General features: G+C 73.7%; 35 protein-coding genes and 1 pseudogene. 9 read left to right on the top strand and 27 right to left on the bottom strand.

Translation table 11 applies throughout. The annotated features are described in order from the left end of the window. Both ABZ873_RS21940 and ABZ873_RS21945 read right to left on the bottom strand, forming a co-directional pair. The coding region (locus ABZ873_RS21940) for a hypothetical protein (protein WP_360874709.1) at window positions 1-497 on the bottom strand (497 nt) is incomplete at its 3' end. Window positions 498-918: 421 nt separating this feature from the next. Beyond that, window positions 919-1944 carry a DUF5954 family protein gene (locus tag ABZ873_RS21945; protein WP_360874611.1) on the bottom strand — a complete coding sequence of 342 codons (1026 nt, stop codon included), beginning with the start codon at window positions 1942-1944 and terminating at the stop codon, window positions 919-921. 300 nt (window positions 1945-2244) lie between these two features. On the opposite strand from ABZ873_RS21945, the gene ABZ873_RS21950 reads away from it, so the two are divergent. Then, window positions 2245-3186, top strand: coding sequence for an alpha/beta hydrolase (locus ABZ873_RS21950; RefSeq protein ID WP_360874614.1), 942 nt, complete (start codon window positions 2245-2247; stop codon window positions 3184-3186). Between the two features lie 159 nt (window positions 3187-3345). Beyond that, a complete protein-coding gene (gene rox / locus ABZ873_RS21955) occupies window positions 3346-4830 on the top strand; it encodes a rifampin monooxygenase (RefSeq protein ID WP_360874617.1) in 1485 nt (494 codons plus the stop codon). On the opposite strand, the gene ABZ873_RS21960 is transcribed toward rox, so the two are convergent. Together ABZ873_RS21960 and ABZ873_RS21965 are read right to left on the bottom strand one after the other, a co-directional pair. Beyond that, window positions 4791-6368, bottom strand: a complete 1578-nt coding sequence (locus ABZ873_RS21960; protein ID WP_360874620.1) for an amidohydrolase — start codon at window positions 6366-6368, stop codon at window positions 4791-4793. The two genes, rox and ABZ873_RS21960, sit on opposite strands and share 40 nt — an antisense overlap. Window positions 6369-6428: 60 nt before the next feature. Beyond that, entirely contained in the window at window positions 6429-6641 is a 213-nt protein-coding gene (locus ABZ873_RS21965) for an MbtH family protein (RefSeq protein WP_360874623.1), read from the bottom strand. Window positions 6642-6733: 92 nt separating this feature from the next. Here ABZ873_RS21965 and ABZ873_RS21970 point away from each other — a divergent pair, with 92 nt between their 5' ends. Continuing rightward, the gene (locus ABZ873_RS21970) at window positions 6734-7864 is read left to right on the top strand and encodes an alpha/beta hydrolase-fold protein (protein WP_360874625.1); all 1131 of its coding nucleotides are present in this window, start codon (window positions 6734-6736) and stop codon (window positions 7862-7864) included. Between the two features lie 11 nt (window positions 7865-7875). Here the strand turns inward: ABZ873_RS21970 and ABZ873_RS21975 are convergent, their stop codons facing one another. The 8 genes from ABZ873_RS21975 to ABZ873_RS22010 form a co-directional block, all read right to left on the bottom strand. Continuing rightward, complete coding sequence (locus tag ABZ873_RS21975; protein WP_360874627.1) at window positions 7876-9576, bottom strand: ABC transporter ATP-binding protein; 1701 nt, start codon at window positions 9574-9576, stop codon at window positions 7876-7878. Continuing rightward, entirely contained in the window at window positions 9563-20557 is a 10995-nt protein-coding gene (locus ABZ873_RS21980) for an amino acid adenylation domain-containing protein (RefSeq protein WP_360874630.1), read from the bottom strand. Before ABZ873_RS21980 ends, ABZ873_RS21975 begins: the two co-directional genes overlap by 14 nt. Before the next feature lie 98 nt (window positions 20558-20655). Further along, window positions 20656-22452, bottom strand: a complete 1797-nt coding sequence (locus tag ABZ873_RS21985; RefSeq protein WP_360874632.1) for an ABC transporter ATP-binding protein — start codon at window positions 22450-22452, stop codon at window positions 20656-20658. A 2-nt stretch (window positions 22453-22454) separates the two neighbouring features. Next, window positions 22455-23513, bottom strand: a complete 1059-nt coding sequence (locus tag ABZ873_RS21990) for an iron-siderophore ABC transporter substrate-binding protein (RefSeq protein WP_360874635.1) — start codon at window positions 23511-23513, stop codon at window positions 22455-22457. Between the two features lie 113 nt (window positions 23514-23626). Beyond that, the gene (locus ABZ873_RS21995; protein ID WP_360874638.1) at window positions 23627-24466 is read right to left on the bottom strand and encodes an ABC transporter ATP-binding protein; all 840 of its coding nucleotides are present in this window, start codon (window positions 24464-24466) and stop codon (window positions 23627-23629) included. A 103-nt stretch (window positions 24467-24569) separates the two neighbouring features. Further along, the gene (locus ABZ873_RS22000; RefSeq protein ID WP_360874701.1) at window positions 24570-25661 is read right to left on the bottom strand and encodes an iron ABC transporter permease; all 1092 of its coding nucleotides are present in this window, start codon (window positions 25659-25661) and stop codon (window positions 24570-24572) included. 11 nt (window positions 25662-25672) lie between these two features. Continuing rightward, a complete protein-coding gene (locus tag ABZ873_RS22005) occupies window positions 25673-26731 on the bottom strand; it encodes an iron ABC transporter permease (protein ID WP_360874641.1) in 1059 nt (352 codons plus the stop codon). A 66-nt stretch (window positions 26732-26797) separates the two neighbouring features. Further along, complete coding sequence (locus ABZ873_RS22010; RefSeq protein ID WP_360874644.1) at window positions 26798-28153, bottom strand: lysine N(6)-hydroxylase/L-ornithine N(5)-oxygenase family protein; 1356 nt, start codon at window positions 28151-28153, stop codon at window positions 26798-26800. A gap of 321 nt (window positions 28154-28474) precedes the next feature. Between ABZ873_RS22010 and ABZ873_RS22015 the strand changes: the two genes are divergently transcribed. Then, on the top strand, window positions 28475-29422 hold the full coding sequence (locus tag ABZ873_RS22015; protein WP_360874647.1) for a methionyl-tRNA formyltransferase: 948 nt from the start codon (window positions 28475-28477) through the stop codon (window positions 29420-29422). Between the two features lie 78 nt (window positions 29423-29500). Here ABZ873_RS22015 and ABZ873_RS22020 read toward each other — a convergent pair whose 3' ends face one another. Beyond that, window positions 29501-30049 carry a hypothetical protein gene (locus tag ABZ873_RS22020; RefSeq protein ID WP_360874649.1) on the bottom strand — a complete coding sequence of 183 codons (549 nt, stop codon included), beginning with the start codon at window positions 30047-30049 and terminating at the stop codon, window positions 29501-29503. 234 nt (window positions 30050-30283) lie between these two features. Here ABZ873_RS22020 and ABZ873_RS22025 point away from each other — a divergent pair, with 234 nt between their 5' ends. Beyond that, window positions 30284-32347, top strand: a complete 2064-nt coding sequence (locus tag ABZ873_RS22025; protein ID WP_360874652.1) for a SpoIIE family protein phosphatase — start codon at window positions 30284-30286, stop codon at window positions 32345-32347. Window positions 32348-33007: 660 nt separating this feature from the next. Here the strand turns inward: ABZ873_RS22025 and ABZ873_RS22030 are convergent. Beyond that, window positions 33008-34108, bottom strand: a complete 1101-nt coding sequence (locus ABZ873_RS22030) for a substrate-binding domain-containing protein (RefSeq protein ID WP_360874655.1) — start codon at window positions 34106-34108, stop codon at window positions 33008-33010. A 351-nt stretch (window positions 34109-34459) separates the two neighbouring features. Here ABZ873_RS22030 and ABZ873_RS22035 point away from each other — a divergent pair, with 351 nt between their 5' ends. After that, window positions 34460-35164, top strand: a complete 705-nt coding sequence (locus tag ABZ873_RS22035; protein WP_360874658.1) for an intradiol ring-cleavage dioxygenase — start codon at window positions 34460-34462, stop codon at window positions 35162-35164. 37 nt (window positions 35165-35201) lie between these two features. Here ABZ873_RS22035 and ABZ873_RS22040 read toward each other — a convergent pair. The 3 genes and pseudogenes from ABZ873_RS22040 to ABZ873_RS22050 form a co-directional block, all read right to left on the bottom strand. Continuing rightward, window positions 35202-35381, bottom strand: a pseudogene (locus ABZ873_RS22040) (cytochrome P450); the annotation flags it as partial. A gap of 379 nt (window positions 35382-35760) precedes the next feature. Beyond that, window positions 35761-37149: a mycothione reductase gene (locus ABZ873_RS22045; RefSeq protein WP_360874661.1), complete on the bottom strand. Its 1389-nt coding sequence runs from the start codon at window positions 37147-37149 to the stop codon at window positions 35761-35763. 115 nt (window positions 37150-37264) lie between these two features. Continuing rightward, window positions 37265-38461: a magnesium and cobalt transport protein CorA gene (locus ABZ873_RS22050; protein ID WP_360874664.1), complete on the bottom strand. Its 1197-nt coding sequence runs from the start codon at window positions 38459-38461 to the stop codon at window positions 37265-37267. Window positions 38462-38673: 212 nt separating this feature from the next. On the opposite strand from ABZ873_RS22050, the gene ABZ873_RS22055 reads away from it, so the two are divergent. Then, window positions 38674-39060: a hypothetical protein gene (locus ABZ873_RS22055; protein ID WP_360874667.1), complete on the top strand. Its 387-nt coding sequence runs from the start codon at window positions 38674-38676 to the stop codon at window positions 39058-39060. Between the two features lie 4 nt (window positions 39061-39064). Here ABZ873_RS22055 and ABZ873_RS22060 read toward each other — a convergent pair whose 3' ends face one another. The 5 genes from ABZ873_RS22060 to ABZ873_RS22080 all read right to left on the bottom strand — a co-directional run bounded on the left by ABZ873_RS22060 (window position 39065) and on the right by ABZ873_RS22080 (window position 45559). Next, the gene (locus tag ABZ873_RS22060; protein ID WP_360874670.1) at window positions 39065-40042 is read right to left on the bottom strand and encodes an AraC family transcriptional regulator; all 978 of its coding nucleotides are present in this window, start codon (window positions 40040-40042) and stop codon (window positions 39065-39067) included. A 408-nt stretch (window positions 40043-40450) separates the two neighbouring features. Then, a complete protein-coding gene (locus tag ABZ873_RS22065; RefSeq protein ID WP_360874673.1) occupies window positions 40451-42187 on the bottom strand; it encodes a thiamine pyrophosphate-dependent enzyme in 1737 nt (578 codons plus the stop codon). 73 nt (window positions 42188-42260) lie between these two features. Then, window positions 42261-43844, bottom strand: coding sequence for an FMN-binding glutamate synthase family protein (locus ABZ873_RS22070; RefSeq protein ID WP_360874704.1), 1584 nt, complete (start codon window positions 43842-43844; stop codon window positions 42261-42263). 82 nt (window positions 43845-43926) lie between these two features. Next, the gene (locus ABZ873_RS22075) at window positions 43927-44892 is read right to left on the bottom strand and encodes a TIGR03557 family F420-dependent LLM class oxidoreductase (protein ID WP_360874676.1); all 966 of its coding nucleotides are present in this window, start codon (window positions 44890-44892) and stop codon (window positions 43927-43929) included. 142 nt (window positions 44893-45034) lie between these two features. Beyond that, window positions 45035-45559, bottom strand: coding sequence for a DoxX family protein (locus ABZ873_RS22080; RefSeq protein ID WP_360874678.1), 525 nt, complete (start codon window positions 45557-45559; stop codon window positions 45035-45037). Between the two features lie 151 nt (window positions 45560-45710). On the opposite strand from ABZ873_RS22080, the gene ABZ873_RS22085 reads away from it, so the two are divergent. After that, on the top strand, window positions 45711-45974 hold the full coding sequence (locus tag ABZ873_RS22085) for a WhiB family transcriptional regulator (RefSeq protein WP_360874681.1): 264 nt from the start codon (window positions 45711-45713) through the stop codon (window positions 45972-45974). Window positions 45975-45987: 13 nt separating this feature from the next. On the opposite strand, the gene ABZ873_RS22090 is transcribed toward ABZ873_RS22085, so the two are convergent. The 5 genes from ABZ873_RS22090 to ABZ873_RS22110 form a co-directional block, all read right to left on the bottom strand. Further along, on the bottom strand, window positions 45988-46455 hold the full coding sequence (locus ABZ873_RS22090; RefSeq protein ID WP_360874684.1) for a hypothetical protein: 468 nt from the start codon (window positions 46453-46455) through the stop codon (window positions 45988-45990). 29 nt (window positions 46456-46484) lie between these two features. Next, the gene (locus tag ABZ873_RS22095; protein WP_360874687.1) at window positions 46485-46886 is read right to left on the bottom strand and encodes a cofilin family protein; all 402 of its coding nucleotides are present in this window, start codon (window positions 46884-46886) and stop codon (window positions 46485-46487) included. Window positions 46887-46988: 102 nt separating this feature from the next. Continuing rightward, window positions 46989-47264, bottom strand: a complete 276-nt coding sequence (locus ABZ873_RS22100) for an isoamylase early set domain-containing protein (RefSeq protein ID WP_360874689.1) — start codon at window positions 47262-47264, stop codon at window positions 46989-46991. Window positions 47265-47413: 149 nt separating this feature from the next. Continuing rightward, on the bottom strand, window positions 47414-47821 hold the full coding sequence (locus tag ABZ873_RS22105) for an STAS domain-containing protein (protein WP_360874692.1): 408 nt from the start codon (window positions 47819-47821) through the stop codon (window positions 47414-47416). A gap of 149 nt (window positions 47822-47970) precedes the next feature. Continuing rightward, window positions 47971-49155, bottom strand: a complete 1185-nt coding sequence (locus ABZ873_RS22110; protein ID WP_360874695.1) for a PP2C family protein-serine/threonine phosphatase — start codon at window positions 49153-49155, stop codon at window positions 47971-47973. Window positions 49156-49371: 216 nt separating this feature from the next. Here ABZ873_RS22110 and ABZ873_RS22115 point away from each other — a divergent pair, with 216 nt between their 5' ends. Continuing rightward, window positions 49372-49773, top strand: coding sequence for a hypothetical protein (locus tag ABZ873_RS22115; RefSeq protein ID WP_360874698.1), 402 nt, complete (start codon window positions 49372-49374; stop codon window positions 49771-49773). Window positions 49774-49821 lie beyond the last annotated feature (48 nt).

A 49821-nucleotide genomic window follows, 5' to 3' on the forward strand; every position in this document is an offset into this window, starting at 1 on the left:
GGCATGGTCGTGGCGGCGGGCACGGGCCTGAGCCCGAACCTGTGGCGCAAGCAGTACGGGGACTGGACCCAGGAGGTGCGGCCCGCGGGCGGCTCGGGAGCGGCCTCCGGCGAGGAGAACCCGCCCGGGATCGCCGCTCGCGGAGCCGCCGGCAGCCCGCCGGCCGGTGCGGCCGGCGCCGGGACGGCGGGGCTCCCGGTGGCGAGGACGGTGGTGTGCGGGATCTGCCGGGCGCACGCCTGGCAGACCTCCGCCAGGGTCCAGACCTGCCCGACGGCCGGATTGTGGACGAGCACCAGCAGCGTGGAACCACCGCACAGCGCCCGCGCCTCGTGCAGGGCGCACTGCGCGCCGCCGCAGGTGCAGTCGGCGCCCGGCCGGACCCCGGCGAGCCGTGCGTGCGCCCGGACGTGGTCCGCGGCGAAGCGCCGCATGGCCGTGGTGTCCTTCGAGCGGGGCGGCATCCGGCACGCCGCGGTACTGCAGGTGACGGACACGGTGTGATCGGAGTGACCGGTGAGCCGGACCGTCCAGGTCCGTCCCGGCACACGCGATCCCGGCAAAGAGGTCAAATCGGGTTTCCTATCGTCACGGTGCAGACAGGGGAGGCCGTTGGCCGGAAGCGGCTCCGGCCGCCTCGTTCGGTACGTCGTGCCCGGCGCGAGCGGGGGACGGCGCCGGGCCGCACCCCGCGGTGGATCCGGGGCCGGCGCGGTCCGCGTCATGGACTTTGTCGCATCTCCCGCGGGGCCTCGTCAAGCGTCCGCGTCCTCCGCGAGCCCCGATGGCCGTGCGCGCGCCGCCGCCGGGGCGGCCGCCGGGGCGGCCGCCGGAGGACCGCCCGGCCAGCGGAACGCCCCCGGCTCCGCGTGGGAGCCGGGGGCGTGTGTGACGTGGGCGAACGCCTGGGACGGCGGATCACTCCTCCGGGATGACGTTGCCGTCCTCGTCGAGCCCGAGGTGGATCCGGGCCGGTTCGTGGCTGTCGGTGTCGGACGGACGCGGGGCCTCCGGGCCGTCCGGCCCCCAGCGGAGCAGCCTGCGGGTGCGCCCGATCCGGTACACGGTGCCGCGCGCCTCCAGCCGGTTCAGGCGCCGCCCGGCCCGCAGCCGCTCGGACGCCTCGGCGTACTCGCGCAGTTCGGGATCGGCCGATCCCGCCTCGGCCGTGAGGGTGTGGGCATCGGCCTCGGTGGGCGTGTTGACGGGGATCAGGCCCGCCATCCGCGGCCAGGCCCAGGTCAGGGCGAAGTCCAGGGAGGTACGGGCCTCGTGCGGGCAGGCGTGCGGCCCGGAGACGGGCTTCCAGCCGCGTGTGGTCCGCTCCACCACGGCGAAGGTGGCCGGGAGCAGCAGCACATCGGGATGGGTGTCCAGGGCCTGCCGGGAGTCGCGGATCACCTGGGCGGGGAACCGGCCCCCGCTGTAGGCCAGCTGGCGCAGCGCGAGCTGTTCGAGGGCCCCGGTGGGGGTGACCGGCGCGTCCGGGTCCAGCACCAGGTCCTCGTCGATCTGCGGGCCGCGCACCCCGCGGCTCCAGTCCGGCTCGGCCGGATCCGGGTCGGTCGGGCGCGGCTGCTCGATGCCGTCGGGGCCCGTACCGGCGTACTCCTCGGCGCGGACGACCCGGTACCGGGTGCCGTTCGCGGTGAGCTCGTCCACGCGCTCGCTCTCCAGGCGGGCCACCGCCGCCAGCAGCGAGCGCCGCTCGGCCCGGTCGCGCGCCTCGTCCTTGGCGCGGAACCACAGGGCGCTGTTCAGGCTGTCCCGGGCCTGCTGCGCGCAGCCGGCCGTCACCGGGACGACCACCCGCCACCGCCCGCCGTCCTCCGCTCCCTGCGCGGCCACCCCGAACAGGGGGCCTCGTACGACGATGTCGCCCGCCTGCGTCACCGCATCGACGGCATCGGCCTCCGCGGCGGCCTCCACCGGTTCTACGGGCACACGTACCACCATGGGCCGCGCCGCGGCCGGCCCCATTTCCCCACGGTCCATGCAGGCCATCCTGCCGACCCCGGGCGCCGTCCGCCGCCGCTTCCGCGAATCCCCTCCCTTCGGGGTGGGATCCCGGTACGGTCCGCCCCTCCCCGGACGGCGTACTCCCCCTGCCCGGCCCGGATACGCCGCCTCCCGGACCGGGTACGCCGCCTCCCGGCCCGGGACCGCGCGCCTCGGCGGGATCGCCGCCGGGGTGGGGCAGGCTGTCCGGCACAGCGTGTCCCGAGCAGAGGGAGTGGTGCGACCGTGGGCGAAGAGCGGGCCGTGGACGTCGGACCGGCCGGGATCGAGGTGGCCTACGAACGCCTCGGCGACCCGCAGGCCCCGCCCGTGCTGCTGATCGCGGGCATCGGGGCGCAGCTGACCGGCTGGCCGGACGGCTTCTGCGCCGAGCTGGTCGGCCGCGGCGTGCAGGTGATCCGCTTCGACAACCGCGACACCGGGCTGTCGACGCATTTCCCGGAGGCTCCCGCGCCCGATTTCCTGGCCGCGCTGACCGGGGACACCTCCTCGGCGGCGTACAGCCTCTCCGACATGGCCGCCGACACGGTCGGGCTGCTCGACGCGCTCGGGCTGGACGGCGCGCACCTGGTGGGTGCCTCGCTGGGCGGCGCGATCGCGCAGACGGCGGCGATCGAGCACCCGGGCCGGGTGCGCTCGCTGACCTCGCTGATGTCCACCACGGGGGATCCGTCGGTGGGCCGGGCCCGGCCGGACGCGCTGCTGGCCTTCCGCGGGCCCTCGCCGAGGGACCGCGCGGAGGCGGTGGAACGGACGGTCAGGATCGGCAGGGCGCTGGACGGGCCCGGGTTCCCCTGCGACGAGGCGGCGGCCGCCGACCGCGCGGGCCGTGCCTACGACCGCTGCTACGACCCGGTGGGCATCACCCGCCAGGCCGTCGCCTCGCTCGCCACGGGCGACCGTACCGAGCGGCTGCGGAGGCTGGAGGTGCCCACGCTGGTGATGCACGGCTCCGAGGACCCGATGTGCGAGGTCAGTGGCGGCCGCGCCACCGCCGAGGCGGTGCCCGGCGCGGAGCTGGTGGTGATCGACGGAATGGGCCACAGCCTGCCGGAGGTCCTGTGGGCCCGACTCGCCACGCTGATCGCGGACTTCGTCCACCGCGCGGAGCCGACCCCCTCCCCCGGTACGGCGGATGCACCGCCGGAGATGACCGCGCGGGCCTGAGCCCGGCACCCCCGGCACCGGGGAAACAGAAAAGGCAAGGAGGTCGACCCACTCCTTGCCACTCTCAACTTATAGCGCACCGGGGGGCTTGTGGCAAGGCCCCGTCGGTGCCGCACAATCTCCGTCCGAGGAGCGGGAGACCGCGGACAGGGGGTTGTGTTGATCGACGTGATCGTGGCCGGTGGCGGGCCGACCGGGCTGATGCTGGCCTGCGAACTGCGGCTGCACGGCGTACGGGTGGTGGTGCTGGAGAAGGAGACCGGACCGGCCCCGTACGCGAAGGCCCGCGGCCTGCACGCGCGCAGTGTCGAGGTGATGGACCAGCGGGGCCTGCTGGAGCGGTTCCTGCCGGTGAGCCGGAAGGTCGCGACGGGCGGCTTCTTCGCGGGGCTCGGCACGGTGTGGCCGGAAGGGCTGGACACCTCGCACTCGTACGTGCTGGCCGTCCCTCAGCCGGTCGTCGAGCGGCTGCTGACCGAGCGCGCGCTGGAGCTCGGCGTGGAGATCCGGCGCGGCCGCGAGCTGGCGGGGCTGGACCAGGACGGCGACGGAGAAGGGGTGTCCGTGGTCCTGGCCGACGGTACGGAGCTGCGCGCGCGGTATGTCGTCGGCTGCGACGGCGGCCGCAGTACGGTGCGCAAGCTGCTCGGTGTCGGCTTCCCCGGGGAGCCCGCCAGGGTGGAGACGCTGCTGGGCGATATGCGGGTGGGTGTGCCGGCGGAGACGGTGGCCGCGGTGGTGGCCGAGGCGCGCAGGACGCACCAGCGGTTCGGGGTGATTCCCGAGGGGGACGGTCTGTTCCGGGTGATCGTGCCCGCCGACGGGGTGGCCGAGGACCGTACGGCGGCGCCGACCCTGGACGAGTTCAGGCAGCGGCTGCGGGCCTGCGCGGGCACCGACTTCGGGGTGCATTCCCCGCGCTGGCTCTCCCGCTTCGGTGATGCCACGCGGCTCGCGGAGCGCTACCGGGTCGGCCGGGTGTTCCTGGCCGGGGACGCGGCGCACGTGCACCCGCCGACGGGCGGGCAGGGGCTGAACCTCGGGGTGCAGGACGCCTTCAACCTCGGCTGGAAGCTGGCCGCGGCGGTCAACGGCTGGGCGCCGGAGGGCCTGTTGGACAGCTACCACGCCGAACGGCATCCGGTGGCGGCGGCCGTGCTGGACAACACCCGTGCGCAGATGGAGCTGTTGTCCACGGAGCCGGGCGCGCGGGCGGTACGCGCCCTGCTGGCGGAGCTGATGGACTTCGAGGAGGTGAACCGGTACCTCATCGAGAAGATCACCGCGATCGGGATCCGCTACGACTTCGGCGCGGGCCATGAACTGCTCGGCCGGCGCCTGCGGGACACGGAGCTCAAGCGCGGCGGCCGGCTGTACGGGCTGATGCACGGCGGCCGCGGTCTGCTGCTCGACCGGACCGGCACGCTGTCGGTGGCGGGCTGGTCGGACCGGGTGGACCTGGTGGTGGACGAGGGCGGGGACCCGGAGGTCCCCGCCGTGCTGGTGCGGCCCGACGGTCATGTGGCCTGGGTGGGCGCGGACCGGCGGGAGCTGCTGGAGGCCCTGCCGAGGTGGTTCGGCGCGGCCACCACGCCCGCGGGCGGTCAGCCCGTCGGCTTGCCGCTCTCGCGGCCGTCCACGTAGGTGGCCACCACCTCGATGTCCCCGATGCGCGAGACATCGACGCTCCGCGGGTCGTCGCCGAGGACGACCAGGTCGGCGCGCTTGCCGGGGGTGAGGGTGCCCGCGTCGGCCTCCCAGTGGCAGGCGTGGGCCCCGGCCACGGTGTAGGCGTACAGGGCCTCGTCCACGGTGATCGCCTCCCCCGGGCCGATCAGGCTGCCGGACTCCGCGGCGCGTTCCACCATGAACTGGACGGCCCGCAGCGGGGATCCGTCCGTCACCGGCCGGTCGGAGCTGCCGACGAGGGTGATGCCGTGGTCGAGGAAGCCCCGGCCGCGGTACATCCAGGGGGCCCGCTCGGCGCCCATGATCGCCGCGTAGTCGTCGCCGAAGTAGCGCAGGAAGTTGGGCTGGACGACCGCGCTGAGGCCGAGCCGGGCCATGCGCGGGAGCTGGTCGGGGCGGATCAGCCCGGCGTGCTCGATGCGGTGCCGGGCGCCGGGGCGGGGCCGCAGCCGCTGGGCCTCCTCCAGGGCGTCCAGGGCCACATCCGCCGCGCGGTCCCCGATGGCGTGCACGGCGAGCTGCCATCCGGCGAGGTGACCGTCGACGATGGTACGGGTGAGGGCGTCGGGGTCGTCCTGCAACTGGCCCGCGTGGTCCAGCCCTTCGTACGGGGCGCTGAGCGCGGCCGTGCGGGCCATCATGCCGCCGTCGGTGAAGACCTTGAGGGCGCCGATGGAGAGCCAGTCGTCACCGAAGCCGGTGCGCAGGCCCAGGTCGAGGGCGCGCGGTATGCCGTCGGCCGCGTGCGCGGTGACCGGGTTCAGCCGGTCGGCGGAGACCATGAGCTGGACGCGCAGCGGCAGCAGCCCCTTCTCGCGGGCCAGTTGGTAGGCGCCGAGCTCGACGGGGCTGTGCCCGAAGAGGACCCCGCCGATACCGGCCTCCGCGCAGGCGGTGACGCCTTCCGCGAGGCAGGTGCGGGCGGCCCGGCCGATCGCCTCGGCCAGTTCCTCCTGGGAGTAGGGCAGCCGCAGGGCGCGGGCGGCGCCCATCGCGGCTTCGGCGAGGAAGCCGTTCTCGTGCGGCAGGTCGGCGGGGAGCTGGTCGAGGACGGCGGTGTTGACGACGCAGCCGTGCCCGGACTCGTGCAGCAGGTACAGCTTGTGCCCGTCGCTGACCCGGTCGAGTTCGGCGGCGGTGAGGTGGCGGCCGAGGGGCCGCTGGTCGTAGCCGACGATGCTCACCCAGGCGCCCGGGGTGCCCTTGCGGGCGACGGCGCGGGCCACGGCGTCGAGGACGTCCTCGACGCGGGTGAGTCCGGCGATGCTCGGGGTGTTCTGCTTGAAGCCGGTCCAGGGGAGGTGGACATGGGCGTCGATGAAGCCGGGCAGGACGGTGGCGCCCTGGAGGTCGATCACCTCGCGGGCGGGCAGGGCGGCGACTGCCTCGTCCAGGCCGACGATCCGGCCGCGCCAGATGCCCAGCTCGTGGGCGACCGGGTGGTCCGGGTCCATGGTGAGGAAGCGGGCGTTCGTCAGCCGGGTGCAGAGCATCGTCGGGGTCCTGGGGGTGTCGGGCGGCGGCTCGGGCGGTCCGCCGGGGCGGCCGGGGGCTCAGGCGTCGGTGGACGCCGCGAGGGAACGGGGGCGCAGGTCGGTCCAGTTGGCCTCGACGTACTCCAGGCAGGCCGCGCGGCTGTCCTCGCCGAAGGCGACGGTCCAGCCGCCGGGTACCTCGGCGAAGGAGGGCCAGAGGGAGTGCTGGTCCTCGGCGTTGACGAGGACGAGGAAGCGGCCTTCGGGGTCGTCGAAGGGGTTGGTGCTCACGTCGGTGCCTCCCGGGCGCGATGCGATTAGGTTAGGCTCGCCTAATTGCGCCGAGCTTAGCCTCTCCCCTTGCCGCTCACAAGGAGATCCGCATGCGCCCGACCGACCCCGCCCCCGGCCTCGTCGCCGCACCTGCCGCCGACGCGGCCCACGCCTTCGCCGCGTACGGACTGCGCGCGGAGCCCGGTACCGACGCCTTCTGGGCGGCGGCCGGGGCACCCGTCTCCGTGGCCGCCGAAGGAGGGGGCTGGAGCACGCTGTTCCTGTGGCGCGGCTCCCCCGCCACCCTCGGCTTCGAGAGCTGGTCCGAGCCGGTGCCCCTGCGCCGCTGGGGCGGTACCGACTGCTGGTACGCCGAGGTCCGCATGCCCGCCCGGCTGCGCGTGACCTACTGGTTCGTGGTGGACGGTACCGCCCACGCCGACCCCTTGAACCCGGCCGGCGCGGGCGGCGACCGCTCCCTCACGGCGACCCCCGACACCCCGGCCCAGCCGCACTGGCCGGCCGTGGGCCCCGAGGAGGTGCTGCCGCTGCCGCCCACCCGGTTCCGCTGGGCGAGCGCGCGCCTCGGCACGCGGCGCACCGTACGGGTGCACGCGGCGGGCGGGGGCGGGCCGCTCGTACTGCTCCTCGACGGCGACGACTGGCTGTATCTGCACCCGGCCATGACCGCCTTCGACACGGCCGTGGCCCGCGGCGACCTGCCGCCGGTCACCCTCGTCTTCCTGCCGACGCGGGACCGGGAGGCCGAGTTCGGCTGCCGGCCCGCGCTGTGGGAGGCAGTCCGGGACGAGCTGCTGCCGCTGGTCGCGGAGACGGGCCTGCCCGCCGACCCGGACCGGCTGGTCGTCGCCGGGCAGAGCCTCGGCGGGCTGAGTGCCGTCTACGCGGCCCTGCGCTTCCCGGAGCTGGTGTCCCGGGTCGCCTGCCAGTCCGGGTCCTTCTGGTGGACGCCCGGTGCCGCGGAGCTGCCGGACCCGCTGGCAGGCCCGGCCGGGGGCTCCCTGGCGGCGCTGCTGCGGGAGCGCCCCGGCCTGTCGGCCGTGCGGATCGCCTTCGACGCGGGCGAGCACGAGACGCGGATGCTGCCCCACTGCGCGGTGGTGGAGGCCCTGGCCGAGGAGGCCGGGGCCACCGTGCGCGTGTCACGCTCCCCGTCGGGCCACGACCGGGCGGGCTGGCGGCACGCCCTGACCCGGGACGTGGCCTGGGCCCTCGGGTAGGCCCGGCGGCCTCATCTCGCCACCGCCACGCAGTAGTCCTTGTCGGTGGCGAGCAGGTTGCGGTGGGTGTCCTCGGCGACGACGATCCCTTCGTCCAGGACCAGGACCCGGTCGGCCGCGTCGAGCAGGGCCGGGCTGCTGGTGATCACCACGGTGGTGCGGCCCCGGCGCAGCTCCGCGAGGTTGCGCGCGATGAGCTGCTCGGTCACCGCGTCCACCGCCGTGGTCGGGTCGTGCAGGACCAGCACCTCGCTGTCCGCGGCCAGCGCGCGGGCCAGTGAGAGGCGCTGGCGCTGTCCGCCGGAGAGGTTGGCGCCGCGGTCGCGGACCCCGTAGTCCAGGCCCTCGCGGTGCAGGGCGACCACATCGGTCAGCATCGAGGCCGCCACGGCCTCGTCCACGGACCGGCCGGTGCCCCGCGGGTCGATGTTCGTGCGCAGGGTGCCCGCGAAGATCTCCCCGTCGTAGGGGTTCACCAGCAGGTGGGCCCGTACCTCCTCCACCGACAGGCCGGCGATCTCCCGGCCGCCGACGCGCACCTGCCCCTCGTACCCGGCGGGCGGGACCCGCAGGGACAGGACCGCCGCCAGGTCGGCCGCCGCGCGCGGCCGGTAGACGGCGATCGCCACGAACTCCCCCGCCCGCACCCGGAAGGTGAGCCCGCGCAGCTCCCCGTACCGGACGCCGTCGAGCTCCAGGCCGCCGCCGGGCTCCGGGCGGCCGGTGCCGGGGGTCATGACCGGGGGCGCGGCCAGGACCAGGGCCATGCGTTCGGCGGAGGCCCGCGCCATCATCACGTACTTGGGCATGTCCGAGAACATCTTCAGCGGCTCCATGATGAACTGCGCCAGCCCCACGGCCATGACCAGTTCACCGATGCCGATCCGGCCGTCGAAGGCCAGCCAGCCGGCCGTGAGGGTCACGGACGCGGCCAGCACGGCGTTGAGGGCCATGGCGGTGCCCGCGTAGGCGCCGTTCACGACGGCCACGGTGACGGCCTGCCGCTTGGCCTCCGTGCTGACCTGCCGGTAGGAGCGGAAGGCCGCGTGGTTGCCGCCGAAACCGTGCAGCGGGCGCAGGCCGGTGATCAGGTCGGCCACCTTGGCGCCCGCCCGGGCCACCCGCGCCTGCTGCTCGCGGGTGCTGGAGCCGATGCGCCGGGACAGCACGCTCAGGACCGACAGGATGGCGACGGTCCCGACGATCACGAGCAGACCGAGCCGGATGTCGGCCAGCCCCAGGGCGACGGCCGCGACCAGGACCGCGACCAGTGAGCTGATCAGCAGCGGCACCACTTCGATGATGTCGGCGGTCTGGTCGGCGTCCTCGGTGGCGATGGTCAGCACCTCGCCGGATTTGAGGTCGACGTCCCGGGCCACCGGCTGGAGCCCGCAGTCGGCCACCTGCACCCGCCAGCGGTGGGCCTCGGTGGTGTTGGCCCTCTGGAGGATGCGCATGCCGAAGCGCCAGGACAGCGAGACCGTCGTGATGATGACGGCCAGCGCGGCGATCGACACGCCGAGCGCGTCGAAGCCCCGCTCCTGGAGGGCGTGCTCGACGATCAGGCCGAGCGCGATGGGGAAGGCGGTCTCACCGGCCTGGTAGAGGCCCATGAGGACGGTGCCCCCGGTCATGGCGCCGACGTTGCGGCGCAGGGCGGTGCGGAGGATGTCGGACCCCGTGCGGGGCCGCTGCGTGTCAGGAGTTGTCATCGAGGTGGCGGGCAATCGCTTCCGGGGTGCGCAGGGTGAACAGGTCGCGGATGGTGATCACTGGACCGTACTCGCGGCGGAGCAGGCCGATGAGCCGTACCGCCAGCATGGAGTGGCCGCCGAGGGCGAGGAAGTCGCTCACGGCGCTCACCTCGTCCTCGTCCAGGTCGAGGGCTTCGGCGAAGAACTCGCAGACGGCCGTTTCGGTCTCCGTCTCCGGTCCCCGCTCCCCCGCCGTGGTCAGCGCGCCCAGCGGGCGGGCCTCGGGCAGGGCCTTGGTGTCGGCCTTGCCGTTGACCGTGAGCGGGATCGCGTCCACCCGGGCGTAGTGGGTGGGGCGCAGGAAGTCCGGCAGCGCGGCGCCCACCTCGGCGGCCACGTCGGCCAGTTCGGCGTCCGCCAGCACCAGGTAGGCGGCGAGCCGGTACGCCCCGTCCACCTGCGGGTCGGGCTGGGCGACGGCGGCGGCGAAGCGCACGGCGGGGTGCGCGGCGAACGCGGCCTCCACCTCGCCGAGTTCGACGCGGTGGCCGCGGATCTTCACCTGCTGGTCGGTGCGCCCGAGGTACATCAGGTTCCCGTCGGGCCGCCGCAGCACCAGGTCGCCCGTACGGTACATCCGCTCGCCGGGGGCGCCGAAGGGGCAGGCGACGAACCGGTGGGCGGTCTGCGCGTGCTGGCCCAGGTAGCCGCGGGCGATGCCGGCGCCGGAGACGTGGAGCTCGCCGGGGACCCCGTCGGGGACGGGCCGCAGCCAGGGGTCGAGGACGTACACGTCAGTGTTGTCGATGGGGACGCCGACCACCGGGTCCTGGCATTCGAAGGTGCCCACGCCGAGGGTGTTGATCGTGTACTCGGTGGGCCCGTACAGGTTGTAGCCGACGGTGCCCGGGGTGTCCGCGAGGCGCTGCCAGAGCGTGGGGGTGACGGCCTCACCGCCGAGGAGGACCAGCGGGGGGCGCCGTCCGGGGTCGTCGAGCAGTCCCTCGGCGAGGAGTTGCTGCGCGTACGTCGGCGTCACGTTGATGACGTCGATGGCGTTGCGCAGGCAGTACTCCACCAGCCGGGGTGCGTCGCGGCGCAGTTCCTCGTCGCAGATGTGCACCTCGTGGCCGTCCGCGAGCCAGAGCAGTTCCTCCCACGACATGTCGAAGGCGAAGGAGACGGTGTGGGCGATACGGAAGACGCGGTGGCCGTGGTCGGCGAGGACGGGTTCGAAGATGCGGCGCCGGTGGTTGACGAGCATGTTGGTGAGCCCGGCGTACTCGGTGACCACGCCCTTCGGGCGGCCGGTGGAGCCGGAGGTGTAGATGACGTAGGCGGGGTGCCGCAGCCGCAGCGGGTCCTCGGGGGTGAAGGTGACGAAGGGCTCGGCCTCCGGCAACGGCCGGTCCAGTTCGAGGAGTTCACCGGTCAGCCGGGGTGAGACGGCGCTGACGGTGAGGATCACCTCGGGGCGGGCGTCCGCGACGATGGCCGCGATCCGCTCGTCGGGATGGTCCAGCTCCAGCGGGACGTAGGCGGCGCCGGTCCGCAGGACGGCGAACAGCGCCACGAGGGAGTCGAGGGAGCGCGGGACGGCGAGCCCCACGGTCCGCCCGGGTCCGATGCCGCGTGCGGCGAGCACCCCGGCGACGGCCCGGCTGCGGTCCCGGAGCCGGGCGAAGGTGAGGGTGCGGCCGTCCGCGACGAGGGCCACGCGCTCCGGGTGCCGGTCGGCGGCCCGGTCGAAGCGGTCCACGACGGTGTCGGTGCCGAAGTCCGTACGGTCGCCCGCGCGGGGCGGCGCCCCGAGTCCGGGCAGGGCGCCGACGGGGCCGGTGGAGCGGGTCAGGTGGTCGAGCACGGTCAGGTAGTCGTCGAGGAGCCGGCGGGCGGCCCCGGTGTCGTGGTCGCGGTACTCCAGTTTGACGGTGAGCCGGTCGCCCGGGGTGACCACCCAGGTGAAGGGGTAGTGGGTGGAGTCGTCGGCCCGGACGGAGGTGATGCCGTGGCGGGTGTTCATCGCGGCGAAGGCGTCCATGTCCAGGAAGTTCTGGAGCACGAAGAGGTTGTCGAAGAGGGTGTCGTGCCCGCCGGCCCGCTGGATCTCGCCCAGGCCGAGGTGCTCGTGCTCCATCGCCTCGACCCGGGCCCGCTGCACGGAGGCCAGGTAGTCGCGGACGGTGTCGCCGGGCCGGGGCCGGGTCCACATCGGCACGGTGTTGAGCAGGACGCCGACCACCTCGGCCAGGCCCTCGCCCTCGCGGCCGGAGACGGTCACCCCGAACACGGCGTCGGAGCGGCCGGTGCGGGCGCCCAGCAGGAGGCCGAAGGCGCCGGTGAGCACGGAGTTCAGGGTGACGCCGTGGGTCCGGGCCGCCTCCCGCAGCCGCTGCGACGCCTCGGCGGAGAGCCGGTGGACGAGGGTGCTGGGCAGGTCGTCGGCGAGGGCGGGCGCCGGCCCGGCGAGCAGGGTCGGGCCCGGCAGCCCGGCCAGGTGCTCCGCCCAGAAGCGCTCCGAGCGCGCGGGGTCCCTGGCGGCGAGCGCCCGCGCGTGGTCCTCGAAGGCCGGGGTGGCCGGGACCGGGGCGGTCAGCTCGCCCGCGCGTGCCGCCTCGTAGGCGTCGAAGAGGTCGCGGAGCACCAGCTCGCGGGACCAGCCGTCCCACAGCAGCAGGTGGTAGCTGAGGAGCAGCCCGTCGCGGCCGTCGGGCAGCCGGAGGACGGTCAGCCGGATCAGCGGCGGCTCGCCCGGGTCGAATCCGGTGTCGCGGTCCCGGGCGAGGATGCCGTCGACCTCCTCCTCGGAGGCCACGGTGAGCGTGCGGACGGGGACCCGCCGGCCGGCGGCGAGGACCTGGACCGGGTCGCCGCGCTCGTCGGTGGCGAATCCGGCGCCCACCGCCGGATGCCGGCCGGTCACCCAGGCCATGGCCTCGGCCAGCGCGCCGGTGTCCAGGCGGCGGTCGAAGGTGAACCAGCTCTGGGCGACGTAGTGCCCGGCCGGCCCGGCCAGCTGGGCCTGGAAGAACAGGCCGCGCTGGAGGGGGGTGACGGGGGCCGTGCGCTCGGCCGTGCCGGCGGCCTCCGCGAGCTGTTCCAGGGCGCGCAGCCAGTGCCCGGTGATCTCCTCGGGCACCCCGTCGGCGAGGATGAAGGCGGCGTGCAGGCTGCCGGTGGCGGCGTCGGTCCAGGCGTTGACCTCGACGGCGTACGGGCCGGCCGGGTCGGTGCCGGTGATCTGCGGGACCTGGGATTCGCCGCCCCGGCCGAGGTAGTTGAACAGCACCTGCGGCTGGGCCGCCAGCAGCGGCGCGGCCTGCGGGTGGAGGTGGCGCAGCTGTCCGTACGCCACGTGCGCGCGCTCGTCCGCCCTGCGCCCGGCGGCCTCGCGGGCGGCGGCCACCGGGTCGGTGTGCGCGGTGAGCCGGACGGGCGCGATCGCGGTGAACCAGCCGACGGTACGGGTGTAGTCGTGGCCGGGGCGGGCCGGGACCCGGCCGTGCCGCTCCAGGTCGATCGCGAGGTCGGTGGGGTCGGACTGGATGCGGGTGAGGGCGGTGCGCAGGGCTCCGCACAGCAGCTCGGTGAGGTCCACGCCGAGCGCGGAGGGCGCCGTACGGGTCACGAGCTCGCTCACCGCGGGCGGGAGCACCGCGGTGGTCTCGCGGCTCCCGCGGACGGCGGGGAGCAGCGGGGGCGCCTGGAGGGTGGTGATCCAGGGGCCGAGGTCGTCGGTGAGGTGGGCGGCTCCGGTGGCGAGGGCTTCGGCGTAGGCGGTGTAGGAGGTGGTCGGGGGCGGGAGGGTGCCGCCGCGCAGGGCGGTGGCGAGGTCGTCGAGGAGGATCAGCCAGGAGACGGCGTCCACGGCGAGGTGGTGGGCGGTGACCACGAGGGTGCGGCTGGGTTCCAGCCAGGTGAAGGCGATGACCTCCCCGGCTTCGGGGTCGAGCCGTCCGGCGGCCTCGTTCGCCGCGGCGGCCGGGTCGGCGGTGCCGGTGCGGAGCACGGTGGCGGGGCGGGCGGGGCCGGTACGCAGCGACCACACGCCGTGCTCGACGCGCAGCCGCAGCCGCAGGACGGGGTGGGCGGCGACCACGGCATGGGCGGCCCGCTCGGCGTCGGCGAAGCCGGTGCCCTCGGCGGCGGCCAGGGTGCGGGCCTGCGCGAACCGGGCGAGGGAGCCGCCGAGCAGGCGCTGGCGCAGGATGATCGGGGTCGGCGTGAGCGGGCCCTCGGCGGGCGGCGCGGCGTCGGTCCCGGGCGCGGGCGCGGGTACGGCTTCGGGCGGGGCGGCGGTGGCCAGGTGCGCGGCGAGGGCGCGGGGGGTTCGCAGCAGGAACACCTCGCGCGGGGCGATGCGCAGGCCGAGGGCGCGGGCGCGGTTGACGACGGTGATCGCGAGGATGCTGTCGCCGCCGGCCCGGAAGAAGTCGCTGTCGGCGTCGACGGCGGTGCCGGGCAGGGTCTCGGCGAAGATCTCGGTCAGGGCGGTGAGCGCGGCGAGCGCGGTGAGGGCGGGCCCCTCCGCGACCGGTGCGGTCGGCCCGGCGGGGGCGGCGGGCTCCTCGGGGCGCTGGGTGCGGGCCCGTTCGGCCAGGGCCTTGCGGTCGAGCTTGCCGTTGACGGTGAGCGGCAGGGCCTCGGTGGTGAGGATCCGGCCGGGCACCATGTGCGCGGGCAGCCGGGCGGCGAGCAGCGCGGTGAGGTCGGCGGGTGCGGTGCCGACGACATGGGCGACGAGGTGGTCGGCGCTGTCCGCGACGGTGACGGCCGCGTCGGTCACGCCGTCGAGGCCGCGGAGGGCGGCCTCCACCTCGCCCGGCTCGATGCGGAAGCCCTTGAGCTGCACCTGGTCGTCGGCGCGGCCGATGAACTCCAGCTCGCCGTCCAGCGTCCGGCGGGCCAGGTCGCCCGTGTGGTACATGCGGGAACCGTCGGCGGCGAAGGGGTCGGCCACGAAGCGGCTCGCGGTGAGGGCCGCCCGGCCCAGGTAGCCGAGCGAGACCTGGTCCCCGGACACGTAGACCGCGCCCACGCGGCCGGGCGGTACGGGCCGCAGCCGCTCGTCGAGGAGGTGGGTGAGCAGCCCGGGGATGGGCTCCCCGATCGGGCTGGCCTCGTCCTCGCGGGTGAAGTCCTCGCCGGTGAGGACCCGGTGGGTGACGTGGACGGTGGTCTCGGTGATCCCGTACATGTTGACGAGCCGGGGCGCGTCGGTGCCGTGCCGTTCCACCCAGCCGCGCAGCCGGGCGGGGTCCAGGGCCTCCCCGCCGAAGACGATCCGGCGCAGCGCGGGCAGCGGCGGGCCGCCGGCCTGCCGGTCGGCCTCGATGAACTGGTGGAAGGCGGAGGGCGTCTGGTTGAGCACGGTCACCCCGCGCTCGCGGACCAGCCGGTGGAAGTCGACCGGGGAGCGGGTCAGCGCGTACTCGGGGAGGAGCAGTTCGGCGCCGTGTGCCAGGGCTCCCCACAGCTCCCAGACGGCGAAGTCGAAGGAGTAGGAGTGGAACTGCACCCAGATGTCGTCGGGGCCGAAGTCCATGGCGGGCCGTGTCCGCGCGAGCAGGGCCACCACGCTGGAGTGCGGGACGACGACGCCCTTGGGCCGGCCGGTGGAGCCGGAGGTGTAGATGACGTAGGCGGGGTCCTGCGGCCCGGTCGCCCGCACGGCCGCGTGGGGTGCCTCGTACGGCGGGTCCTCGGCGCTGTCCTCCAGTACGAGCAGCCGCGCGCCCGAGCCGGTCCGTGCGAGCAGCCCGGCGAAGCGGTCGCGCTGCTCGCGGCCGACGAGCACGACGCGGGGGGCCGCGTCGGTGAGCACGTACTCCAGCCGTTCGTCCGGGTAGGCCAGGTCCAGGGGGACGTAGGCGCCGCCGGCGGTGACGGCGGCGACCAGGGCGACGACCTGGTCGAGCGAGCGCGGCAGGGCGACGGCGACCCGTTCGCCGGGACGGACCCCGGCGGCGCGCAGCCGGGCGGCCAGGGCCTGCTTGGCGTCCGCGAGTTCGCCGTAGGTCAGGGAGCGGGAGCCGCCGTCGAGGTCGCAGCGGGTGACGGCGGTGGCGGCGGGATCGCGCCCGGCGGCGGCGTCGAAGAGGGCGTCCAGGGTGGTGGGGGCGACGGGGGCGTGGCGCCGGGCCGGGTCGAGGGCGAGCTCGTCGACGGGGGCGTCGGGGTGGGTGAGGAGCCGGTCGAGGGTGCGGGTGAACCGCTCCAGGATCCGGCGGGCTCCGGTCTCCCGCAGCAGGGCCGTGTCGTAGATCAGGTTGAAGCGCGGGCGGCCTTCGGCGGTGCGCTCCACGACCAGGGTCAACGGGTAGTGCGGGGCGCCCTCGTTGGCGACGGAGGTGACGGCCAGGGTGTGGCCGGGCTCGCGGAGCGCGGCGATGTCGGTGGCGACGTCGAAGACCACCAGGGTGTCGAACAGCGGTCCGGTGGCGCCCGCGAGGCGGCCGGTGCGGGCGAGGGAGACGTGCTGGTGGGCGAGGACCGCGCTCTGGTGCTCGCGTACCGAGGCGAGCAGGTCGCGGGCGGTGGTTCCCGGTGTCCAACGGGCCCGTACCGGGATGGTGTTGATGAACAGGCCGACCATGTCCTGGATGCCGGGCACGTCCGCGTCACGGCCGGAGACGGTGGAGCCGAGGACGAGGTCCCGGCCGGGCAGGAGCCCGCCGAGGGTGACGGCCCAGGCGCTGTGCACGGCCACGCTCAGGGGGACGCCCGCCTCGCGGACGGCGGCGTCGGTGCCGGGCGCCGGCTCGGTCGCGGTGTCCGCGAAGCGGTCGGAGGGGGTGTGGCCCTCGGCGACGAGTGAGGGGCCGGGCAGTCCGGCGAGCTGTGCGCGCCAGACCCGGTCGCTCTCCTCCTCGTCGCGTCCGGCCAGCCAGCGCACGTAGTCGGTGAATCCGCCGGCCGGGTAGACGGTGCCCGGGGCGTGGTATTCGGCAAGCAGCGCGCGGAGCATCGGCGGTACCGACCAGCCGTCCGCGACGAGGTGGTGCACGGTCTGTACGAGGACCTCGCGGCCGGCGCCGGCGCGGACGAGCGTGAACCGCATCAAGGGGCCCGTGGCCAGGTCGAATCCGGTGCGGCGGTCCTCCTCGGCCAGCTCGCGGATCTCCTCGTCGGTCATGCCGGGGCGGTCGAGGGTGCGGAAGGGTGCCCGTACGCCGTTCTCCAGGACGGAGACCACGCGCCCGTCGGCGAGGGCGGTGAAGCGGGCGGCCAGGTTGGGGAAGAGGGCGAGGAGCCGGGTGGCCGCGGCGGCGAGCCGTTCGGGGTCCACCTCCCCGTCCAGGGTGAGGAGTTGCTGCTCCACGTAGCTGCCGGTGGAGTCGTCGTCGAAGACGGAGTGGAAGTACAGGCCCTCCTGGAGCGGGGTCAGCGGGAGGACATCGCGCAGGGCCGGCCCGTCGAGGGCGTCGACGTCCGCCTGGGTGAGCGGCACCAGGGGGAAGTCGCTGGGCGAGTGGCCGCCGCCGTCGAGTGCGGCCAGTCCGGTCAGGGCCTCGCGGAAGTAGCCGCCGAGGGTGGCGATGTCCTCGTCGGTGAAGAGGGTGTCGGGCCAGGAGACGGTGGTGACCAGCTCGTACCCGCCCGCGGTGGCGGGCTCGGCGATGGCGTTGAACTCCAGGGCGCGCGGCAGCCGCATGCGCGGGTCGCGCTTCTCCCCCAACTGGCCGGTGGTGCGGCAGAGTTCCCAGTCGGCGGTGGATCCGGCGTCGAAGCGGCCGAGGTAGTTGAAGAGCACCTGCGGCGGGGGTGTGTCGAAGCCGGCGCCGTGCAGGTGGCGCAGGGCGCCGTAGGGCAGGCCGTTGCCCGGGACCCGGGCCAGGTCCTCCTTGACGGCCTTGAGGGCGGCGGCCAGGTGGGCGGGGGCGGTGGGGTCGTCCGCGGGGCCGGGGTCCACGGTCACCGGGAAGAGGGTGGTGAACCAGCCGACGGTGCGCGAGAGTTCGGGCTCGACGCCGGTGGCGGCGGCCACGAGATGCGGTTCGCGGCCGTGGCCTTCGAGTTCGACGAGGGAATACGTCTGCTCGTGCCCGCGGTCGCGGCGCCACCGGGCGAGGGCCACGGCGAGCGCGGTCAGCAGCACGTCGTTGGCCCCGGCGTGGAAGCGCGCGGGGACCTCCCCGAGCAGGGCGGCCGTGGTGTCGGGGCCGACGGACACGGTGGTGGTCCGCTCGCGGGCCACGGTGTCCTCCGCGCTCAGGGGCCGCCGGCCCAGCGGGGCGTCGGGTGCGGGGAGCGGGCGCCGGAAGGAGGGGAGGTCGGCGTCGAAGGGGGTGCGTTCCAGTAACTGGGTCCAGCGCCGGAACGAGGTTCCGGTGGAAGGAAGTTCGACCGGCTCGTGCGCGGCGGAGCGCCGCCAGGCGGTGGCCAGGTCCTCCATGATGATCCGCCAGGACACCCCGTCGACCACGACATGGTGGGCGGCCAGGACCAGCTGCCGGGCGGCGCGGCGCCAGACGGCCCGCAGCATGACGCCGTCCTCCGGGTCCAGGCCCTCGGTGGCCAGGGCCACGCAGGCGTCGAGCGGGCCGGCGCTCTCCTGCCAGCAGGACCGGCCCCGCTCCCGCGCCCGGTCCGGGTCCTGCTCCGGGGGCGGGATCTCGAAGCTCCACCGGTCTCCGCGCACCAGCCGGGCCCGCAGCATGTCGTGCCGGGCGAGCAGCGCGCTCAGGATCCCGTCCAGGGCGTCCGGGGTGAGGTCGGCGGGGGTGTTGAGCACCACCGACTGCACGAAGCCGTCGACGTGGTCCGTGGTCTCCCCGAGCCAGCGCAGGACCGGGGATCCGGTGACGGAGCCGGTGGGGACGTCGCCGTGGTCCAGGGCCGCCGGGTCCTCGCGGCCGGCCACGGCCGCCAGGGCCCCGAGGACGCTGTGGTGGAAGATCTGGCGCGGGGTGACATGCAGTCCCACCTCGCGCAGGGCGCTGAGCAGGGAGATCGCCAGCAGGCTGTCGCCGCCGAGCTTGAAGAAGTCCTGGTCGGCGCCCACCTCGTCCAGCCGGAGCAGGGTGGCGACGGCCGTGCAGACGAGCCGTTCGTGCTCGGTGGCCGGGGCCCGCAGCGGGCCGGTCGTGGTGTCGGGCTCGGGGAGCGCGGCGCGGTCGAGCTTGCCGTTCGCGGTGAGGGGGAACTCCTTCATGACCACGACATGGGCGGGCACCATGTACTCCACCATGTGGGCGGCGGCCCAGGCGCGGACCTCCTCCGCCCGCAGGTCCTCGCTCCCGGCGGTGGGGATGACGTACCCCACCAGGTAGGTGCCTCCGGCCGTGTTGGTGCGGGCGACGACGCAGGTGTGGCGGACCTCGGGGTGCTCGGCTAGGCCGGCTTCGACGTCCTCGGTCTCCAGGCGCATACCGCGGATCTTGATCTGGTTGTCGGCGCGGCCGAGGAAGTCCAGGGAGCCGTCGGGGGCGTAGCGGGCCAGGTCGCCGGTGCGGTAGAGCCGGGATCCGTCGTCCGCGAAGGGGTTGGCGACGAAGCGGGAGGCGGTCAGGCCGGGGGCGCCCGCGTAGCCGCGGCCGAGGAGGAAACCGCCCACGTACAGCTCGCCGCCGACGCCGACGGGGACGGGGCGCAGGGCGTCGTCGAGTACGTACAGCTGGGTGTTGGGGTTGGCGCGGCCGATGGAGGTCGACAGGCGTTCGGCGGCGCCGCGGTAGATGACGTGGGAGACGCCGATGGTCGTCTCGGCGGGGCCGTAGCCGTGGTACATGGGTATGCCGAGCCGGGTGCGGAACCGTTCGTACAGCTCCGGGGTCAGCACCTCTCCGCCGCACCACACGTGCCGCAGGCTGTCCAGGCGTCCGGAGTCGCCCGCGATCTCCAGCAGGACGTCGAGCATGGACGAGACCAGGTAGGTGAAGGTGACCCCCTGTTCGGCGATGACGCTGAGCAGGTGGTGCGGGTCGCGTTCGCCGCCGGGGCGCAGGACGACCAGCCGGCCGCCGGAGACGAGTGGGAGGAAGATCTCGTTGATGGAGATGTCGAAGGACAGCGGGGCCTTGAACAGGGAGGCGTCGTCGGTGCCGAAGCCCAGGATCTCGCGGGACTGCCAGAGCAGGCGTTCGCTGATCGCCTCGTGCCGGATCATGGCGCCCTTGGGGCGGCCGGTGGAGCCGGAGGTGAAGATGACGTAGGCGAGGGCGGCGCCGGGCACGGTGACCGGGATGTCCTCGCCCGGGTCGGCGTCGAACGTCCAGGCGCCGAGGTCGACGGGGACGGCCTCGGGTTCGCCGGGGTCGTGCGCGCCGGAGCTGTTGAGCTGGAGGACGACCCCGGCGTCCTCGATGACGACGGCGCGGCGGGCGGCGGGCCACTGCGGGTCGAGCGGTACGAAGGCGGCCCCGGCCTGGAGCACGCCGAGCAGGCCGATCACCATCTCGGCGGAGCGGCCGAGAGAGATCCCGACGACCTGTTCGGCGGTGATCCCCCGGTCGAGCAGATGGCGGGCGAGCCGGCCGGACAGCTCGGCGGCCTGGCGGTAGGTCAGGGAACGGTGCTCGTCCACGACGGCGACCGCGTCGGGCCGGATACGGGCCTGCTCGCGGAACATCTCGACAACCGTCGGGCGGTCCCGCTCCGCGGTGGTGTCGTTCCAGCGGGCCAGGGCCGCGAGCCGGGCGGCCGGGTCGCCGGGGGCGATGGTGCCGAGAGGCCGGTCGGGGAAGTCCGCGAGGTCGTCGAGGGCGAGCTGTGCCTCGTCGGGGGCGACCCCCTCGGGGACGGTGATGCTGCGGTCGTCGGCGCCGACCTCCCAGCCGGTGTCCGCGGCGGCTCCGGCGCGTACGGCCGCGAGCACGTCGGTGAAGGGGGTGGCGGGGGTGAGCTCCAGGCCCTCGGGGCCGCGGCCGGTGGCCCAGTACGCCAGCCCGATCGAGCACGCCTCGGCGAGGGTCCGGTCTCCGTGGTCACCGGTTCTGCGGCGCATCCCGTCGAGGCGGGTGGGGGTAAGCCGCACGAGCCGAGCGGTCGGTTCCGTCATCGAAGACTCAACGCCCTTTCCAGATCAGCGGGTTGTCCAGCGGAATGCGGGGTGGCGCGGGGATGCGGGTGCTGCGGAGGTCCTGGAGTCGGTTCTGCCTAGCCGCCCTCGCGCCAAGCGCGCCACAGGCGCGCGTACCGGCCGCCCAGGGCGACCAGCGCCTCGTGGGTGCCCTGTTCGACGACGCGTCCGGCGTCCAGTACGGCGATCCGGTCGGCCGCCATCGCCTGCGTGAGCCGGTGGGCCACGAACAGGGTGGTCCGGCCGGCGCAGGCGGCGAGGACGGCCCGCTCCAGCTCGGCGGCGCCCTCGCTGCCCGCCTCGGCGGTGGACTCGTCGAGCACCACCACCGGGGTGCGGCCCAGCACCAGCCGGGCCAGGGCGATCTGGGCGACCTTGGTGACGTCCAGGCGTTCGCCGCCCTCACCGACGGCGGTCCGCAGGCCGTCGGGCAGGCCCTCGACCCATCCGTCGGCGCCGACCGTGCGCAGGGCGTCGGTCAGTTCGGCGTCGGTGGCCTCGGGGGCGGCCAGCCGCAGGTCGTCCGCGAGCGGGCCGGAGAACACATGGGTCTCCTGGGTCAGGATGCTCACCATCTCCCGTGCCCCGGCCTCGTCCAGGTCCGCGAGGTCGTGCGGGCCGACGCGGACGGATCCGGCCTGCGGGGTGCCGATACCGGCGATGAGGGCCGCGAGGGTGGACTTCCCGGCGCCGGTGGCCCCGACGAGGGCGAGGGAGCCGCCCGCCGGGATCATCAGGTCCACGTCGTGCAGGACCGGTTCGTCGGTGTCCGGGTAGGCGAAGGTGAGGCCCTTCACGGTCACCGGGTACGGGGTCGTCCCGGCCGGCGGCTCGCCCGCCGGGGTGCCCACCAGGCGGTCCTCCGCGGCCTCGCCCAGCACCCCGACCAGCCGGGTCAGGCTGGCGCCGGACTTCTGCGCCTCGTCGAAGGTGAACATGATGGAGCCGAGCGGGGTGAACAGCCGGTGGAACAGCAGCGGGGCCGCGGAGACCTCGCCGAGGGTGGCGGCGTCCGCTTCGAGCAGGGCGTATCCCACCAGGATGATCAGGACCAGCCCGATGAACTCGGCCCGGTTCTCCCGGCCGACGAACCGGCCGAAGAGCCGGAACACCTCGATGCCCAGCTCGCGTACCCGCCAGGACTCCGTGGTGACCTTGTCGCGGACGGCGCCTTCGAGGCGGTAGGCGCGGACCGTGTCGATTCCGTTGAGGCCGCTGATCAGGGCCTGCGCGCGGTCCGCCTGGACGGCGCGCTGCCTGCGGTAGAGCGGGGCGGAGCGCGGCAGGTACCAGCGCAGGGCGAGGGCGTAGGCGGGCAGGGCGCCGGCGCCGGCCAGGCCGAGGCGCCAGTCCAGGCCGAACATGCCGAGGGTGGCGATGACGACGAGCACGCCCGCCGAGAACACGGTGGGGACGGCCGTGCGGATGCCCCGGGACAGCACGGCGACGTCGTCACCGACCCGGGAGAGTACGTCGCCCCGCCCGACCTGCTCGACGCGCGCGCTCGGCATGCCGAGCACCGCGCGGACGGCGCCTTCGCGCAGCCGGGCGAGCAGGTCCGCGCCGAGCCGTCCGACCAGGTAGGTGGACAGGGCGGTGGCCGCCGCGCCGAGGAGCGCGGCGGCCACCATCAGGATCCCGGTGCTGACCAGGACGGAGCGGGGGCCGCCCGCGACCACCGCGTCCACGACCCGGCCGAGCAGGAGCAGCGGCAGGACCTGGAGTGCCGCCCCGCCGATCGTCGTCAGCACGGTGGCGGACGTCAGCCAGGGCACTTCGCGGCAGTGTGCCGCGACCCAGCGGGCGGCCTCGCGTCCGGTGGTCGTGCGCAGGGTGGACGTCGGCGGGGCGACGCGCGTGTCGGCGGTGCTCACACCTAACCGGCCGACTTGACGAGCTCGTCGACGGCGTAGGGCAGGGAGAGCAGGGTGCCCTGGGACATGGCGGCGCCGACGGCGGGACCCTCGCTGTCCAGGAGGTAGGAGACCTTGCCGTTCTTCACCGCGTTCAGGTTGGTGAAGAGTTCGAACTTCTTGAGGGACTCCTGGTCGGCCTTGTCGGCGACGACGAAGATGCGGTCGACGTCGACGAGGTCCATGCGCTCGGGCGAGAGCGTGGTGTAGAACTTGCCGTCCGCGATCTTGTCGATCTCGGTCTGGCCCTTGTAGCCGATGCCGGTGATGAGGCGGCCGCGTACGTCGGTGGTGGTGAAGGGGGCGACGGAGTCCTTGTACCAGGAGAGCGCGACGGCGGTCTGGTTGGCGAAGTCCGGGTGCGCCTTCTTGGCCGCGTCCATCTTGTCCTGGATGCCCTTGACCAGCTCGGCGCCCTTGGCCTCCTGGCCGAGCGCCTTGGAGATGTGCAGGGCGTTGTCCTGCCAGGGGGCGCTGAACGGCTCCTTCTCGGCCTTGGTCCGGCCGACGGTCGGGGCGATCTTGGAGAGCTTGTCGTAGGCGGCCTGGTCGATCTCGGAGTACACCGCGATGATCAGGTCGGGGCGCAGGGCGGCGATCTTCTCGTAGTTGGGGCCGGTGTCGCCGTTGTTCATGACGACCTCGGGGCGGGTGTCCCCCCACTTGTCCTTGGTCCAGGGCCACTGGGTGTTGATGTCGGGGGAGGTGCCGGGCGGGTTCGGGTACTGGTCGACCATGCCGACGGGCTTGATGCCGAGGGCCAGGATGGCCTGGTCGTCGGTGTATCCGACGGAGACGACCCGCTGGGGGGCCTTGGCCACCTTGGTGGTGCCGAAGGCGTGCTCGACGGTGGCGGGGAAGGTACCGGCCGCTCCGGTCGTGCCGCCGTCGCTCTTCTTGTCCGCCTGGTCCGTGGAACCGGAACCGCAGCCGGCGAGAAGGCCGGCCCCGAGGGCGGCGGCGGACAGTGCCGCCGCCACTCGCCGCCGGGAGTTCGTACGTACCGTGTGCCGGAGAAGCATCCGCAATCCCTTGCTTTCGTGGCATCCATTGCCGTTCCCGCCCGAGGGCAGGCAAACCCTATCGCGCCGAAGTGAGGCTAGCCTAGCCTTACTTCCGACGTAACTTTGTACGCTCAGCCGAGGTGGACGTGGGTGCGGCCGATCGGGACGATCAGCGGCCGGTCCCCCACCGGGTCCTCGATGACCTTGGCGCGCAACCCGAAGGCGTCCTCCAGCAGTTCGGCCGTGATCACGTCCCGGGGGTGCCCCTGGGCCAGGATCGCGCCCGCCTTCATGACGACGAGGTTGTCGCTGTAGCGGGTGGCCAGGTTCAGGTCGTGGAGGACCATCACCACGGTGCAGCCCGACTCGTGCAGATCGTCCACCAGGTCGAGCACGTCGATGGCGTGCGCCAGGTCCAGGTAGGTGGTGGGCTCGTCGAGCAGCAGCAGATCGGTGCCCTGGGCCAGGGTCATCGAGATCCACACCCGCTGGCGCTGCCCGCCGGAGAGAGCGTCCACCGGCCGGTCGGCCAGATCCGCGACCCCGGTCATCTCCAGGGCCCGTTCCACCACGGCGGCGTCGTCGGAGGACCACTGGCGCAGCCAGCTCTGGTGCGGATGGCGGCCGCGCGCGACCAGGTCGGCCACGGTGAGGCCGTCGGGTGCCACGGGTGTCTGCGGCAGCAGGCCGAGCTTCTTGGCCACGTCCCGGGTCCGGAGCGTGGCGATGTCGTCCCCGTCCAGCACGACCTGGCCCTTGCTCGGTTTGAGCAGCCGGGAGAGGGTCCGCAGCAGGGTGGACTTCCCGCAGCCGTTGGAGCCGATGATCGTGGTGATCACCCCAGGCGGGATCTCCACGTGGAGGTCGTCCATGACGCTGCGGCCGCCGTACCCGACGGTGACGCCTCTCGCCGCGAGGCGTGCGGTGCCGGTGGTCCCGGCTCCGGTCCCGACGATGTGCTGAACGGCCACAGGTCCCCCCGGTGTTGGCGTGCGGCGAGGCACGGGAGCCTGACGCACGAGGTATGAGGTGTGAGGTAGGAGAGTTGAGGTGTGAGGTCGCGGGGCGGGGCGGTCAGCGCAGGTTCGCCCGGACCAGCAGGTAGATGAGGAAGGGGCCGCCGATCGCGGCGGTGATCACACCGACCGGGAGGGTGACCGGCAGTGCCGTACGGGCGATCAGGTCCGCGCCGAGCAGCAGCAGCGCCCCGACCATGCCCGAGGCAACCATCGGCGGCGTCGGGCATTTCGCCAGCCGCATCGCCACCTGCGGCGCCACCAGGGCGACGAAGGGCACCGGCCCGGCGGCGCTCACGGCCACACCGGCCAGCAGCACGGCGCAGAGCAGCAGCACCGCCCGTACGGCCGTGTAGCGGACGCCGAGGCCGGCGGCCACCTCGTCCCCGAGGTGCATGGGTTTGAACTGGAAGGCGGCGGCGGCCACGACGACCACGAGCACGGCCGTGCACCACAGCGCGACGGTGACATCGTTCCAGGAGCGGTTGTCCAGCGAGCCGATCAGCCACGCCTGCGCGCGGGCCACGTCCCGGATGTCGGCCTGGACCAGCAGCCAGGCCGTGACGGCCTCCATCACGGCGCTCACCGAGATGCCGATGAGGATCAGCCGGAAGCCGTCGATCCCGCGCCGCCACGCCAGGAAGTAGACGAGCAGGCCCGTCCCGAGACCACCCGCGAGGGCGGCGCCCGACAGGCCCACGGAGTTGACGACGGCGGCGGCCGCCCCGCCGGAGACCGTCACCAGGAAGACGGCGACCGCGCCGGCGCCTCCGGTGATCCCGAGGATGTCCGGGCTGGCCAGCGGATTGCGGGCGACGGACTGGGTGATGGCCCCGGACAGACCGAGCGCGATACCGACGACCAGTCCGGCGAGGGCGCGTGGCATCCGCAGGTCCATGATCACGAACTGGTCGACCTGCTCGCCGCCGCCCAGGACCGTGGCGATCACCCGGGACAGGCCGATGGGGAACTCCCCCACCCCGATGGACAGGCAGAACAGCAGGAAGGCCGCCGCCGCGAGCAGCAGGGTGACGGCCGCCGGCCACGGCCGCCATACGAACGACACCCGGCCGAGCCGTACGCCCGGTGCCACCCCCGCCTTCGCCGGGCTCGCCGTGCGCGCCTCGTCCGGCCCGATGGCCGTCTTCATCTCGACCCCGCTCATGCGTTCTTGAACTTTCCGCGCCAGACCAGCACCGCGAAGAAGGGGGCGCCGAGCAGGGCCACCACCACCCCCGCGTCCAGCTCGCCCGGCCGTACCAGCAGGCGTCCGGCGATATCGCAGACCAGCAGGACGACCGCGCCGAGCAGGCCCGCGTACGGGACCAGCCAGCGGTAGTCCGGCCCGGTCAGGTAGCGGGCGACATGGGCCACCATCAGGCCGAGGAAGGCGATGGGCCCGCACGCCGCCGTCGCCGCGCCCGCGAGCAGGGTGATGGCGACGATGCCGACGGCGCGGGTCAGCGCGATGTTCACGCCGAGCCCGCGGGCCACGTCGTCGCCGAGGTTGAGCAGGTTGACGGCGGGCAGTGTGGTCAGCGCCAGCAGCAGCCCGGCCCCGACGAAGCCGGCCACGGGCCAGATGACGCCGAAGCCGACGCCGGCCACGGAGCCCGCGTTCCAGAAGCGCAGCGCGTTCAGCGACGCCTGGTCGGACAGGGCGACGGCGGTGGTCATGGCCGCGAGGAACACGGTGACCCCCTGCCCGGCCAGGGCGAGCGTCAGCGGATTGCCGGCGCCCCGCCCGATGCTCGCCAGCCCGAACACGAAGACACCGGCGACCGCCGCGCCGAGGAAGGCGAACCAGACGTACTGGAAGGGATCCGCGAGCCCGAACACGGCGATGACCGTCACCACCGCGAACGAGGCCCCCGCGTTGACGCCGAGCAGGCCGGTGTCCGCGATCGGGTTGCGGGTGTAGCCCTGGATGAGGGCGCCGCCGACGCCCAGGGCCACCCCCGCCACGACCGCGAGCACCGTACGGGGCACGCGCACCGTCTGCACGATGAGTCTGATGTCGGTGAGCCGCTGGTCCGGTTCGGGCGCGGCGGTCAGCCCGTGCCACACCTCTCCGGGGGTCAGTGCGCGGGCGCCGACGGCCAACGACACCACCACCGCGCCCACAAGGAGGGCGAGGAGCGTGAGTGAACCCACAACTCGCCGCCGACGGAGCGCTGTTGTGCCCTGGGGCACGGGGCGCTCGACTGCAATCGTGCCCATGTCGCTGTACGTTACCCTTCGATCCCCCGGTGGAAGCACGCTCGGCGGAACTGCCGCCGCGAGCGGCTAGCGTGCGCTGTGCCCCGTACCGTCGGCCACGGTACGGACCTCGTCGGCGTCGGATTTGAGGCCGCGGCCGACGAGCGAGTCCAGGATCTCCCCGACCCTGACGGCGGTGTTGGACAGCAGGGACGAGGTGATGCCGTGCGTGTGCTCGGTCCCGCCCTGCACGTAGATGCCGCAGCGTAATCCGGGGTCGGTGGCGATGCGGTAGTCGCGCTCGAAGCGGACGCGGCCCTCGGCGTCGCGCAGGCAGCGCTCGGCGACGTCCCCGAGCAGGCCGAGGGGGTCGGCGGGGCGGTAGCCGGTGGCGAAGACCACGACGTCGGCGTCGAGGGGGGTCTCCTCGCCGGTGACGAGGGACTGCACGGTGGTGTGGACCGTGCCCTGCGCCTCGCGGACGCCGGTCAGGCGGGAGACGTTGAGGAAGCGGAGCCGTTCGGTGCCGAGCACCTTCTCCTGGTACATCTGCCGGTACAGGTCGTCGATCAGGTCGATGTCGACCACGGAGTAGTTGGTGTTGCCGTGGTAGTCCATCAGCCGGCGTTTGACGTCCTCCGGGGCGGCGAAGAACTCGCCCACCGCCTCCGGGTCGAAGATCCGGTTGGCGAAGCTGCTGTCGTCGGCGGGGCTGTAGCCGTAGCGGGAGAAGACGGCGCAGACCTCGGCCCGCGGGAAGCGGCGGTGCAGATAGGCGACGTTCTCGGCGGCGCTCTGCCCGGCCCCGACGACGACGAACCGGGAGGGTGATGTGCCGCCCAGGGCCTCGACCTTGGTGAGCAGGTCGCAGTTGTGCCAGACGCGGTCGGTGCGTTCGACGCCGTCCGGCATGAGGGGGCGCAGCCCGGTGCCTATGACGAGGTTGCGGGCGCGGTGGAGGGCCAGCCCCTCCCCCGAGCGGACGGTGACGTCCAGGTACTCGACCGCGCCGTCCTGGACGACCGGTGTGATGCCGACGACCTCGTGGCCGTAGGAGACCATGTCGTCGACCTTGCCGGCGGCCCACTCGAAGTAGTCGTGGAACTCGACCCGCAGGGGGAAGAGGTTCTTGTGGTTGATGAAGTCGACCAGCCGTCCCCTGCTCTTGAGGTAGCACAGGAAGCTGTAGTCGCTGGCCGGGTTGCGGAGGGTCACGAGGTCCTTGAGGAAGGACACCTGCATGGTGGCGTCGTCGATGAGCATTCCGCGGTGCCAGCCGAAGCGCGGTTGCTGCTCGAAGAACTGGGCGGTGATCACCTCCTGCCGGCCGACACGTGCGTTGTACTCGCTGACCGCGATCGCCATGGCCACGTTGGACGGCCCGAAGCCGATGCCAATCAGATCGTGGACCACCGGGGCGTCGCCAGGACGAGCCTGTGCCATGTCACTCCCATCGTGCGGGGGGCAGCCGCCGCGCCGGGCGGGCGCGCGGCGGTCGGTCGGGCATCGGGAAGCGTGGGGCCGGCGAACCGGGGAAGGGGAAAGGGGGATGCCCGGAAACCGGGCACGCCGACGGAGCCGGCACCCGGAACTTAGGCAAGGCTAAGCTGATTTCGCGGTGGCTGTCGATAGACAAAACGGACAGGCACCTGCGGAACCACCTCCTCCATGGCCCAACTCTCGTACAAACAGGCGGCATTGCGGAGTAAGGCAAGCCTTGCTTTACTCACTTTCATCCAGCCCCCTGCTTCGAGGAGGAAGCCCATGCGGGTCGTCATGTTCGGTTACCAGACCTGGGGGCACCGCACCCTTCAAGCCCTCCTGGAGTCCGAGCACGACGTGGTGCTGGTCGTGACGCACCCCAGGAGCGAGCACGTCTACGAGAAGATCTGGAGCGACTCGGTGGCGGACCTCGCCGAGGAGCACGGCGTCCCGGTGATCCTGCGCAACCGCCCGGACGACGACGAGCTGTTCGAACGGCTCAAGGACGCCGACCCGGACATCATCGTCGCCAACAACTGGCGTACGTGGCTCCCACCGCGCGTCTTCGGCCTGCCGCGGCACGGCACGCTCAACGTCCACGACTCCCTGCTGCCGAAGTACGCCGGCTTCTCGCCGCTGATCTGGGCGCTGATCAACGGCGAGACGGAGGTCGGTGTCACCGCGCACCTGATGAACGAGGAGCTGGACGCCGGCGACATCGTCCGCCAGGAGGCCGTCCCGGTGGGCCCGGCGGACACCGCCACCGACCTCTTCCACCGGACGGTCGACCTGATCGGCCCGGTGACGGTCGGCGCGCTCGACCTGATCGCGTCGGGCCGCACGGACTTCGTCCGGCAGGACCGGAGCGAGGCCAGCTTCTTCCACAAACGGTCCGTCGAGGACAGCCGCATCGACTGGACCTGGCCCGCCGAGGACCTGGACCGTCTGGTCCGGGCCCAGTCCGAGCCGTATCCGAGCGCCTTCACCTTCCACAAGGGCCGGCGGCTGGAGGTCCTGTCCGCCCGCGTCTCGCAGGGCCGCTACGGAGGCACCCCCGGCCGCATCTTCTACCGCGAGGGGGAGGGCGTGGTGATCGTCGCGGGCGCCGACGCCCGCACGGGCCGCAACCACGGCCTGGCCATCACCCGCATCCGCACGGAGGACGGCCGCGAGCTCCCGGCGGCGGAGTACTTCACCGCGATGGGCGGCTACCTCACCACCCACCCCTGACCACCCTGGGCGTGGCCGGGGCCGAGGGAGGGCTTCCGGTCACGCCGTGGACCGTGCGGATCCGCGCAGGCGGCCGTATCAGTGGAAGAGCATGGACGCGTCCCCCGCCGGGGTGGTCACCGAGCCCGGACACAGGAAGCTGCCCGAGGTCTTGGTGGCGGTGAAGGCGCGGTTCACGTACGTGCGGGTCGTCGTGTCCCGGTCCCACACGAGGTTCGTCGCCTTGTAGCGGCAGGAGATGAAGCTCTGCTTGCCGGTGATGTCGATCAGGTCGGTGCGTGCCGTCCCGGCGGCGTCGTCGAAGGTGAACGCGGGATTGTTGTTGAGGGTGGCGGTGATGCCTCCGCCGCAGGCCAGGTTGCCGCCGGGCGCGTTGACCGTCGTACGGTCCACCGTCAGCGCGCTCGGGGGTGCCGCGCTCGTGGACGCGTTGCTCCAGCTGCAGCTGTTGCCGGCGACCACCATCACGCCGTCGGCCTTCTGGTCGGCGGCGCTCGCGGCGGCGCTCTGCGCGAGGGCGGTGCCGGTGCCGGCGAAGGCGGCCGCGAGGGCCAGGGCCGCGGCGGCGGCGATCCGCGCCGGGCGCGTGCCGTGAGGGGTGGGGGTGCTGGGGACGATGTGCCTCATGGTTCGCTCCTCCATGCCACGTACGGGTGGGGGTGGACGAGGCGCTGAGCCTCACCAGGGGGTGCGGAGTGCGTGCCCGGAGAGTCCCACAGCCGCCGTGAACTGTCAGGAGCATGTCAGCTCGCTCCCAGAATTTGGCCGGAATTACCGTCCAGTAGGCCCATGGCCTCCCCACCGGGTCCGCCCCCGCCGGGGCGCGCACAATGAGTGGAGACCTCGACCGAAGGGGGTGCCATGCCGCCCGAGCAGCCCGGAGGCACGGACAGCCCCGGTCCGATCCGCTCCGAGCCGGGATCCCTGCTGGGCCATGTGCCCGTCGCCGTCTTCGGCGTGGACGAGGAGGAACGCCTCCGCTACTGGGGGCCGGGCGCCCGCCACCTCTTCGGCTACGAGGCCGAGGAGGTACTGTCCCGCCCCGCCTCGCTGCTCTTCCCCGACTCCGCACCCGGCGCGCCCGGCCCCGCCGCCCGGCTGCTGGAGCGCGGCCGCACCCTCGGCTACTGGCGCGCCCGGCTGCCCGCCCGGCACCGCGACACCGGCGTCTTCGACTGCGGCTTCCGCGTCTTCCCGGTGGCCGGCACCTCCGGCGACTCCGTGGTCATGGGCCTGGCCAGCCGGGGCGACGAGCTCGACCGGGTCAAGACGAACCTGGTCTTCCTCGACGCCCTCTTCGAGACCTGCCCGATCGGCCTGGTCATGCTGGACGAGGAGCTGCGCTACGTGCACCTCAACCAGGTCCTGGCCGATATGGACGGCCTCCCCGTCCGCGACCACCTCGGCCGCCGCATGACCGAGATCATGCTCACCTCCGACGGCGGCGAGTACGAGCGCATGCTGCGCGCCGTCGCGCGGGACGGCAAGCCCCTGGTCGGCGCCCTGGTCGGGCTGCGCACCCCGGGCCGACCCGACCGCGACCAGGTCCGCTCGGTCAGTTTCTTCCCGCTCAGCGGAACCGGCGACACCCGCACCGGTGTGGGCGGCCTCCTCGTCGACGTCACCGACCGCGAACAGGCCCTGCTGGAAGCCACGGCCGCCCGGCAGCGGCTGGACCTGCTGGACCGGGCCGCGGCCCGGATCGGCACCACCCTCGACCTCCAGGTCACCGCGCGCGAACTGGTCGACGCCGTGGTCCCGGAGTTCTGCGACGCCGCCGTGGTGGAACTGCTCGACTGGATCGACGAGACCGAGCCCTTCGACCCGGAGCTGCCCCTGCTCACCCGCCGCATCGCGGCCCGTACGACGCTGCCGCCGCCCGGACCCGAGCTCGTGGGCGGCCGCGAGCTGATCACCTACCCGCCCGGCTCGGGCATCCACCAGATGCTCGGCACGGGCCGCCCGCTGCACGTCGTCGTGGACGAGGGCTTCGCCACCCGGACCGCCGCCCACCAGCGCCGGGCCCGGCTGCTGCTCGACAGCGGACTGCGGTGCCTCGTCATCGCCCCGCTCGTCGCCCGCGGCACCGTCCAGGGCATCACCATGTTCGGCCGGGCCGACGGCCGCCCGGCCTTCACCGAGGAGGACGGCACCCTCGCCGGCGAGCTGGCCTCCCGCGCCGCGCTCTGCCTGGACAACGCCCGCCTCTACGGCCGGGTCCAGGACATCTCCCTCACCCTCCAGCGCGCCCTGCTGCCCAGCGCCATCACCTCCGGCGCCCGGGTGGCCGTCGCCCACCGCTACCTCCCGGGCAGCCGGATCACCGAGGTCGGCGGCGACTGGTACGACGTGATCAGCCTGCCGGACGAGCGCGTGGCCCTGGTCGTCGGCGACGTCATGGGGCACGGCGTACCGGCCGCCGCCTCGATGGGCCGGCTGCGCATCACCGCCAAGGCCCTGGCCACCCATGTCCCCGACCCGGCCGTACTGCTCGCGGAGCTCGACCGGTGCGCGCGGGAGGCGGGCATCGAACTGGCCACCTGCCTGTACCTCGTCCACGACCCCCGCACCGGCCGCGCCCGCATCGCCAACGCCGGCCACCCGCCCGCCCTGATCCGCCACCCCGACGGCACGGTGGCGACGGCGGGCGAGGGGCTGGGAATCCCGCTCGGGGTGGGCGGCGTACCGTTCCGCTCGGTGGACGTGGATCTGCCCGAGGGCGCGGTCGTGGCCCTCTACACGGACGGCCTGGTCGAGTCCCGCGGCGAGGACATCGACTCGGGGATCGACGCGCTGCGCGAGCGGGTCCGTACGGTGACCGGGCCGCTGGAGGAGAACGCCGACCGCATCCTCACGGACCTGCTGCCGGACGGCGCCTCCGACGACACCGTCCTGGTCCTGGCCCGCATCCTTCCGGCCGGGTGACTCCGGGGGGCCGACGGGTCTCAGCGGGCCCCGGTGGTACGGGCTGGCGGCCACCCCGCGGTCCTGGATCCGGGTCCCGGGCACATCGTCGGTGGTGCCCTCGTACGGTTCCACGCGCAGCCCCGACACCCCGGCGGCCGGGATCGACAGCAGCGAGGCCCGCGGCCCGGAGGCGGGCGCCGGGGCGGGGGAAGCGACGGCCGGTGACGCGGCCGGGGGGACCGTCACGGGCGCGGAGGTCCGTGGCGCGGGCGCCTTCGGGGCAGCGGCTCGGGGGGCGGCCGACGAGGGCGCGCAGGCCGCGAGCAGAACGGTCACGGCTCCGGCCAGCACGGCGGGCACGGCACGGGGCGGGAACGGCAGAGGCATGGCGGGTTCCGTGTCGGTCGGTCGTCCGGGCCCGGCGGCAGGGGGCGGCCCGGTACGCCCGGCCAGGGTGACATAGGGAGCAAGACCGCCATAAGGGTCCGGTTCTGTGAGCTGCCGCTCAGGCGATGGCGGCGGACCTGCCCGGAGTAGCGACGGCGTGGCGTGCGGCGGCCCGTGGACACCGCACCCCACCATCGACAGGTGACGGCCGCGACGGCCGGCACCCGCGGCGCGAAGCCCCCGACCCCGAGCCACGGGACCTCGCGCCGCCCCAGCCTGCGCGTCCGCGCCCTACTTGAGGCCGATCTCCTCGCACGCCGCCTTGAGCCGGTCGGTGCAGATCTCGTCCACCGTGTAGACGCCGTCGTCGACCACCGTCGACTTGATGTTGCTCTTGGTCAGCACCACGCCGGGCACGAGCACCGAGGGCACGCGCTTGGTGGTCGGGCTGTCGACCAGCTCGTTGATGACGCCGTCGATCTTCTTGCCCTTGGCGAGGGCCACGGCCATCTCGGCCGCCGCGGCGGCCTCGGGCGCGTACCTCTTGTAGACGCTCATGAACTGCTCGCCCGCGACGATGCGCTGCACCCCGGCGAGTTCGGCGTCCTGGCCGGTGACCGGGGGCAGGCTGGTGACACCGGCCGCCTTGAGGGCCGCGATGATGCCGCCCGCCATGCCGTCGTTGGCCGAGTAGACGCCCACGATCCGGCTCTTGCCGAGCGCAGAGAGCGCGGAGGCCATATTGGTGTTGGCGTTCTCCGGCTTCCAGTCGACGGTGTCGTACTCCTTGCCGACGGTCACCTTGCCGTCGAGGACGCCGTGCGCGGCGGCCTTGAACTGCTTGGCGTTCGGGTCGGTGACCGAACCGTTCATCATCACGATCTGGCCGCTGTTGGCCTTGTCGCCCAGCGCGTCGAGCAGTGCCTTGGCCTGGAGCTGGCCGACGTCCTCGTTGTCGAAGGAGGTGTAGGCGTCGATCGGGCCCTCGGCGAGGCGGTCGTAGGCCACGACGGGGATCTTGGCCTCCTTCGCCTTGGCGATCGCGCCCGCGACGGCCTTGGAATCCACCGCGTCGATGATCAGTACGTCCACCTTTTTGGCGATCATCGCGGCGATCTGCGAATTCTGGGCGCCCGCGTCCTGCTTGGCGTTGGCGTAGAGGACCTGACCCTTTCCGCGCGTGAGTTTGCCGACTTCCTTTTCGATCAGAGGCTTGTCGAACTTCTCGTAGCGGGCGGTCTGGTCCTCGGGAAGGAGCAGACCGACCTTGATCGCGTCACCCTTGCCGGAACCGTCCCCTTCGGAGCCGTCGCCGCCGCAGGCGGCGAGCGAGGCGGCGGCCACGGCGGAAGCGGTGACGGATATGACGACACGCCTCAGATGCGCGTTCACGATGTAAACCTCCCTGACGAGGCCGTGTCCTTGCGGCCGAGGTAGAGGCAGTCAACTGGGCAGTGACGTCTTCGTCAAGAAGTGAATTGTTAACGGGATGGCAACGTTGCCATCGCAGACCGTACATGCGCAATTCGGTGGTTCATCTCCCATTTCCCCACCAAATCGACTGCCTTTGAACTTCAACTCCTGAAAGAACAAAGGCAATCGGAAAAGGGCGTTCCGCCACGGTGGTGAGGTCCCGGCGGCCGGGTGTGTCGATGACGACACACGAGGCTTCCGTCCGGCACGGTGGGCGCGGTCGGCGGCCGTTCCCACCAGGCGGCCGCTCAGCGCGCGCGGGAGGTTCGTATGACCGGGACCGGCAGTCGCCCGACCAGCCGTCGCACGCTCCTGCTCGCCGCCGGCTCGGCCGGGGTGGCGGCCCTCACGGCGGGCTGCGCGGGGGCGGGGCGGACGGCGCTCCCGGCACCGGCGGATCCGCCCACGAACCCACCGTCGCCCGGTACGGCCTCCTCCCCGTCCTGCGTCCTCACCCTGGAGTCGGGAGCCGGTCCGTACTACCTCGACCTGGACCGGGTCCGCTCCGACATCACGGAGGGCGTGGCCGGCGTACCGTTCCGGCTGGACCTGACAGTGGTGGGGGCCTCGGCGGGCTGCCGGCCCGTCGCGAACGCGGCCGTCGACCTCTGGCACGCGGACCCCTCGGGCACCTACTCCACGGGCGGCGCCACCTTCCTGCGCGGCACGCAGCTCACCGACGCCGCCGGGCGCTGCACGTTCCGGACGATCGTCCCCGGCTGGTACGCGGGGCTGGCCCCGCACTTCCACTTCAAGGTGCGCCCGGACGGCCGGACCGGGACGACCTCGCAGTTCTTCCTCCCCGAGGACCTGCTGCTCAGGGTGTACGCCCGGCCGCCCTACAACCGCCGCAAGGCGCCGAAGCACCCCAACGCCCGCGACGACCGCTACCGCGCCGCGGGAGCCGCGACCACCCTGTCCCCGGCTCCCGAAGCCGACGGCTACCGCGCCGCATACACGATCGGCCTCGCCTGACCCGCGCGCCGGGGCGCGGCTACATGTCCGCGAGGACCGCGAGCGCGGCGACGGTGATGTCCTCGCCGGGGCAGCGGTGACCCCGCGCCGGATCCCCGCCGGCCTGCGGGACGAGGAGGTCCAGGGGGGCGCGCGTCCCGTCCGGGTGCGTGAAGCGGGACGGGCCGAAGCGGTACGGGTCCTCCCAGAGGGCGGGATCGTGGTTCTGGCCGTACAGGTGGGTCGCCCGACACGGCAGGTGCCCGTCCCGCACTGGTTCTGAGCATCACGGAGCCCGGCCAGCTCGCGTACGAGGCGTGCGAGGCAGGCTGCGCCGCCGCTGCGGAGTGCGGTCGCGCACAGCGTGATCACCGCCACGGACCCGTAGCGGTGGACTTGGACGGCGTACGCCCTCACATCGGGCTCCCCCTCGTGCGGGGTACCAGAACCGGGACGGTCCCTCCCCCTCGCGACGGAGCTCGCGCGGCTCGACCACGAGATGCCCGAGCAGGACCTCCGTCTCCCGCTGTCCCGCATGCCGACGCGCCCGCGCAGCGCGTTTCGAGCTGCGCCCGAGGTGACCTGGCGGGGCGCCCGGGAAGCGCGGCGCGCCCCGCTCAGCTCGCCGGGTCCTTGAGCTCCCGGCACAGGTCCAGGAGGGCGTTGGAGACCGCCTCCGTCGGCGCCGGGTGGATCCACAGCGGGGTCCGCGCGAGGTCGCCGGCCGTGATGCCGCAGCTCATGGCGACCACCAGCGGCTGGATCAGGCTCGCGGCCTGCGGGCCCAGGATGTGGGCGCCGAGCAGCCGTCCGGTGCGGCGGTCCGCGAGCACCTTGCAGAAGCCGGTGCCGTCCTCCAGGGCCCAGCCGTAGGCGGTGTCCGCGAAGCGTCGCACGGCGACCGCGTAGTCGAGCCCGTCCTCCCGGCACTGCCGTTCGGTGCGGCCGGCCTGCGCGATCTGGGGGCGGGTGAACACCCCGGCGGGTACGGCCTCGTAGGAGGTGCGGAGCTGGTCGCCGGGGTGCAGCAGGTTGTGCGCCACCACCTCGGCCTCGCGGTTCGCCACATGCTTGAGCGGGAAGGCGGTGCTGACGTCACCGAGGGCGAAGACGCCCTCGGCGCTGGTCCGCTGGCAGGGGTCCACGGCCACCCGGCCGTCCTCGTGCAGGTCGATCCCGCCGCGCCCGGCGTCGATCCGGTCGCTGTTCGGGGTGCGGCCCACCGCCACGAGCAGGGTGTCCGCCTCCACGGTGCTGCCGTCGTCCAGGACCAGACGCAGCCGCCCCGGCTCGCCTTCGACGCGGGTGAGCGCCGTGCCCGTCCGTACGTCGTACCGCTCGGCCGCGACCGCGGTGTACGCGGCGGACACCGCCTCGTCCTGCGCGGAGAGCAGGACCTCCTCCTGCTCGATGACCGTGATGCGGCTGCCCGCCGCGTGGAAGACGTGTGCCAGCTCGGCGGCGACATAGCCGCCGCCGAGCACTGCGAGGTGCCGGGGCGGCCGGTCCAGGCGCATCACCGTGTCGGAGGTCTCGTACGGCAGCCCGGAATCCCGTACCGGAGGGGGTACGGACGGGCGGCTGCCGACGGCGACGACCACCTGTTCGCCGCGGACGGTGACGGCGTCCGCGCCGCTGCCGACCGTCAGGGTCCGGTCGCCGGTGAAGCGGGCGTGCCCGGTGAGCACGTCGATGTTCGCGGCGTCCCGGCGGCCCTGCTCCCCCTCAGCGGCCTCCCGGTCCAGTCGGCCGAAGACCCGGTCCCGTACGGCGGTCCAGTCGACGCCGGTCAGCCGGGCGTCGACGCCGAAGCGGCCCGCCTCGCGGATCCCGTCGACGAGGTCGGCCACGTGGACGAGCATCTTGCTGGGGATGCAGCCGCGGTTCAGGCAGGTGCCGCCGAAGGGGCCCTCCTCGACGATGGCCACGCTCAGGTCGGAGAAGCGTGCGTCCACGAGGGCGTTGCCGGAGCCGGCCCCGACGATCACGAGGTCATAGGTGCGCATGCGGCGCAACGTACCCCCGGCCCGGGACTCCATCCGCGAACGGCGCGCGGCCGGTGGGGAGGGCCGGCGCGCGGCAGGCGGAGGGCCGGCGGTGGGGGCGGCCAGGGGCCCGCGCCTACAGCCAGCCGTTGCGGCGGAAGGCCCGGTAGAGGCCGCCCGCGGCGAGCGCCATCAGGCCGACGGCGAGCGGGTAGCCGTACGTCCACCCCAGTTCGGGCATGTGCGTGAAGTTCATGCCGTACACGCCCGCGACCATCGTGGGCACGGCGAAGATCGCCGCCCAGGCGGAGATGCGCCGCATGTCGTCGTTCTGCCAGGTGCCCACGCGGGCCTGCTGGGCGCCGAGGACGGAGTCGAGCAGTTCGTCCAGGGTGCGCACCTCCAGGTCGGTGCGGTGCAGGTGGTCGGTGACGTCCCGGAGGTACGGGGCGATCTTCGGCTCGGCGGGCTTCGGCTCGGCATGCTCCAGGGGGGCGCCCTTGGCGGTGCCGTTGAGCAGGGCCGCGGCCACCGGGACCAGGGGCTGGACGGCGTCGCGGAACTCGCGGACCTCGCGCTTGAGGGAGTAGATGCCCTCGGTGTGGTCCACGCGGGAGGTCGAGAAGACCTGGTCCTCCAGCCGGTTGAGGGTGGCGCGGACCCGGCGCGCGGCGTCGCTGTAGGCGTCGACGGCGGTGTCGAGCACGGCGTGCAGGACCGCCCAGGGGCCGAGGCGCAGCATCTGCGGGTCCGCGTCCAGCCGGCGGGCGGCCTCGGCGCAGGGGTCGATGGGGCCGTGGCGCACGGTGAGCACGCTGTGCGGGCCGACGAAGATCATCAGGTCGCCGGTCTCGACCGCCGTGCCCTCCTCCACGTAGCGGAGGGTTTTCAGGGCCACGGCCAGGACGTCGCCGAAGCGCTCGCTCTTCGGGCGCTGCCGTCCGTGGAGGGCGTCCTCGACGGCCAGCGGGTGCAGGGCCAGGTCGGCGGTCAGCTGGAGCAGCTCGCTCTCGGAGGGGTCGGCCAGCCGCACCCAGGCGAATTCCCCTTCGCCGAGGTCCCTCAGCCGCTTGAGGGCCGACTGGCACGCCTCCTCCGGAAGCTCGCACTCCACATGTTCCGACCGGCCCGAAGCCTGCTCGTAGATGACGCAATCCATGGTCCGCGCATGCTTCACCGGAGCCGTTTCATGCGCCCGCCGCCGGAACTCGGTGCCGTTCCAGCAGCCGATGCCCTTGCCGTGCCGGTACGCCTCGGTGACGAGCAACGAGCAGCAGCACGCGCGGGTCGGGTGCCTCGGGCGGCCGGGCCGTGCCCGCCTTGGCTTCGTCATGGTCTTCTCCTTGACCGTGGGCATGGAGGCGGGCGCGCTCTCCGGCTACCCGGACCACCGCCGGGCATGTCGGGAGTGAAACGTTTCTTCCGATGCGACCCGGTGTGTTACCCCTCGCGCGGCGCGGTACGCGCATCGTTTTGCGGCTGTCGGCGGGCAATCCTTCGCGTTCCGGCTTTCACGGCCGGTGCCCCGCCCGGTGGAGTGGCCGTATGGAACCGACACAGACCGCCGCGGAGACCGATCCCGGGCAGGGGGCGGAGGAGCGCTGCGCGCGGGTCCGGCAGGTCCTGGACCGGGCCGGGTACGAGACATCGGCGCGGCAGGAGGACGGTCTGCGGGTATGGGCCTCGGGCGAGGAGGTCCTGGTCGGGTGGGTGGCCCAGGAGGTGCTGCGGGCGACCGTCCAGGTCCACGGGCACGAGCGGGATCTCGACCGGTTCACCTCCCTGCCGGGGCTGCACCGGGCGCTCCAGACCGCCCTGGGCGTCGTCCTGCACGAGGCGGGCTTCGACACCGCCGCGCACGGGGAGCACGCGGTCCTCGTCCGGGCGCGGGCGGTCCCCGAGGGCGGCGGCGCCGCCCGGATTCCCGGCTGAGGGCTCAGGGACCGGTCAGCGTGTGCCGGGGCAGCACCCCGTACGCGGCGCGGTAGGCGGCGGCGAACCGCCCCTGGTGGTGGAAGCCCCAGCGGTGGGCGACGGCCGTCACGGTCTCCCGCTCGGGATCCCCCGCGACGAGGTCGGCGTGCGCCTGCGCCAGGCGCACCCGGCGCAGATAGGCCGTGGGCGTGGTGCCGAGGTGCCGCCGGAAGGCGTACTGGAGGGCGCGCGGGGTGACGCCCGCCGCGGCGGCCATCTCCACCAGCCCGATGTCGGTCGCCGGGTGGGCCTCGATGAAGCCGATGGCCCGGCGGACGGTCTCGGAGGTGGCGTCGCGGGTGTCGGCGAGCACCGGCTCGGGGCTCGCGTCGGTGGCGAAGGCGGCGAGGAAGGTCGCGGCGAGCAGCCGGACGGCGGCGTCGACCACCAGCGGAGCGCTGCCCGGGGGCAGCGCCAGGACGGTGGTCTCCACGTAGGCGGCGGTCCGCTTCCACTGCTCGGCCATGACCGGGGAGACGGGGGTGAAGCGGGTGAAGCGCAGCGGCCGGGCCGCGCACCCCTCGGGGCGGCCCGCGGCCTCCTGCACCAGCGCGAGAGGTAACGTCACGGCACGCAGCTCGGCGGAGTGGACCCGGCCCGCGTACGGCAGCTCGGGCTGCGAGATGGCCAGCACATCCCCGGACCCGGCCTCGGTGACGTCGTCCCGGCACTCGCGGACCATCCGCCCGCCCAGGACATGGGTGACGGCCACGGCGCCGAGCGGGCCGGTGGAGTAGGAGTACTCGGCCGACAGCGCCAGGGTGCTGAGCGAGACGGGACCGGCGCTGATGCGGGAGTACTGGAAGGGGCTGCGCGGGGCGGGGGTCCGCAGGCGCAGGCTCGTCCCGTAGGCCGCTTTCAGCCAGTCGCGGGCCACGTCGACCTCGGTGGTCCGGAAGCTCTGCCCGGCCGCCGGTGCCGCCTGCGGTGCCTGGGGCATGGTGGCGTACGTCCTCTCGCGCGGCGGGCGGCGCGGCACGGAGGAGCAGCGCGCGTTCAGAGTACGGCCGGCGGCGGAGCGGGGGTACGCGGGCGGAGGATCACGTGCGCGCGGGGGATAATCCGCCCCGCGCGCGGATGTCCACGGACACCGCTCCCCCGCTCCCCTACGACCGTCCCGGCCGGAACTGGGCCGTGCGCCCGCGGACCGGCTGCCCGAGCACCCCGGGGTGGCGTCGCGTACGCCACGGCGGCTGCACCGGCCCGCGCGCCATCGGGCGGTGCGAGGACGGCGGGACCATCGCCGCCGTCCTCGGCACCCTCGGCGAGGGCGGCGCCTTCGGCCGCCCGGCCGCGCACGGTGTCGTGGAGCGGTCCGTGCTGCGGCTTCTGCGGGATCCGTGGCGGATCAGTGGTTCGAGGAGCGGCCCGGCAGCATCTCCTTGGCCTTCGCCACGGTGAAGCCCCAGCCCTGCGCCAGGGTGGGCTTGGGCGGGACGGAGATCTCCTCGGGGTTGGTGAGCACGTCCAGCAGGACCGGGCCGGGGGTGGCGAGGGCCCGGCGTACGGTCTCCTCCAGATCGTCCGGGTCGGTCAGCCGGATGCCGGTGATACCGAGGGCGGTGGCGACGGCAGCGAAGTCGGGATTGTCGAGCTCGGTGCCGAACTCGGGCAGCCCCACCTGCTCCTGCTCCAGTTTGACCATGCCGAGGCGGCGGTTGTCGAAGACCACGAGCTTGACCGGGAGCTGATAGGTCTTGATGGTCATCAGGTCGCCGAGCAGCATGCTCAGCCCGCCGTCCCCGCAGAAGGCGACCACCTGCCGGCCGGGCGCCCAGAGCTGGGCGCCGATGGCCTGGGGCATGGCGTTGGCCATGGAGCCCAGGTTGTAGGAGCCGAGCAGGCGCCGCTGTCCGCGCATGGAGACGAAGCGGGAGAGCCAGACGGTGGCCATGCCGGTGTCGGAGAGGAACACGGCGTCGTCGTCGGCGCAGGCGTCCACCGCGGCGGCCAGGGCCTCGGGCCGGATGGCGTGCTCGGGGTTGTCGAGGGCGGCCCGCAGCTTGCCCACGGCGCGGTGCTCGTGCGCGGGGTCGGCCAGCTTGCGCTGCCCCTCGGTCCAGCGGGTGAAGCGGGAGCGGGCGTCGTCGAGGTGGTCGCGGTCGGTGGCCGCCGTGAGCAGCGGCAGCAGGGCGCGCAGGGTGGCGCCGACGTCACCGGCCAGCCCGATGTCGACGGGGGTCCGCCGGCCCAGGTGCTCCTCGCGGGTGTCGACCTGTACGACCTTCACCTCGCTCGGATAGAACTCCCGGTACGGGAAGTCCGTGCCCAGCATCAGCAGCGCGTCGCCGCTCTCCAGCGCGTGGGCGGCGGCCGGGTTGCCGATGAGCCCGGTCTGGCCGACCTGGTAGGGGTTGTCGGTGTCCTCGAAGCCCTCCTTCGCCTTGAGCGTGAGCACCATGGGCGCGGCCAGCAGCTCGGCGGTCTCCAGGACCTCGGCGCGGGCCTCCCGGGCGCCCTGCCCGACGAGGAGGGTCACCCGGGAGGCCGCGTTCAGCAGCTCGGCGGCGCGGGCGAGGGAGGCGTCGTCGGGGCGGGTGACGGCCCGGTCCAGCGCGAAGCGGGTGGGCCGGTCCTCGGGCACCTCCTGGTCGCCGAGGTCCCCGGGGACGGTGAGGACGGCGACCCCGCCACGGGTGACGGCGGCCCGCACGGCGGTCTCCAGTGCGCGGGGCATCTGGTCGGGCGAGGTCACGGTGGCCCGGTGGATGGCGACGTCCCGGAAGAGCAGGTCGTTGTCGACCTCCTGGAAGTAGTCGCTGCCGATCTCCGCGAGCGGGACCTGACCGCAGATGGCCAGGACGGGGGCGCGGCTCTTGGCGGCGTCGTAGAGGCCGTTGAGGAGGTGGACGGAGCCGGGACCGACCGTGCCCATGCACACACCGAGCGTCCCCGAGAGCTGGGCGCGCGCCCCGGCCGCGAAGGCGGCGACCTCCTCGTGGCGGCAGCCGACCCAGTCCACGCCCTCGGTGGTGCGGATGGCCTCGGTCAGCGGGTTCAGGGCGTCTCCGACGACGCCGAAGACGTGCTCGACGCCCAGTTCCTGCAGAGCGTCGACGATCACTCGGGCCACGGTGCGTGCCATCGGGGGCCTCCGGTTCGGGTTGGGTCGGGTTGGGTTGGGTCGGGTTGTGTTCAGGGGGAGGATGCGGTGCGGTTCAGAGGGCGAAGCGGTCCGGATCGGCCGCCTCCCAGTCGGCTGCCCACGATCGCGGCGCGGATACCAGGAGCTGCCCCGGGGTGAGCCATTCGTGCAGCTCGGCGTAGGAGCGCACGGTGTGCGGGTCCACCCGCTGGAGCAGCATGTGGGGGTGCAGTTCCGCCGGGCTGTCGACGCCCATCGCCGCGATGATCTGGAGGGCGCTCTTGACGGTGGCCTCCTGGTAGCGGTGCACCCGCTGGGCCTTGTCGCCGACGTCCAGCGCGCGGGCGCGCCGCGGGTCCTGCGTGGCGACGCCGACCGGACAGGTGTTGGTGTGGCAGCGCTGGGCCTGTATGCAGCCCGTCGCGAGCATCATGGAGCGTGCCGCGTTGGTGTAGTCGGCGCCCTGGAGGAGCCGGCGTACGAGATCGCTGCCGGTGGCGACCTTGCCCGCCGCGCCGATCCGGATCCGGTCGCGCAGGCCGCTGCCGACCAGGGCGTTGTGGACGGCCATCAGCCCCTCGTCGAGCGGGAGTCCGACCATGTCCGCGAACTCCAGCGGCGCCGCGCCCGTACCGCCCTCGGCCCCGTCGACGACGATGAAGTCGGGGGTGACGCCCTCCTCGCGCATGGCCCGGCACACGGCCAGGAACTCGCGGCGCGAGCCGACGCACAGCTTGAAGCCGACGGGCTTGCCGCCGGACAGCTCCCGCATCCGGCCCAGGAAGCGCACCAGTTCACGCGGGGTGCTGTACACGCGGTGGTAGGGCGGCGAGATGATGGTCCGGCCCTGCGGCACCCCGCGGACCTTCGCGATCTCCGCGTTGACCTTGGCGCCCGGGAGCACACCGCCGATGCCCGGTTTGGCGCCCTGACTGATCTTCAAGGACACCGCCTTGACGTGCGGGTGGGCGGCCTTGCGGGCGAACTCCCGCTCGTCGAAGCCGCCGTCGTCGGTGCGGCATCCGAAGTAGCCGGTGCCGATCTCCCAGACGAGGTCCCCGCCGGGCCGCAGATGGTAGTCCGAGAGGCCGCCCTCGCCGGTGTCATGGGCGAAACCGCCGAGCCGGGCGCCGGTGTTCAGCGCCAGGATCGCGTTCGCGGACAGGGAGCCGAAGCTCATGGCCGAGACATTGAGGAGGGCCATGTCGTACGGCTGCTCGCAGTCGGGCCCTCCCACCCGCACCCGGGGCGGGTCCGTGCGCACGGGGCGGGGGGCCATGGAGGGGGCGAGGTACTGGCTGCCGGGCTGGTAGAGGTCACGTTCCGTGCCGAAGGGCTCCTCGGCGTCGGTGCCCTTGGCCCGCTGGTAGACGATGTTGCGGGTGTCGCGGTCGAAGGGACGGCCGTCGAAGTTCCGCTCGATGAAGTACTGCTGGATCTCGGGGCGCAGCGCCTCCAGCGCGAACCGCAGATGCCCCAGGACGGGGTAGTTGCGCAGGATGGAGTGGCGGCGCTGCCGTACGTCGTGCACGGCGGTCACGAGGATCAGTACGAGGGGCACGGCGGCGGCCCACCACCAGGGCGAGGCGGTCAGGGCCGCCGCGACCGCGGCGCAGGCGGCGGCCGCGAGGCCCGACAGGATCAAAAGGATCTTCAGCACGTGGACCGTGTGTCCGCCGCCCTGCCCTTCATGCGCCGCCGTCCCTGTGGCGCACGCCTCGCCCCGCGGGGAGGGGCCGTTAGGCCAATCGGCTGACCAGCGCCGGGAGCACCTTGGTGGCGTAGGCGTCGAAGAAGGCTTCCTGGTCGGGGCCGATCTGGCCGATGTACACCTCCGCGAAGCCCGCCTCCACATAGCGCTGGATGGCGGCGATGTGCTCGTCCGGGTCGTCCCCGCAAGGGGTGGCCCCGGCGATCTGCTCGGGGGTGACGAGTTCGGCGGCCTGCTCGAAGTGCGCGGGGGTGGGCAGGATCTGCGCGAGCTCGCCGGGCAGCTGCTCGCTCGGCCACAGCCGGTGGGCGGTGCGGACGGCCTGCTCCCGGTCGGCGCCCCAGCAGACCTTGAGCCCGCCGATGACGGGCTTGTCCCCGCCGCCGGACTCCCGGAAGGTGCCGATGAGGTCTTCGTCGGGGCCCATCAGCACGTAGCCGTCCCCGATGCGTCCGGCGAGTGCGGCCGCCTTGGGGCCGAAGCCGGAGACGTACACGGGCGGCGGGCTGTCGGGGCAGGTGTAGAGGCGGGCGTTGTCGACGGTGTAGTGGGCTCCGCGGTGGCTGACCTGCTCTCCGGTGAACAGCTCGCGCATGACCTGCACGGCCTCCTCCAGCATGTCCGCGCGGTCGGCGAAGGAGGGCCACGGGTCGCCGTGGATGTGCTCGTTGAGGGCTTCGCCGGTGCCCACGCCGAGGCGGAAGCGGCCCTGGGTCAGCACGCTGGAGGTGGCCGCCGCCTGGGCCGTGACGCAGGGGTGCAGGCGAACCGTCGGGCAGGTCACCAGGGTGGTGATCGGGAGGGACACCTCGCGGGAGAGCGCTCCGATGACCGACCAGACGAAGGGGCTGCTGCCCTGGGCGTCGTTCCACGGGTGGAAGTGGTCGGAGATCGCCAGCGCCGTGAAACCGGCGGCCTCGGCCTGGCGGGCCTGGTCGATCAGCTGGTCCGGGGTGAATTCCTCGCTGGCCAGGAAGTAACCGTAGGAGGTCATGACGGGCACCCTTCGTCGGCGGCTGCGGCGTACGCCGTGCTGCCGGGGCGCCTGCCCGGGGCCGCGGTCGCCACACCTGCGGCCCCTCCGGGCGGGTGGTGGTGCGGCGGCGGAGGGCGGGCAGGCGCCCGGTGCGGGCCGCTCACCAGTGGGTGAGGGCCTTCGCGTGCTGGGTCGTGCCCGCCGTGACCGCCTTGGCGTGGAGGCGGGCGTTCTTCACCGGGTGCCGGTGGTCGAAGGCGTGCCGGGAGCGGTAGGCGAGCGAGGGCTTGCCGTGGGTGTCGGCGGCGGCGATGAGGAGCCCGCCCAGCGCGGACAGGTCCGTCAGGAAGCCGGCGCGCTGCCGGGCGCGCTCCTCCGGGTCCTCCGCCGTCCAGAAGGCGTGCGCGGTGAGGGAGGTCGGCACCAGCGTGGCGGCGAGCGTGAGCGCGGCCAGCCGCGGCGCGCGGCCCGTGGCGAGCAGCAGCCCGGCCGCGGCCTGGACGGCTCCGGTGGCGCGCAGGAGCTGCTTCGGATCCCCGGCGAGGGCCGGGATGCGGTCCCCGAGGGCCTGTACGACGGGCTGCGCGACCGGCAGCGCGTCGTCCGGGCGGCGTACGGTCCGCAGTCCGCGGGCGATGAACGGGGCGGCGAGCAGGGGGCGGGCGAATTTTCGTAGAACGGCCATGTAGGGCTGCTGCCCAGACCGGGCCGGTCCATGACCGGGCGGGACCGTCCGGTGAAAAAGTCGTGAACGGCGGCGTTTGCTCCGCATACAGCCATCGGGAGCGGCCAGGAGAGGGGGCAAGCACAGGAACGAACCGGATGGAGGAAAGACGATGAACTGGCGCCACGAGGCCGCCTGCCGGCGGGAGGACCCCGACCTCTTCTTCCCTGTGGGTTCCGGCGGACCCGCCCTGCTCCAGATCGAGGAGGCCAAGGCGGTGTGCGCCCGCTGCCCGGTCCGGGAGACCTGCCTCCAGTGGGCTCTGGAGGAGGGCCCGGAGTTCGGTGTGTGCGGCGGCCTGAGCGAGGAGGAGCGCCGGACCGCGCGGCGGCGTACGGCGCGGGCCCGGAGCCGTTCGCGCCGGACCGCGAGCTGAGGCGCCCCGCGTTCTACGTGCCGTCCTCCCCCGGGTTCCCGGGCGGGCGGGCGGTGTGGTCGGGGTGGCCGCTCGTACGGCGTGATTCCTTCATCTCCGCCTCGTAGAGGTGGTCGCGGCCTTCCGCCAGGGCCTCGCGGGCCTGCCGTTCCAGGGCGCGGAAGGGCTCGTAGTAGGTGTCGTTGTACGACTCGACGACCTGGAAGGTCCAGTGGCCCGGAATGACGTTGCGCCCCAGGACCTCCTGCTCGACCCGGTCCGCCCAGGCGCTGTGTCCGGCCTCGCGGAGCAGGCGTACCGCCCGGTCCAGCTCCAGGTCCGCGGTGCCGGTCAGCTGGTGGAATCCGTAGAGGTGGCCGCGGGCCCGCTCGACCGTCTCCAGCGCCTTCGACAGCGAGGCGAGGGCTTCCACCGTGCGGTCGCTCACCCCCTGCGGGCGGAGGTGGGCGCGGTCCCGGCTCTCCTCGTCACGGTCGGGCATACGGGCTCCTCTCCGGGCACGGGCACGGGTCAGTCCGCCAGGGCGACGAGCCGGTCGTAGGCGAGATGGGCGGGCTGGCGGGCCGTCAGGTGGACATGGGCCTCGGTGAACAGCTCCTTGAGGGCTTCGTAGCCCGCCGTGTACGCGGCGTCGTCCCGGCTCTCGCCGCCGGGCATCCACGAGACCAGGACGAGTTCGTGGCGCCGGGCTCCGGTCGCCGTGGCGAAGGGCAGCTCGTGCAGGATCAGCCGCGGCTGGTCCCCCGGGAGGCTGCCGAGGAGTTCGTCGTGGGTCCAGTTGGCCGAGGTCTCCGCCTCCAGGACGCCCGAGGCGATGGCGAACACCACCGTGTTGACGTCCCGGTGCTCCTTGAGGTGCCGGTAGGCGTCCAGGCAGCTGTCCCCGACGCGGACCTTGCTCGGGCTGCTCACGTACGGTCTCCAATGCCGGGCGGGAGGGTCGGGGACGGGACGGCCCCGGCCCCTCGCGGTGGGGGCCGGGGCACGCGGCGGGTTGCTCCGGATGAGATGCGCTCAGGTACGCAGGCGGCTGTTGACGCCCATGTAGCCGTCGGCGCTCTCCTCGCTGAACCAGTAGTCACCGGCCGCCAGGTAGCGGAACGCGTGCTCCCGGCCGCCGGGCAGGGTGACGGTGACCGCCCGCATGCCGTCGGAGCGGGGCGCGAGGGTGTGGGTGCCGGGCTTCCAGTCGTTGAAGTCGCCGACCACGCTGACCGGCCCGGGAGGGCTGTCGGCGGGCAGGACGAACGTGACCGCGGTGCGGTCCTTGCGCGGCTTGCGCTCCAGCATGGAAGGGACTCCTGACGGCACGAGGGGGATGGGTCCCCCTCATCCTCCGGGTACTTCGGCCCCGCCGCCTCCCGACGGGACCCCCGGGCCGGTACGGTCACCCTTCCGCCGCACAGGAACCACTGGAATGCTGCGGCGGGCTGGACGCGCTACGCGCCGGGCAGCCAGCCGGCGGCGAAGTCGGCGCCGTCGCGCAGGGCGTGGGCCCGCTCCTCCAGCAGCCGGCGGAAGCCCGCCACCGGGTACCGCTCGCCGGTGGCCGAGCCGGTGCCGGAGATCCCGGCGATCTCGGCCATGCACTGCTGGGGCTGCGGCTGGAAGCCGGTGACCAGCACCCTCAGCCCCAGGCACTCCGCGCGCCGGTGCACCTCCAGCAGGTGGAGCAGGCCGCGCGGGTCCATGAGCGGGACGCCGTGGAGGTCCACCAGGAGGTCCCGCGCTTCGAGGGCGACCGTGTCGAGCGCCTCCCCGAGCGCCGCGCCTCCGCGTTCGTCGAGCTCACCACCGGCGGTGACGAGGACCGAGCTTCCGTAGTGCTGGACATCGACCGTGATCAAGCGTCCTCCTCCGACCCCCGCACACATCGGTGCCTGCGGGTCCCTCATCCTGGCCTGCGCTCCCCCGGCCGGGCACGAGGCGCGCTCGAACGGGCCGGACGACCTCGCCGCGCGCCGCGCTCTCCGGCGGGTGCGGACCTCAGGGGGTGTCACCCGGCGGGATGCCATTCGGCGAGCATGAGGGTGGCGTCGTCGCGCAGCCTGCTGCTCTGGTGGGCCAGCAGGTTCTGGATCAGGCGGCGCAGGGCCTCCGGCGAGGGCGCGCCCTCGCTCATGGAGCGGATGACGGCGTCGGCGAGGCGCTGCTCGCCGAAGAGGTCGCCGGCCGGTGAGCGGGCCTCGGTGACGCCGTCGCTGTAGAGGAGGACGCGGTCCCCCGGCTGGAGGCGTTCGTGGTGCAGGCGGGGCGGCCGCTGTGCGTGGAAGCCGAGCCCGAGCGGGAGTTCCGGGGTCCGTTCGAGGATACGCGGCAGGACCCGGCCCTCCCGGACGAGCAGCGGCGGCGGGTGGGCGCAGTTGATCCAGGTGAGCTGCCCGGTGTGGGTGTCGAGGTCGGCGATGAACGCGGTCATCAGGCGGTCGGGGATCCAGCGCGCGAGGGTGCGGTCGATGGCGGTGGCGATGTCGGGCAGCGTGCCGCCGCCGCGCCGGGTGGAGCGGCAGGTGGCCAGTCCGGTGGCGCTGGCGCCGCCGGAGGCCAGGTCGTGGCCCATCGCGTCGAGCAGCGTCAGGTGCAGGGTGCCGTCGGTCAGGCTGTGGTCGAAGGCGTCGCCTCCGATCTCGTAGGCGGGCTCCAGCACCGCGGAGGAGGTGACGCTCGAGGTACCGATGGTCCGCGGCGGCAGGAAGGCCCAGAGCAGTTCCGCCTGCACGCTCATCGGCTGCGACCGCTCCCGCGTGATCAGCAGCTCGCTGTGCAGGGACTTGGCGACCACGAGCAGGGCCGACAGGTCCGCCAGCGCCCCGCACGCCGCCAGCAGGCCCGCGTCCAGCCGGGGTGCGGTGACCCGCAGCACCCCCACCCGCTCGACCCCGTCCACCATCGGCAGATAGGCCGTGGTGCCGTCGCGGACCTGCTGGGCCTGCTGGGTGCGGTAGGCGAGCCCGGCCAGCGAGCTGTCGATGTCCAGGGTCTCGTCCTCGGCCGCGAGGCCGGGCTGGGGCAGCGCGACGAGCCGGACCTGCTGGAGATCGGCCACGTACAGGCAGGTCCCGGAGGCGCCGAGACGGCGGGCCGCCTCGCCGACGAGGGAGGGCATCCGGCCGGCCGTGGCGAGGTGCGAGTGGGCCAGCACATGGGCCAGAACGGCCTCGGTCCCGTCCGCCGTGACCATCTCCGATCCTGATCCGTTTCACCGGCCCGGGGGCCGGTGGCGGGCGCTGTCCCGTCCATGCTCCCCGATCCGCGGCCGATCGGCCGGTCGGACACGTGCGTACGGGCGCGCACGGAGACTCGGGCGGAAGCGGGGGCTCCGCTTGAGGGGGCCGCACCGGGGTAGGCGCCAGCCGCGACCGACGGCCGGTCGGGCGCGGATCCAAGGAGCGGTCCCATGCTTCTTCTTCTCGGACTGATCATTCTCATCGTCGCCGCGGTCGTCGGGGTCACCGGAGTCTTCGGCAACTTCGGGGCCGCCAACAGCCTGTCGGCCGGCGGCGACTTCTCGATCTTCGGCTACCACGCCACCGGATCGACCGGATCCCTCTTCCTGACGGGCATCATCGTCGGGGCCGTGGCCACCTTCGGCCTGGCCCTGGTCATGCTGGGCGCGCGGCGTTCCGTACGGACGCGGCGGTCCTGGCGGGCCGCGGACCGCGAGGCGGCGGTCGTGGACCGCGAGCGGGACGACCTGATCGGGCAGCGGGACGACGCCCGTGCGGCGGCGGACGACCAGGCGGCCGCGCCCGCCGGGCGGCACCGCCGCTGGTTCGGGCACCGTACGGCGCCCCACTGACCGCGTGTGGACGTACGCGCGGGCGGGCCGTGGCAGGGGCACTGCCAC

The sequence above is a fragment of the Streptomyces sp. NPDC047014 genome (assembly GCF_040644195.1).
Classification (GTDB): domain Bacteria; phylum Actinomycetota; class Actinomycetes; order Streptomycetales; family Streptomycetaceae; genus Streptomyces.

Excerpts from the sequence above, each read along its gene's own strand:
- ABZ873_RS22000 (WP_360874701.1), bottom strand. The coding sequence starts at position 25,661 with ATGAAGACGGCCATCGGGCCGGACGAGGCGCGCACGGCGAGCCCGGCG.
- ABZ873_RS21975 (WP_360874627.1), bottom strand. The coding sequence starts at position 9,576 with ATGACAACTCCTGACACGCAGCGGCCCCGCACGGGGTCCGACATCCTC.
- ABZ873_RS22080 (WP_360874678.1), bottom strand. The coding sequence starts at position 45,559 with ATGGCCGTTCTACGAAAATTCGCCCGCCCCCTGCTCGCCGCCCCGTTC.
- ABZ873_RS22065 (WP_360874673.1), bottom strand. The coding sequence starts at position 42,187 with ATGGCACGCACCGTGGCCCGAGTGATCGTCGACGCTCTGCAGGAACTG.
- ABZ873_RS21970 (WP_360874625.1), top strand. The coding sequence starts at position 6,734 with ATGCGCCCGACCGACCCCGCCCCCGGCCTCGTCGCCGCACCTGCCGCC.
- ABZ873_RS22050 (WP_360874664.1), bottom strand. The coding sequence starts at position 38,461 with ATGACGAAGCCAAGGCGGGCACGGCCCGGCCGCCCGAGGCACCCGACC.
- ABZ873_RS22100 (WP_360874689.1), bottom strand. The coding sequence starts at position 47,264 with ATGCTGGAGCGCAAGCCGCGCAAGGACCGCACCGCGGTCACGTTCGTC.
- ABZ873_RS22075 (WP_360874676.1), bottom strand. The coding sequence starts at position 44,892 with ATGACCTCCTACGGTTACTTCCTGGCCAGCGAGGAATTCACCCCGGAC.
- ABZ873_RS22090 (WP_360874684.1), bottom strand. The coding sequence starts at position 46,455 with ATGCCCGACCGTGACGAGGAGAGCCGGGACCGCGCCCACCTCCGCCCG.
- ABZ873_RS22015 (WP_360874647.1), top strand. The coding sequence starts at position 28,475 with ATGCGGGTCGTCATGTTCGGTTACCAGACCTGGGGGCACCGCACCCTT.
- ABZ873_RS22060 (WP_360874670.1), bottom strand. The coding sequence starts at position 40,042 with ATGCCCCAGGCACCGCAGGCGGCACCGGCGGCCGGGCAGAGCTTCCGG.
- ABZ873_RS21990 (WP_360874635.1), bottom strand. The coding sequence starts at position 23,513 with ATGCTTCTCCGGCACACGGTACGTACGAACTCCCGGCGGCGAGTGGCG.
- ABZ873_RS22085 (WP_360874681.1), top strand. The coding sequence starts at position 45,711 with ATGAACTGGCGCCACGAGGCCGCCTGCCGGCGGGAGGACCCCGACCTC.
- ABZ873_RS22035 (WP_360874658.1), top strand. The coding sequence starts at position 34,460 with ATGACCGGGACCGGCAGTCGCCCGACCAGCCGTCGCACGCTCCTGCTC.
- ABZ873_RS21960 (WP_360874620.1), bottom strand. The coding sequence starts at position 6,368 with ATGCTCTGCACCCGGCTGACGAACGCCCGCTTCCTCACCATGGACCCG.
- ABZ873_RS22055 (WP_360874667.1), top strand. The coding sequence starts at position 38,674 with ATGGAACCGACACAGACCGCCGCGGAGACCGATCCCGGGCAGGGGGCG.
- ABZ873_RS22110 (WP_360874695.1), bottom strand. The coding sequence starts at position 49,155 with ATGGTCACGGCGGACGGGACCGAGGCCGTTCTGGCCCATGTGCTGGCC.
- ABZ873_RS22115 (WP_360874698.1), top strand. The coding sequence starts at position 49,372 with ATGCTTCTTCTTCTCGGACTGATCATTCTCATCGTCGCCGCGGTCGTC.
- ABZ873_RS22020 (WP_360874649.1), bottom strand. The coding sequence starts at position 30,049 with ATGAGGCACATCGTCCCCAGCACCCCCACCCCTCACGGCACGCGCCCG.
- ABZ873_RS22005 (WP_360874641.1), bottom strand. The coding sequence starts at position 26,731 with ATGGGCACGATTGCAGTCGAGCGCCCCGTGCCCCAGGGCACAACAGCG.
- ABZ873_RS21980 (WP_360874630.1), bottom strand. The coding sequence starts at position 20,557 with ATGACGGAACCGACCGCTCGGCTCGTGCGGCTTACCCCCACCCGCCTC.
- ABZ873_RS22045 (WP_360874661.1), bottom strand. The coding sequence starts at position 37,149 with ATGCGCACCTATGACCTCGTGATCGTCGGGGCCGGCTCCGGCAACGCC.
- ABZ873_RS22010 (WP_360874644.1), bottom strand. The coding sequence starts at position 28,153 with ATGGCACAGGCTCGTCCTGGCGACGCCCCGGTGGTCCACGATCTGATT.
- ABZ873_RS22025 (WP_360874652.1), top strand. The coding sequence starts at position 30,284 with ATGCCGCCCGAGCAGCCCGGAGGCACGGACAGCCCCGGTCCGATCCGC.